This is a genomic window from Streptomyces sp. NPDC041108 (assembly GCF_055592645.1).
This window is the reverse complement of the sequence record NZ_JBVIYK010000014.1, coordinates 130,486-185,885: the sequence shown is the minus strand read 5'-3', so window position 1 is coordinate 185,885 and position 55,400 is coordinate 130,486. Positions and strand designations below refer to the sequence as shown.

The following is a 55,400-nucleotide window of genomic DNA, read 5'->3' as shown; positions in this document are numbered from 1 at the left end:
ACGACCCCGAGGTCACCGAACTCCAGCTGAGACTGCGCCAGTTGGGTCTCTACACCGGTGACATCGACGACAACTACGACAGCCAGGTCGAGCAGGCCGTCCTCGTCTACCAGAGCAGCCGCGGCATCACGAAGGACCAGGACGAGCCGGGCGTCTACGGCCTGGTCACCCGGGAACGGCTGGAGTCCGAGACCAAGGAGCCGTGACCGACCGGGGGCGAGCGCGGCCGGGGCGCCGAGCACGGCCGACGTGGGCGGCCGACGTGGGCGGCCGACGTGGGCGGCCGGGGTCGGTCGGCGCGCGGCCGCCCCGGGTGATGCAGGATGAGGCCATGAGTATCGTCAAGATCAACGTCCTCACGGTCCCGGCCGAGCAGCGCGAGGTGCTGGAGAAGCGGTTCGCCTCCCGCGCCGGGGTGGTCGAGAGCTCCGACGGCTTCGAGTGGTTCGAACTGCTGCGCCCCGTCGACGGCACCGACAACTACCTCGTCTACACCCGCTGGCGCGACGAGGACGCCTTCCAGGCATGGATGGACGGCCCCATGAAGCAGGCCCACCAGGGCGGAGGCGACCGCCCCCGGCCGGCCGCCTCCGACTCGACCGTCTGGTCGTTCGAGGTCGTCCAGCAGACGGGGCCGAAGACCGGGTCCTAGACCGCCCTGAGGGCCGGGTCCTGACGGCACACCGCCCGGCACCGCCGGCCCTCCCCTTTTCGCCCTCCGTCGCCCCCTCCGACGGCCGCGCGAGCGCCGTCGGGCGGGGGCGTTTCCGTCCCGCCAAGTACCCACCTTTTTGTGGGTACTTGGCGGGCGGCGGCCGTCAGGCGACCCTTGTGGGGAAGGAGCGGCCGAGGGGTCGCACGGCAGGAACCAGGGGACGGAAGGCGCACCCGATGACGGCGATCACGGCGACGGCGACAACTGCGGCGACGATGTCGCTGACGCGAGGCTTCACGATGCCGTGAGGATTCACGATGCCGGACGGCACACCGGCTCGTCCTCGACCCCGGTGAGGGTCTCCAGGCGCCGGTGTCCCCAGTCCGACAGGGGCCCCAGCGCCGCGGAGAGTTCACGGCCGAACGGGGTCAGGGAGTACACGGTCTTCAACGGCAGCACGTCGTGCACCTCCCGGTGCACGAGCCCGTCGGCCTCCATCTCCCGGAGTGCCTGAGTCAGCACCTTCTCGCTGAGGCCCGGCAGCATCCGGCGCAGCTCACCCGGGCGGTGCGGGCCGGACTCCATCCTCCAGAGCAGCGACGTCTTCCACTTGCCCTCGATCACGGCGATCGCGGCGGTCACCCCGCAGACATGCGGGTCCTGGGCACGCTTGCGCGACATTCTCATTCCCCCTCGCCCGTTCCCGGCGAATCGACAACCAGCCTATTTTCCACAGGAGTCACCGAGTCATGCCCGCACACACCGCAGAGCCCACCAGCAGCGCCACCGGTACACACACCCCCGCCCCCACCGTCACCGTACTCGGCCTCGGTCCGATGGGCCGTGCCCTCGCCGGCGCGTTCCTGGACGCCGGGGTGCGGACCACGGTCTGGAACCGTACGCCGGGCCGGGACGGGGAGTTGGCCGCGCGCGGCGCGCGCGGCGCGGGGTCGGCCGAGGAGGCGGTGGCCGCGAGCGCGCTGACCGTCGTCTGTGTCGTGAACTACGACGCCTCGGACGCGATCCTGCGCGACCCGGCGGTCACCCGGGCGCTCAAGGGCCGCACCGTCGTCAACCTGACGGCCGACACCCCGGAGCGTGCCCGCTCCACCGCCGACTGGGCGGCCGAGCACGGCGTCGCCTACCTGGACGGCGCGATCATGACGCCGACGCCGACCATCGGCACCCCGGACGGTGTGTTCCTCTACAGCGGACCGGAGGACCTCTACCGGGCGCACCGGCCCGTGCTGGACACGCTGAGCGGCGCCCACACCCACCTGGGCGAGGAGATCGGCCGGGCGGCGACGTACGACATCGCGCTGCTCGACCTCTTCTGGACCTCGATCGCGGGCTACACCCACGCCCTGGCGCTGGCCCGGGCGGAGGGGGTGGGCGCGCGGGAGCTGACCCCGTTCGCCCAGGGGATCGCCGCGATCCTGCCCGCGCTCTTCGAGGCGGGTGCGGAGGAGGTCGACAGCGGCCGGCACTCCGGCGAGGGCAATCCGCTCACCTCGGCGGTGTCGACCATGGCGCACGTCGTCCAGGTCTCCGAGTCCCACGGCATCGACGCGAGCGTCATGCGGTCGGCCGAGGGCTTCGCCCGCCGGGCGATAGCCCGAGGCCACGGCACGGACGGCTTCACCCGGCTGACGGACGTCCTCGACCGCCCCGGGGGCGACCGGTAGCGCCTGTCCGAGCCGTCGTCCCACCGGCCGGGGGGGCGTAGCTCCCCTCCGGTCCGGGGGACGGCACAGGCTCCTCCCCGGCCTGGGGGGCGAGGGCGGCCAGGGCTCCTCCCGGCCCCCCCGGGGGACAGCCGGGGGCTCCTCACCCGTCAGCCGCGCACGTGCAGCCGGACCGTCCCGTCCGTCGTCGCCTCGACCCGTACCGCGGTGAGGTCGGGGACCACCACGTCCGGGCCGTGGGACCGTGCGCGCTCCCCGATGCCGACGACCCGCATTCCCGCGGCGCGCCCCGCCGCGATGCCGGCCTCGGAGTCCTCGAAGACGACGCAGTCCTCGGGGGCGACGCCCAGTTCGGCGGCTCCCTTCAGGAAGCCCTCGGGGTCGGGCTTGCTCGCGCCCACCGACTCGGCGGTGACGCGCAGTTCGGGCAGCGCCAGGCCGGCCGCGGCCATCCGCGCGGTGGACAGCGGGACGTCCGCCGAGGTCACGAGGGCGTGCGGCACGCCGCCGTCGACGAGGGCAGCGAGGAACTCCTGCGCGCCGGGTATCGGGACGACGCCGTCGACGTCGGCGGTCTCCTCGGCCAGCATCCGCGCGTTGTCCGCGTGGTTCTCCGCCATGGGCCGGCCGGGCAGGAGGACGGCCATGGTGGCGTATCCCTGGCGGCCGTGCACCACCCGCATGATCTCGGAGCCGTCCAGTCCGTGCCGCTCGGCCCAGCGCCGCCAGACGCGTTCGACGGCGGCGTCGGAGTTGACGAGGGTGCCGTCCATGTCCAGCAGGAGGGCGCGGGCGGTCAGAACGGTGGTGGCCGTCATCAGCAAGCTCCAAAGCGCGGGGAGAGCGAAAGAACGGGGCCGCGGACGGTCGGGCCCGGCGAGGCGGCCCGCAGGGACAAGGCGGCCCCGCCCACCGGTCAGGGAATGCGGGCGGGAGCCACTTTGTTCATCCACGGTACAAAACAAAGGGGGGTTCCCGCCACTCCCTCGCTCATCCCGCCACGGCCTCCCACAGACTCCACACACCGAGCCCCACCATCAGCACGGCCGCGACCTGCGTGATCAACCGCAGCGGCACCCGCTTCATCAGCGCCTTGCCGCCCACGATGCCGAGTCCCGCGACGGCCCACAGGGCGAGGACCGCCCCGAGGCCGACGGACAGCGGGTCGTCGTACCGGGCCGCGAGGTTCGCCGTCATGATCTGTGTGAGGTCCCCGAACTCGGCGACCAGGATGAGCATGAAACCGGCCCCCGAGACCTTCCAGAAGCTCTGATCCTCGGGCCGCCGGACCTCCGCGTCGTCGGCCCCGTCCTTCGTCCTGAGCAGCACCACGGCGCCGCCCAGGAACAGCACACCGGTCAGCGCGTGCACGATCTGCTGCGGAAGCAGGGTCAGGACGCTGCCCGCCGCCACCGCGAGCACGACGTGCACGGCGAACGCGGCCGCGACACCGGCGAAGACGTACGAGGCGCGGTAGCGGGTGCCGAGGACGAGACCGGCGACGGCGGTCTTGTCGGGCAGTTCCGCCAGGAAGACGACGCCGAAGACGAGCGCCGTGACACTGAAACTGATCAAGGTTCCTCAGAAGGTCGGGCCACCCCACCGAGACATCACCGCTCTTGCGACACCTCGGCACGGCAGCACACGGCTCGTCCGTGCCGGACGGCACGGACGGTGCACTGCTTGCCGAAGGTCTCGCTGGCGGGTTCCGTTTCGGCGGAACCTGCCTCCGGGCGCCGGCTCAGACGAGCTGAGCAGTATGTCGACGGTCCGGCGAAGAGCTACTCCCCTTCTGCACGGCCCATGGTACGCGGGTCGCCCTCCGGGGCGGTCGCACGGGTGGCGGCCGCGGGCCCGGCGGGGCCGACCGCACAGCTCCCCGTGCCCCCCGAGAAGCAGGGGTCACATCCCAGGCCCACACGACCGTGGGCTACCCCCAGGCCCCACACGACCGCGGGCTACCCCCAGGCCCGCGGGGCCCGCCCTTCAGGGGCGCGGGGAACTGCGCGACCAGCCCGCACCGGACCCGCGGCCGAGCGGCACACCCGCCCGCCCGGAGGGCGGCGGCATCACCATCACCGTCACACCCCTTGTTCTGTCATGCCCACGTCACTAGCTTCTCACCAGACGCACATCCGCCGGTAACACGACGACGCGACCCTTCATTCGCGCGCCCCCCAACGCCCCGCCCAACACCCCCGGCCCCACAAGGAGTTCACATGCGCAGGTTCTACGCGCGTCGACGAGTCAGCATACTCGCGGCGCTCAGCGGATTGATAGCCTCCGCCGCGCTGTTCAACGCCCCCACCGCCTCCGCCGCGCTCCCGACCCCCGTCAGCGCCGCCACCGCCCGCTCCTACCTCGCCACCCTCACCGTGGCGAGCGAGGACCGCACCGGGTACGACCGGGACCTGTTCAACCACTGGATCACCATCAGCGGCACCTGCAACACCCGCGAGACCGTCCTCAAGCGCGACGGCACGAACGTCGTCACCAGCTCCGCCTGCGCCGCCACCAGCGGCAGCTGGTACTCCCCGTACGACGACGCCACCTGGACCGCCGCCTCCGACCTGGACATCGACCACCTGGTGCCGCTGGCCGAGGCATGGGACTCCGGCGCGGACGGCTGGACCAGCACCCAGCGCCAGAACTTCGCCAACGACCTGACCCGTCCGCAGCTCATCGCCGTCACGGACAACGTGAACCAGGCCAAGGGCGACCAGGACCCGGCCACCTGGATGCCGTCGCGCACCGCCTACCGCTGCACCTACGTCCGCGCCTGGGTCCAGGTGAAGTACTACTACGACCTCTCCGTCGACTCCGCCGAGAAGAGCGCCCTCACCAGCTATCTGGCGAGCTGCTGAACCGTCCGCCCGGCGAGTCGCCCGACCCGGCCGGACAATCTGGTCCGGAACCTCGCCGATCACCTCCGTCGTTCCGTACCGTACGGGGCGACGGAGGAAGGTGATCGCGATGACCGGGCTTCGCCTGGGACCCCTGCTTCGCTATGTGGACGGCTCGTCCGCGACCGTGTGGATCGAGGCGAGCCGTCCGTGCGTCGCCGAAGTGCGATGCGCCGGCGGCGGGCGCGGCGAGGCCCGCACGTTCCAGATCGCCGGGCACCACTACGCCCTGGTCCCGGTGACGGGCCTCACGCCGGGCACGGCCTCGGCGTACGAGGTCCTCCTGGACGGCGCGCCCGTGTGGCCGGAGCCCGGCTCCCCCTTCCCGCCCTCGGAGATCCGCACCCCGGCGGAGGGCGACACCGTCCGGGTCGCCTTCGGTTCCTGCCGCTGGGCCGCGCCGCCCGCCGGGGAGCCCGACCCGGTGGGTCCCGACGCGCTGGACACCCTGGCGGTCCGGCTGGCCGGCACGCCGGAGGCCGAGCGCCCCGACGTCCTCCTCCTGCTGGGCGACCAGGTCTACGCGGACGAGACCTCCAAGGCCACCCGCCGCTGGCTCGCCGCCCGCCGCGACCTGACGGAACCGCCGGGCGACCAGGTGGCGGACTACGAGGAGTACACCCACCTCTACTACGAGTCCTGGCTCGACCCCCAGATCCGCTGGCTGCTCTCCACCGTCCCCAGCTGCATGATCTTCGACGACCACGACGTCATCGACGACTGGAACACCAGCGAGTCCTGGCTCGCCGACATGCGGGCCACCCCCTGGTGGCGGGAGCGGATCCTGAGCGGCCTGATGTCGTACTGGGTCCACCAGCACCTCGGCAACCTCTCCCCCGCCGAACTGGCCGCCGACCCCCTCCACGCCGCCGTACGCGCCACCCCGGACGGTACGGACGCGCTGCGCGCCCATGCCGCCGCGGCCGACCGGGACCCCGCCTCGGTCCGCTGGAGCTACCGGCGGGACTTCGGGCGCGTCCGCGTCCTGATGCTCGACAGCCGGGCCGCCCGCGTCCTCGACGAGCGGAACCGCTCGATGCTGGACCCCGGTGAGGCGCAGTGGCTGCGCACCCAGGCGCTGGACGCGCGCGGCTCGTACGACCATCTGCTCATCGGCACCTCCCTGCCCTGGCTCCTGCCCCACCTCGTGCACGACGCCGAGTCGTGGAGCGCGGCGCTGTGCCGGGGCGAGCGCGGGGAGCGCTGGGCGCGGTTCGGGGAGAAGCTGCGCCGGGGCGCCGATCTGGAGCACTGGGCGGCCTTCCCCTCCTCCTTCGAGGATCTGACCCGGCTGATCGCCGAGGCCGGTTCGGGGGCCGACGCCCCGGCGACGGTGCTGGTGCTCTCCGGGGACGTGCACCACGCGTACGTCGCCGAACCGTCGTGGCCGAAGGACGCGCGCGACGGGGACCCGGGGCGCCCGCCGGTCCCCGACGCGCGCGTCCTCCAGCTCACTTGTTCCCCCGTGCACAACTCCATCCCGCTCTCGATAAGGCTCGGTTTCCGCTTCGGCTGGAGCGGGACGGGGCGGGCGCTCGGCCGGTGGTTCGGGCGGCACGGGCGGGGTGCGCGGCCGTCGATCGACTGGCGCCGGACGGACGGCCCCTGGTTCGGCAACCACCTCATGACCCTGACGCTGCGCGGCCGTTCGGCACGGCTGCGGCTCGACCGCGCGCGGGCCGGGCGGGACGGCGAGGCACGGCTGGAAACGGGATCGGATTCCGCTCTCACCCCTTAGGCCCTTCTGGTTCTCCCATCCACAAAATCCACCGATTGCGGGCGGTTGTCGCCCCTGTGGTCCGAGATGCTCGTGAGGCATCCCACACCTGGCGTGCCCGAGGGGTCAGGAGCCCTGTTCCCGCGCCGTCCGGCGGCATGATGAGGCGGACCGTCCGCTTCCCGGCGGGCGGTCCGCCGCGCCGCGCCGCACCAATGCGCCCCACACGCACGGGAGTTGCCCCTTGCCGGACATTCCAGGTTTCCCAGGGACCAGTGACATCGGCATCGCTCTCGTCGGCGCCGGCCCGCGCGGCACCAGCGTCCTGGAACGCCTCTGCGCCTCCGCCCCCGAACTGCTCGGCCCCGGTGCCCGGCTGACCGTGCACGTCGTCGACCCCGCGCCGCCGGGCCCCGGCCAGGTCTGGCGCACCGCCCAGTCCCCCCACCTGCTGATGAACACGGTGGCCTCCCAGGTCACCCTCTTCACCGACGACAGCGTGGACTGTTCGGGCCCGATACGGCCGGGCCCGAGCCTGTACGAGTGGGCCACCGGCCGGGAGGGGGAGCCGGGCGCGCCGGCCGCGCCGGGAGCGCCCCGCGACGGGAGCGCATTGGGCCCCGACGACTATCCGACCCGGGCCCGGTACGGGCGTTATCTGGAGTGGGTCTTCGCCGAGGTGGTGCGTGGCGCGCCGCCCGGGATCCGGGTCGAGGTGCACCGCACCCGCGCGGTGGGCCTCGACGACGACCCCGAGGACGCGAGCGGCGGACAGCGGCTCACGCTCGCCACCGGCCGTGTGCTCACCGGCCTCGCCGCGGTGGTCCTCACCCAGGGCCATCTGCCCACCGTCCCGGACCGGACGGAACGGGACATGACCGGGTACGCCGCCCGCCACGGCCTGCGCCACTTCGCGCCCGCCAATCCGGCCGACCTCGACCTCTCCCCCGTCGCCCCCGGCGAGCCTGTCCTCCTGCGCGGCCTCGGCCTCAACTTCTTCGACCACATGGCCCTGTTGACGACCGGTCGGGGCGGCCGCTTCGTCCACGACCCCGGAAGCGGGGGCCTGCGGTACGTCCCCTCCGGCCGGGAGCCCCGGCTGTACGCCGGTTCCCGGCGCGGTGTCCCGTACCAGGCACGCGGGGACAACGCCAAGGGCCCCTACGGCCGCCACACCCCGCTCGTCCTGACGCCGGAGGTCGTCGCGTCGTTCCGCAAGCGCGCGGACTCCGGCGAGGCGCCCGACTTCCTGACGGAGATATGGCCGTTGGTGGCGAAGGAAGTCGAGACGGTCTACTACGAGGGGCTGTTGAGGGCACCGGACCGGCGGCCGGCGGCCGGGCCCGCACCGGGCCCGGTGCCGACGGCGGGCCCGGTTCCGGCAGCCGGGCCGGTCCCGGCGGCGAGCGGCGGGCCCGGACTCGGCTCACCCTCGTACAGCCCGCCCCCTCTCCCCTTCCGTGACCGGTTCCTCGCCGCACCCCACCGGTCCGCCCAGGAGGCGGCCGTCCTGGACGAGTTCGGGGTCGCGGAGGCGGACCGATGGTCGTGGGAGCGGATCTCGCGGCCGTATACGGGACGGGAGTTCGCGGATACGGCGCAGTGGCGGCGGTGGCTGCTGGAGTATCTGCACGAGGACGCGGCGCGGGCCGCCGCCGGTAACGTCGACGGACCGGTGAAGGCGGCCCTGGACGTCCTGCGGGACCTGCGCAACGAACTGCGGCTGATCGTCGACCACGGCGGACTGACGGGAGTGTCGCGCCGCGACCATCTGGACCGCTGGTACACGCCGTTGAACGCCTTTCTGTCGATCGGCCCGCCCCGCAGCCGTGTCGAGGAGATGTCCGCGCTGATCGAGGCGGGCGTGCTGACCGTGCTCGGCCCCCGGCTCGACGTGCGGCCGCGGGACGGGGCCTGGCTGGCCCTCTCCCCCGACGTGCCGGGGTCGGCGGTCCGGGTGACGACGGTCGTCGAGGCCCGGCTCCCCGAGGCGGATCTGCGCAGGACCGCCGACGAACTGCTCACCGGACTGCTCGCGAGCGGAGCTTGCCGCCCGCACCGGACGGACGGGTACGAGACGGGCGGACTGGACGTGACACCTCGCCCCTATCACCTGATAGACCGTCAAGGTTGCGCGCACGCACGGAGGTTCGCGTTCGGTGTGCCCACGGAGGGCGTGCACTGGGTGACGGCCGCGGGCGCCCGGCCAGGCGTTGATTCGGTCACACTTTCGGACGCGGATGCCGTGGCGCGAGCGGCTCTACGTGCGGCGACACCTCGCAGAACGGCCGACGGACCGGTTCAGAGCTGGCCAGATGTTGAACTTGCAAGCATCGAGCGGCCCTGCCTACCGTGGGTGACTCACCGGTAAGAACCGTCCCCACTGGTCCCACAAGGACCGGGTCACTACCGAAGGAGTCCCCCACATGACCGGACGCCTCAACAGCGCCCAGCCATATGCCCTCGGACTGTTCCGCATCGTCATCGGCCTGCTCTTCGCCTGCCACGGGGCCAAGACCCTGTTCGGCGTCCTGGGCGGCATGGACGGGCAGGGCGCCACCGCCGCCGCGGGCACCTGGCCGGGCTGGTACGCAGCCGTCATCCAACTCGTCGGCGGCACACTGGTCCTGCTCGGCCTGGGCACCCGCGGTGCGGCGTTCATCGCCTCGGGCTCCATGGCCTACGCGTACTTCAAGGTCCACCAGCCGCAGGCCCTGTGGCCGGTGGAGAACGGCGGCGAGGCCGCGACGCTCTTCTGCTGGGCCATGCTGCTCCTGGTCTTCACCGGCTCCGGCGCGCTCGGCCTCGACCAGCTCCTCGCCCGGCGCCAGCGCACGTCCGCAGGCGAGACCAGCTCGGGCAAGGCCCCCGTGGCCGCCTGATCCACCCGGTCACCACGGGCACGACGGGCCGCCGGAGGGTGCCACTCGCCCCCGGCGGCCCCACCCGCCCTCTCCCGGCACACCACCCGAACCGACACGGCGTGACAGACACATGAGCCCCAGCGGTCCTTCTGTGGTACCCGGGGCGTACGCTGTTCGGCTGTCACGGGTTACGTGACGCCGGGGGAAAACAGGAGAGTGCGCGGTGCTGGAGAGTCTGGGCTGGCTGGCCGTCGGCCCATGGATCTATGCCGTCGTGGGCATGTCCATCGTGCTGGACGTGTTCCTCCCCGTCCTGCCGAGCGGTGTGCTGGTCGTCGCGGTGGCCACGGCCGCCGCGGCCGAGACGGCGGCGGGCGCGATGGCCCGCGAGGTCCCCGACATCCTGGTGCTGATGCTCTCGGCGGCGACCGCGTCCGTGCTCGGCGACCTGGTGGCCTACCGGCTCGCCTGGCGGGGCAGCGCCTGGCTCGACCGCGCCGTGGCCCGTTCCCGACGCCTGACCACGGCGCAGGAACGTCTCGGCGCCGCGCTCGCCCGGGGCGGCGGCCTGCTGGTCGTCGTCGCCCGGTTCGCCCCGGCCGGCCGTTCCGTCGTCTCTCTCGGCGCCGGCGCCGCCCGTCGTCGCGTCCGTGACTTCCTGCCCTGGTCCGCCGTCGCCGGTCTCGCCTGGGCCGCCTACAGCGTCGCACTGGGCTGGCTCGGCGCGCAGTGGCTCGGCGCGACCTGGATCGCGACGGCGGTGTCCCTGGCGGCCCTCTTCGGCGCGGGAGCCGCGGCGGCGTACTTCATGCGCCACCCACGCGCCACGGACTGACGCCCGACCGCCGGCGGGCGCGGAGTGAGGGACTACCCGGCCCGGCGCGGAGCGCCCCGTACCTCCAGGCCGTCCAGCAGCTCCGCCGTGGCCGCCGCGATCGCCTCCACCGCGTGGTCGAAGACCTCGCGGTTGTGGGCGGCGGGCGCACGGAAGCCGGAGACCTTGCGGACGTACTGCAGGGCGGCGGCACGGATGTCGTCCTCGGTGGCCTCTTCGGGCAGGACGGGCGGTCGAAGGGTCTTGATGCTGCGGCACATGCACCCAGTCTCGCGCCTACGACCGCACAACCCCAGGCCCGCCGCCCAGGTCACCGCCACTCCCCAGCATTCCCTTGGGCATCGGCAAGCTGCTCCGAGGATTGACTCCGCCCTCGACGCCTTGTGATCATCGCCGGGCCCGCTGCGACCACCCGGCAGAAACGAGGGGACCATGACGAACGAACGGCTCACGGTGGCGGTACTGGGCCCCGGCGGCGTCGGCGGCCTGCTCGCCGCCCTGCTGGCCCGCGCCGGGAACCGGGTGATCTGTCTGGCCGGGGAGGCCACCGCGCAGGTCCTGGAGCGGGACGGCATCGAGGTCAGGAGCGCCCGCTTCGGCGAGTTCACCGCCCGCGTGGAGACCGCGACGGAACTCGCCGAACCCGTCGACGCGGCCCTGATCGCGGTGAAACACACCACCCTGACGACCGCCCTGCGCCGGCTCCCGGCACCCGCCCTGGGCCCGGACGCCCTGGTCGTCCCGTTCCTGAACGGCGTCGAGCACCCGGCGCTCCTGCGTGCCCACTACGACGACGCCGTCCCCGTCGCCCCCGCCACCATCCGCGTCGAGTCCACCCGCGTCGCCCCGGGCGTCATCGAACACGGCAGCCCCTTCGCGGAGGTCGACCTGACCGGCGACACGGTCTCCCCCGGCCGCCTCAACTCCCTTGCCGGAGCCCTGGAATGGTCCGGCGTGAGCGCCCGTGTCCTGGCGGACGAGACGGCGGTGCTGTGGGCGAAGATGTCGTTCCTGGCCCCGTTCGCCCTGCTGACGACCCGCCACGGTCTGCCCCTGGGCGAGATCCGCGCGCACCACCGCGCGCGACTGACCGCACTGGTGGAGGAGACGGCGGCGGTGGCCACGGCGGCCGGTGCCCCCGTGGACCCGGCCGAGGTCCTCGGCCGCTACGACGCCTTCCCGCCCGCCACCAAGTCCTCCATGCAGCGCGACGCCGAGGCCGGCCGCCCCCTCGAACTGGACGCGATCGGCGGCGCGCTGCTCCGCGCGGCCGAGCGCCACGGCGTCCCCGTACCCGTGGCGGCCGAGGTGGTGGCGGACCTGCGGGCGGCGGGTCACTGAACCACGGCCGCCCCGGAACCACGCCCGTCCCGCCGGGGCCCGGGCTGCTGGACGCCCCGCACGCCGCCGCCCACCCGCACCGCGTGCCGGGCCACCGTGTCGGCGAAGGCGCGGGCCGGAGGAGACAGCGCCTCCCAGCGCCGGACGGCCCATCCGACGGTGAGCGGCGGCAGGTCTGGGACCGGGACGAAGCGCAGCCCGGGGTGACCGGGGCCCGTCCAGCCCGGGAGCGCGGGGACCACGGCGGGCCCGACCCCGAGTTCGGCGAGGAGGATCGCGGTGTCCCAGTCGGCGACACCGGCGCCGGAGGTGCTGACGGAGATGCCCAACTCCTGGTAGGCGGCGCCGAGATGGGCGTAGGAGGTGGAGTTCTCCGGCAGTCCGATGAGCCGCATCCCGTCCAGGTCCGCGCCCTCGACCCGCTCCCGTCCGGCGAGTTCGTCGCCGGCGCGCACCGCGAGCACCCAGGGCAGCTCCGCCACGGCCCGCTGCTCGATGCCGCGCACGGCGGGTCCGAGGGTCAGCCAGGACAGGTCGAGGTCCCGTGCCGGGTCGGCCAGCGCGTCGCGGCACCCTGCGCTGGACCGTACGGTCTGGAACTCCAGGCCCACGTCCGGGTAGGCGCGCCGAAAGTCGACGATGCCCTGGGCCATGAAGTGGCGCACGGTCGTGCCGCCGGTGGCGATCCGTACGACACCGCCGTCGCCCCGCACCATTTCGGCCAGCCGGCGCAGCGCGAGGTCGAGGCCGGTGATGCCCTCGGCCGCCGCCTCCTGGAGCACCCGTCCGGCCCGGGTGGGCACGACCCCGCGGGCCTGCCGTTCCACGAGCCCGACGCCGGTCTCGCGCTCCAGCCGCCGTACGTGCTGACTCACCGCCGACTGGGTGCAGCCCAGGTCACGGGCGACCGCGCTGAGGCTTCCGGCCCGGCAGACGGCCACGAAGACGCGCAGATCGTCGAGGGTCACACGGGCACCGTACCCAAGGTTGAGCTTGGGTACGAAGCCGGTCCCGGAGGTTCGGCTTCACCGCGCCACCCGTACACATGAAGCCGGGCCCGAAGTGCCAGAAGGAACTCGCATCCCAAAATCGAACAGGCGTAGCATTGCCGCGTGGCTAAGACCTATGACTTCCCCAGCGACCTCCTCGCCGGTCAGGAGGAGCTGCATCAGGTCCGGGCCGAGCTCCTGGCACTGCTGAAGCGGCTGCCCTGGTCGGTCGAACCCCTGGACGGTTTCAGTGACGACAACGGCTGGCGGAAGATCGAGCGTCCCGCCTCACCGGGCTGGACTCCCGACGAACAGGCCGAGGTGGAGAAGCTCCGCGAGCGCGAGCGCGAACTCGCGGTCTTCGTGAGCTGCCACCGCTTCTGGGCGGAGGTCGCCACGGAGGAGAAGGTCGACGCCCGGACCCGGCTGAAGCACACCCGCGAGTCCTGAACACGACGAAGACCCCGGCCGGTCGGCCGGGGTCTTCGTCATCCTCTGGTGGGCACGGACGGTTTCGAACCGCCGACATCCTGCTTGTAAGGCAGGCGCTCTACCCCTGAGCTACGCGCCCGAGTACGAGTCGACAGCCTACATCGCGCGAGGCAGTGCCCCGCAAACCGATTGCCGGGGGTTATCCCCACCCTTGTTCCGGGAGCGGCCCGGATCCCCCTGAAGACGCCCGCTCCGTACGGTCGGAGGACAACGGAGGTCCGGAACCCCAGGGGGAGATCGTCATGACACGCTCGGCGCGCACGGCTCGTACGGATCGCAGCTCACGCAGGGGCGCGGTGGCCGTCGCCGGCCTCGCCGTCGCGCTCATGGCGTCCGTCGCCGCGTGCGGGGCCGACGCCGGGGAGGACAGGGACCCCGAGCACCGCAGCTTCGCCCTGGAGGGCAGGACGCTCACGGTCGACTCGGACGACTCCGCGCTCGAACTGGTCCCGGCGGACGGGGACGAGGTCGAGGTGACCCGGTGGTTCGAGGGCCGGGTCATGGTCGGCGGAAAGCCGCGGGTGACCTGGGCGATGAAGGACGACCGGCTGAAGCTGCGGCTGGAGTGCTCGGGCATGGTCGCCGACTGCTCGGCCAAGCACCGCATCGAGGTGCCGCGCGGGGTCGCCGTCACCGTGACCAGCGACGACGGCAGCGTGACCGCCGAGGGCTTCGCGGAGCCGCTGGAGGTCCGGTCGGCCGACGGCGGTGTGCGGGTGAACGACTCCACCGGGCCGCTGGATCTGCACACCGACGACGGTTCGGTGCGCGCGCTCGGGATCGGGTCACGGAGCGTCAAAGTGAGCACGAACGACGGTTCCGTCGCGCTCGAACTCGGCGTCGTACCGGACCTGGTGGAGTCCCGCAGCGACGACGGCTCGATCAGCATCGGGCTGCCGCGCGAGGCGTCGTACCGGGTGGAGACCGGCAGCGAGGACGGATCCGTGGAGGTGTCGGTGCCCCGCGACCGGGACAGCTCCCACGTGGTGAGCGCCCACACCCAGGACGGCTCGGTGAAGGTGCGCCACACGGACTGAACAGGGCCCGGGAAGCCCGAACCGATCGCCCCGTGTTTTCGTCCTCGACGGGTGGGAGAATGGCACCGGTCAGGGTGGATGACAGCACGGGAGAGGGAAGTGACGGCGACACCTGCAGAGCCGTACACGCCGATGGTGCCGAGCGCACAACAACCCCACAGCCGTGCACCACGACCGGCCGGAGCGCTCTCGGCCGGCCGGGACGCGCTCGCCCTGCTCGCACTCCCCCTCCTCGCCGTGCTCGTGCTGCCCGGCGCCTTCGCCGGAGGGGGTACCCGGCGCTGGTTCGGGGGGCGCGCCGAGGGACAGCGGGCCGAGGCCCAGGCGGCGAAGGACGCGGCGGCGGCCGCGTTCTACGAGCTGGACACCGCCCAGCGCGACCTGCGGATCTCGATAGAGACGATCACGGCGGTGGACGAATCGCCCGCCGCCCGCCGGGCGGTGGACGGCTTCGAGGCGCTGGGGCGGCGTATCAACGAGGTCAGCCAGCAGTACATCAACGCCGTGGACGCCCACGACCTGGACCGGGACGACCTGGAGGCCGCCGTCGCCGCCCGTGCCCGGGCCGAGCTGACCGCCGCCAAGGACGAGCTGGGGCGGGTCAAGCAGGAGCTGGACCGGTTCGCCCAGGGGCTCGGGCCGCTGCTCGGCACGGCCGAGACCCAGCTGGCCCGGCTGGTCCCGGCGGTGGAGCGCGCCCGGCAGGGCCTGCTCGCCGCTTCCGACGCCCTGGACGCCGTACGGGCCTCGGAGCTGAAGGCGGACGACCTCGCCGCCCGGCTGGCGGCGCTCGCCCCGGAGCTGACCAAGCTCAACCAGGGCGCTGGGCAGCACGGCGTGCGGGAGACGCTGGAGCGGGCCGACCGGGTGGTGCGCGAGGCGGAGGCCGTGCGGGCGGAGGCCGAGCGGCTGCCGGAGAGGGCCGCCGAGATCGATCACCGGCTGGTGTCGCTGCGTACCCGCGCGGAGGCGCTGGGCACCCGGGCGGAGCAGGTGCCGCAGGTGCTGAGCGAGCTGCGGCGGCGGTTCGTGGCGGCCTGCTGGCAGGACCTTCAGCAGGTGCCGGACCAGGCCGCCCGGGACGTCGAGCAGGCCCAGCTGAAGCTGCGCGAGGCGCGGGCCGCGCGGGACGCCCAGCGCTGGCCGGACGCGACCTCGCTGCTGTCGACGGTACGGGCGCTGCTGAACCACACCGACGAGGCCGTCTCGGCGGCCGGTGACCGACTGCGGCGTCTGAACGCGGTGCAGAAGGACTCCCAGCAGGAGATCGACCGGACCCGGTTCGCGATCCGGGACGCCCAACGGCTCGCCATGACCGGCCGCTCCACCCCGGACCCGCGTCACGCCCGCCCCCTGGACGACTCCGTGGGCCGGCTGGACCGCGCGATCGCCTCCCTGGAGGGCCGCCACCCCGACTACTGGCACTTCCTGACCGAGACCGAGGCCGTACGGCAGAACGTGGCCCGGGTCGTCGACCAGATCCGCAAGGAGCGCGGCGCGGGCGCGGGCTGAGGCGTCCGGCCCCTCCCCGGGGCCGAGGTTGCCCGGCGCCCTCGCGCGACGGATGCTGAAGGGGTACGCAGGCCACCGCTCACACCGGATGGGAGGCGGACATGGCCACGCACGCCACGCACACGCTGCGTCCGAAGGGCCGGCACGCGGGTCCCCGTCGGCGGATCACCATCGACGAGCATCTGCCCGTCGACCACCGGCTCAGCAGGGTCTACCGGTTCGGGGCGGGCCTGATGGGTCTGTTCCTGCTCGTCTTCGGCATTCTCGGCCTCATCGACAAGGTGGGCTGGTTCGACACGCGCGGCGACCAGGTCGTGGGTCTGAGCACCAACGGCACGCTGAGTGTGCTGTCGATCGCCGTGGGGCTGCTGCTGCTCGTCGGCATGGTGATCGGCGGCAACTTCGCCTCCACGCTGAACATGATCCTGGGCGTGCTGTTCATCCTGAGCGGCTTCGCGAACCTGGCCCTGCTGGACACCGGTTCCAACTTCCTGGCGTTCCGCATCCAGAACGTCCTGTTCAGCTTTGTCGTCGGCGTCCTGCTGATGACGTTCGGGATGTACGGCAGGGTCGGTTCGGCGCTGCCGCACGACAGCCCGTACTGGCGGGCCCGCCATCCGGAGGAGTCGGAGCGCGAGATGCGGCGCAAGGCCGGCGTGGGGATGGCGAAGCTGGAACGCGCCGACGCCCTCCCCGGGTCCGGGCCGGGATCCGGGTCGGGATCCGCGTCGGACGGGAAGGGCGCCGGCTGACACCTGCGAAGGCCCGGGGGCCGTGGATCAGGTGCGGTACGCGTAGTAGTACGAGTTCGGGTACGAGGCGATGATGCTCTGCACCGAACGCCGGTAGGTGTCCGCGTCGTGGTACGTCAGGTACGGGACACCGCTGGCGCTGCGGTAGGTCGTCATCATGGAGTGGTCCTTGTCGCCATCCCGGTTGAAGTCGACCTGCAGCACGTCGCCGACGTCCATCTGGTAGACGTTCGCCAGCGGGGTGGTGCGCTTGGCGGTCTGGGTGAACCAGGACCACTCGTTGACGCCGATCCACGCGTCGGCCGTACCGTTCGAGGCGTAGTACCAGGTGTCGTACTCCTCCGGCGTGACCGTGGAGATCTGCTTCCAGCCGCCCGCCAGGAGGCCCTGGCTGAGGTAGTTGGTGCAGTCGCCGCCGAGCGAGTTGTACTTGCGGTACGCCGGGTTGTAGCTCTTCCAGTACTTCTCGGTGTACGCGGCCATCGCCGTGTAGTTGTACTTGCCGCCGTTGATCGTCTTCGGCGCGGCGGCGGCGGGCCAGCTGGTGGCCGCCTTCGGCGCCTGGTGGACGGCCATCGGAGTACGGCTCAGCTTGGCGTCGGCCGCCGGGACCACCGGGTCGTTGATGCGCGAGGCGCCGCCGTCGGTGGAGCGCATGGCGGTCAGTTGCCACGTGCCACCGGCCTGGGCGGTGAAGGTCAGCTCGTGGTGCGCGTCGAAGCCCGTGGAGGTGGGTTCGTCGCCGCGTATCTTCTTGTACTTGAGGCTGGTGGTCTCGGTGATCTTGACCGTGGCCTTCTTGCCCTTGAGCTTGGCGCTGTCGACGCTGACCTTGGTGTCGGCCGAGCTGTAGGCCTCACCGAGGGCGGCGAGACGGGCCTTGGTGCCCTTCAGGGCGGACAGCTTGCCGTCCTCGGCCTTCTTCTGACCGGACGACAGCGACACACCGCCGGTGGGCTTCAGCGACTTGCGGGCGGCCTTGCTGCCGAGCAGCACGGCCGTACGGTCCGTCAGCACGTTGTCCGCGACACGGCCGAAGGCGTCCTTGGTCGCCTTGGTGACCTTGGGCGTCGACGCGGCGGCGTTCGCGGCGGCGACGGGCAGCAGCGCGGAGGCCACCACGGCTGCCGCGAGGGTCGAGCCTGCGAGGCTCAACGTCCTTCTTCTCACTGGGAATCTCCTTGACCCCGAGTTGGTCGTACCCGGGAACGAATCTTTACATGACCTCCTCAAGCGAAGTGAGGCCAGGGGGTGTAACAAGTGCGCAACATGGGTATCTGTGGGGCTATTTCACGACCGAGGCCCAGTCGGCCGGTGCCTGTGCGGGGTCGAGTCCGCGCAGGTTCGCCAGGGTCTGCGGCGACTGGACGTCCATCCAGTCGGCCAGTTCGTCGAAGGACACGCACTTGACGTCCTTCTTCACGCACACGTTCTTGATGACCTCGTCGACGGCATTCATGTAGATGCCGCCGTTCCACTGCTCGAAGTGGTTGCCGATGAGCAGGGGTGCCCGGCTGCCGTAGTAGACGCGGTTGAAGCCGGCCATGTAGGTGTCGATGGTCTTCTGCTGCCACGTCGGGTACATGGCGGGGTCGCCCTCGGTGGAACCGCCCGACTGGTTGTGGAGGAAGTTGAAGTCCATCGACAGCGCCTGGTACTCGTCGCCGTACGGGAGCAGCTGCAGCGGGAAGTCCCAGATGCCGTTCTTCTTGCTGGGCCAGACCTGGTAGGCGCCCGGGGAGCTGGCGTCGTAGCGGTAGCCGAAGTCCTTGACGGCCTTCAGCAGGTTGTCCTGGCCCTCCAGACAGGGGGCCCGGCCGCCCTTGACGGCGTCGACGGAGAAGGGCAGCGGCGCGAGGTCACTGTCTCCGGTGTTCGTCTTCCAGTTGGCGAGGAAGTCGTTGAACTCCTTGATCTCCTGCTTCCACTCCGCGACGCTCCAGTCGCCGCCGCCCTTCGGACCACAGAAGTGTCCGTTGAAGTGGGTGCCTATCTCGTTGCCCTCCTTCCATGCCTTGCCCAGCTCGTCCAGCGTCGTGCGGATGTGCTCGTCGGTGGGGTAGCTGATCGCGGCGGCGCCCTTGTCGTGCCGGGGCGGGTCGTAGAGGTCCCGCTTCGCCTTGGGCAGCAGGTAGATGCCGGTCAGGAAGAACGTCATGTGGGCGTCGTACCGCTTCGCCATCTGCCGGTAGTGGTCGAAGAGGTTGTCGTCGCCCGCGAGCGCGCCGTCCCAGGAGAAGACGACGAACTGCGGGGGCTTCTCACCCTTCTTCAGCGGTACGGCCTTCAGCCGCCCCTTCTGCGGGCCGGTGTAGGAGGTCGAGCCGTCCCCGATGACCTTGGTCTTGCCGTCCCACACGGGCTGCTTCCTCGCGGACCCCTTGGTGCTCCCGCTGCCGGCCGAGGAGGCCGTCGGCGCGGTGCCGCCCGTGCGGTTGAGCACCATGTACCCGCCGACGAGCGAGGCGACCACGAGGAGCGCGGCCAGGGTCAGGAACTGCGGACGCGTGGTACGGCGGCGCTGCGGGCGCGCCTTGCGACGGTGGCCCTTGTGCGGCTTGCTGCCAGAGGTCATGTGCGGCTCATTCTGCGAGGGTGGCGGGTGCGGTTGCTCATCGGTGATCAGCCGATACTCATCGCACGGGACCAGATGTCGTAGGGGACGCCGGCATTGGGTGTTCCGGCGATCCCGCCGAGCCGCAGCGGCTCCAGGCTCTTGGTGAGGTCGATGCGGTAGACGACGACGGCGGTCGACACGTTCTCGGCCGTACCGACGTACCAGGCGGCCTTGTCGTCCTGGGTCGTCCCGCCCTTGGCGGCCACCTCGTAGGACGCGGCGCCGGGCGCGGTGGGGTGGGCCGTGCGGAAGGCGTCCGTGAGCGCCGAGGTGACCTGGGCGGCCACGTCGGCGCCCACCGCGCGCTCGGGCCTGGGGGTGTTCAGGGGGACCCGGTACCCGTTGTGGGTCATCTTGCGCACGGAGTACGGCTCGGTGTGCTTGCCCTGGGCGGCGAAGGTGCTGTAGCCGCTGGCCATGCGGATCGCGCTGGGCGTGGCGCTGCCCACGGACAGCGCGGGCACCTGGGCCCCGAAGCTGGAGGGCAGGAATCCGGCAGCCTCGGCGGTCCTGCGCACCTTGGCCAGCCCGGTGTCCATGCCGAGCTGCATGAAGGGTGTGTTCACCGATCCGGCGAGGGCGTTGTGCAGGCTGATCGGGCCCCAGGACTTCTTGCCGTCGTTGTGGGCGGAGACCCGGTCGCCGTCCCGGTCCCAGTACGGCCCCTCGGGGGTCGTCACCGGGACGCCGTCGTTGCCGTCGTAGACCGACTGCGGGGTGACAGGTGTAGCCGCGCCGCCGCGCTCCTTGACGACCCCGTGTTCCAGACCGGCGGCGTAGACGAACGGCAGGAAGGCCGAGCCGGACGGGACGGTGGTCGCGTTCGACTCGTTGTAGCCCTGTCTGCGGTGGTCGGGGCCGCCGTAGACGGCCAGGATCCGCCCCTCGGCGTCGACCGAGGAGGCGCCGAAGTGGGCGGCCTTCGCCTTCTTCGGGTACTTCTTGGTCACGCCCTTGCGCGCCTTCGTGACGGCGTCGGTCAGCTCGGTCTGCCGGTCCTTGTCGAAGGTCGTGTAGATCTGGTAGCCGCCCCGGTCGAACTCCTTGGCGGTGATGTTCGCGGCCTTCTTCGCGTACTGGGAGGCCAGCTCCACCAGGTAGTCGCTCTGCTTTCCGGTGTCGTACTGGTTGGACGGGTCGAGCGGCTGGGGGAACTTCGTGTACTTGGCGCGCTCGGCCTCGGACAGCTTCCCGATGGCCACCATCCGGTCCAGGGTCCAGTCCCAGCGATCGACCGTCCGCGCGCGGTTGGCCTTGCTGAGGGAGGGGTCGTAGAGGCCGGCGCCCTTGAGGAGGGAGGCGAGGACGGCGGCCTCGCTGACGTTCAGCTCGCTGACGTCCTTGCCGTAGTACGCCTGGGACGCGCGCTGGATGCCGTAGGTGCCGCGGCCGAACCAGCTGGTGTTGAGGTAGCCCTCCAGGATCTCGTCCTTGCTCATCTGGTTGTCGAGCTTGAGGGCGATCATCGCCTCGTCGAACTTGCGGCCGAGCGAGCGGTCCTGGGTCAGGTAGACGTTCTTGACGTACTGCTGGGTGATCGTCGAGCCGCCCTGGGTGTCGCCCTCGCCCACGGTGCGGACCAGGGCGCGGGTGATGCCGCTGAAGGATATGCCGGGGTCGGAGTAGAAGCTCGAGTTCTCCGCCGCGAGCACCGCCCAGCGCACGTCCTCCGGGACGTCCTTCAGCGGCATCGCCTGCCGCCGCACCCAGCCGGTACGGGCCATGGGGGTGCCGTCGGACCAGAAGTACACGTTGTCCTGCTGGGTGGCGAAGGTGTTGAGGTCGGCGGGTATGTCCGTGGCGGCGTAGGCGACGGTGAGGAACATGCCGCTGGCGCCCACGGCCAGACCGGCGGCGCCCAGCGACTGGCGCCAGGACGGCACCCAGCGGCGCCAGTCCGTCCGGCCCGGGCGGGGGTACTGCGGACGCATCCGGCTGACGAAAGGCGCGAAAGGGGCCAGCCGCGCCCCCGCGACGGCGGTGAACCTGGCCAGAACGGACGGCCTCGGCGCCTTGCGCCGGCCTCGTCCGCCCGGTTTCGGCTGTGCCTGCGGGAGGTCGAACGAACCCGGCTCGGGCAGCCGCAGCTGCATGGTCTCGTCCGGCGGGGCAGGGGGGAGCTTCAGCTGCATGGTGAGGTCGGACTCCCGGACCTCCTGCGTCCGCCCCTCTCCCTGGGCACGCCGACGGCGTGCGCGGTCCTCGCCCTCGGAGCCGGCCGGGTTGCCCTGGCTAGTCAAGGCGGACCCCCTCGTACGGGCGGCCCGGGCGATGCGCGACAACTATTCGGCGGTGCGCGGCAACCTTTCGCCCACGCACGGCAACTGTTCGACCAGGAGACGTGGCTCCCGATCGGCAAAGGACAGCAGTCATGACTGTCCCCCCTCCCCACTTGGCATCGCCCGTGTGGCAGGTCACAGCCGCAACTCGCGCGGCCATGAGCCCCCTCTTCCCCCGGCCTTCCGGCCTCCACACGGCGACCACAAATTATCAGTCACTTTCACAACTGCTTCTGTCAGTGGCGTGAAAATCTGGCCAGTGTGACCGACCAGCCATTTTGCAGGACCCTTGCCGCCGCGCGGACGGCGGTTAGCCTGGGCCCATGCCTCGCTACGAATACCGCTGCCGGACCTGCGGCGACACCTTCGAACTGAGCCGCCCGATGGCCGAGTCGTCCGCCCCCGCGGACTGCCCCGGCGGCCACTCCGACACGGTCAAACTCCTGTCGACGGTCGCCGTCGGAGGTTCGGCCGCCGCGTCCGCACCCGCGCCCCGGGCGGGCGGTGGTGGCGGTGGATGCTGCGGCGGCGGATGCTGCGCTTGATCAACACACTCCGATCAACGGTCACCGCCCCGGGAGCGTTCACCGGACCCCTGCGGCAGGGGTCCGTTTAAGCATACTTTCAGCCAGGCCGCCGGGCTCTCACCGCCCCCTCAGGCTCTCTTCAGCTTCGCTCACCTAGCGTGCCCCCATGACAGCCATGCAAGAGGAGTCGATGAGCGGCGCGCCCCTGTGGATCATCGGTCTGATGGATCTGCTGGGCGCGCCGGGCGCGGGCATCGCCGTCGCGCTGGAGAACCTCTTCCCGCCGATCCCCAGCGAGGTCATCCTCCCCCTCGCCGGGTTCGCCGCGAGCACCGGGCAGATCAGCCTCGTGGCCGCCCTGCTGTGGACCACCGCGGGTTCCGTCGTGGGCGCCCTCGCCCTCTACGGCGTCGGCGCCCTCCTCGGCCGCGACCGCACGGTCGCCCTCGCCGCCAGGCTGCCCCTCGTCAAGGTCTCGGACATCGACAGGACGGAGGCGTGGTTCCTCCGGCACGGCACCAAGGCGATCTTCTTCGGCCGTATGATCCCCGTCTTCCGCAGCCTGATCTCGGTACCGGCCGGCGTGGAACGCATGCCCCTGCCCGTCTTCACCCTGCTCACCACCCTGGGCAGCGCCCTGTGGAACACGGCCTTCGTCCTGGCCGGCTACTTCCTCGGAGCGAACTGGACCGAGGTGACGGCGATCGCCTCGACGTACTCGAAGATCGTGCTGGCAGGGGCGGCCGTGGCGGTGCTGACCTTCGCACTGGCCCGCTTCCTGAAGAGGGGCAGGCGCAGCCGCCCCTCAGGGGCGCGGGGAACTGCGCGACAAGCCACGAACGGCCCACAGCCCGCCGATCACAGCACCCCCGCCCCTTGATCGGAACCGGAGAAAACCTCACCGCTCCCGCGACGCCCGCAGGAACTCCCGAAGAATCCGCTCCCCGGCCAGCACCCCCCGCTCGGGCAACGCGGTCACCCCGGGTCCCATGAACCCCTCGTCCGCCAGCTCCCCGTGACCGGGCCGCCAGGCCCGGTCCGCCGCGAGCAGCAGATCCGCGTCGAGCAGCGAGTCACCCGCGGCCAGCGTCAGCTCCACCCCCGTGCGCCGCGCGACCTCCCGCATCGCCGCCGACTTGGTGAGCGGCTTCGGCACGGCGTAGATCTTGCGTCCCTGGAGGGACACGGTCCACCCCCGGTTCTCGGCCCAGACCGCGAGATCCTTCACCCATTCCTCGGGCAGCAGCTCACGCTCGACGACGAGGTAGACGAACAGGTCCTCCGCGACCCGGTGCTTGCGTACCCACGCCGGGTCCGCCGTGGCCTCCAGATGGGCCCGCACCTCGCCGAGCGGCGCGCACTCGTCCGCGAGCCGGGCGGTGACCCGCTCGTGCCAGGCGACGTCCGTGACACCGTCCACGAGGAGGTGCCCGCCGTTGGCGCAGATCGCATAGGCCGGTTCCGGCCCCGGCAGGTTGATCCGCTGGTACTGCTTGCGGGTCCGGGTCGTGGTCGGCACGAACACCGCCGCGTCCCCCAGCTCGGCGAGCAGCCCCGCGGCCGTCTCCGTCATGTACGACAGCGGCCTGCTCTCGTGCACCTCGACGGTGAGCAGCCGGGGCGCCCGCGGGTCCGGCATGGTCAGCGCGAGCGCGGCGGCCGAGTAGATGAGCGTACGGTCGAGATCGCTCGCGACGAGAACGCGGGGACCGGGCATCAGACCGTCACCGCCCTGCCGTCGGCGCCGGTCGCGCCCCGCGTGTACTGCGGGTGGATCAACCCCACGCACGTGTACGGCAGTTCGGCCACCTCTTCCACCGGTACCCCTCTCTGTTCGGCGAGCAGACGTACGTGGTCGAGGTCCGCGCCCGCCCCGGCCCGCGCGAGGATCTTCCACGGTACCCGGCGCAGCAGCACCCGAGTGGTCTCGCCGACGCCGGGCTTGACCAGGTTCACGTCGTGGATGCCGTACTCCTCGCTGATGCGCTCGACGGCCGCCCAGCCCTCCCAGGTGGGCGTGCGGTCGCCGGCGAGCAGCTCCTCGACCCGGGCGTCCACGGTGGCCGTGACGTCCTCGAAGCGGTCGGAGACGGCGTCCAGGAAGGCCACCGACACATCGGCGCCGGCCAGCTCCCGGTAGAACTTGGCCCCGTGGAAGTCGTCGGGCCCGACGAGGTCCGCGCGCAGCACGGTCCGCGATATCAGCCCGGAGACGGTGGAGTTGAGGCAGGCGGACGGGATGAGGAAGTCCTCCCGCGTGCCGTACGTCCGCACGCACGAGCCCGGGTCGGCGAGCACGGCGATCTCCGGGTCGAAGCCGGTGATGCCGTCGGTCTTCTCGAACTCCAGCAGTGCGGCGGCGAGTTCACGGGTGATCGCGCCCTTGCCGGTCCAGCCGTCGACGAACACGACGTCGGCGGGGTCGTGGCGGGCCGCCAGCCAGCGCAGCGCGTTGGCGTCGATGCCGCGTCCGCGCACGATGGACACGGCGTAGTGCGGCACGTCGATGCCGTGCCGGTACCGCGCCCACCGCCGCATCAGCACGCCGACCGGCGTCCCGGCCCGGGCCAGCGACACCAGCACGGGCCGCGCGGACCGCTCGGCCAGCACGGACTCGGTCACCACGCCCACGGCCGCCGCGATGCGTTCGGCGGAGGTTTCGAGGGCGCTGTGGAAGAGGGCCTGGTACTGGTCGCTCGGCTGGTACTCGACCGGCAGGGACTCCGCGTAGTGGGCGCCCCCGCTCTGGATCGCCTCCTCCCGCTCCTCGGTGGGCGCCTCCAGCGTCACGTCCGAGAGGTCTCTCAGCAGCCAGCCCACCTCGTCGGCCGCGTAGGAGGAGAAGTCGGGACCACGCAGGGGGTCGGGGAGCATGGAGGGCCTTTCGGTGAGGTGCGGGTCGGGGGGCGTCGGCGCCGGACGTTCGGCGGTGCGGACGGCCGGGGTGGGTGCCCCGCCGGACGGTGTGGACTCGAAGGCCCCGGACGCACGTTCCCCGGCGCCCGGACGGAGCCGTGCGTCGCGGCTGCGCGAGGCCGGCGGGACGTACGACGGCACCACGGCGAGCAGCACGGCGGGGGTATGGGCGGCGAGGGTGGCCGGCAGGCCGTCGGCGGCGTGCAGGGCGGGCGTGTCGGCCACCGAGTCGACGACGGCGACCACGGCGTCGAAGCCGCCGCCGGCCACGTTGTAGGCGTACCGCTCCCCCGGCCCGTCCGCGGGGTCGTCGTGGGCGGGGAAGACGATGCGGCTGCGTATCGCGTAGCCCGGGTCGTCGACGGCGAGGACGGGTGACCGCGTGGTGGTGGAGAACCGGACCTCCACCCCGTTCCCCCGCACCAGGCGTTCCAGTTCGCGGGCCAGCGCCAGCGGCGCGTACATCAGCTCCTCGAAGCCGAGCACGAGCACCCGCCGGGCCGCCGGCGGCAGGGCCTCGGCGAGGCGTGCGGCCATGTCGGGCAGCGCGCGCTCCAGGCGGGCGCGGTGCGCCGGGGTGAAGCCGTGCCGGCCACCGTCGGGGACACCTTCGGGCCACCCCAGCGCGATCCGGGTGACCCGAGAGGCGCCGCCCGTCCCGGCCGGCGCGGGGGACGCGGGGGACGCGGTCTCGTACCGCGCGACCAGCGCCTGCCCCTTCTCCAGGACGCCGTCCGGCAGCCGCACCGTCCCCTTCGCCGCGGTCACCAGGTCCACCCGCGCCCCGATCTCCCGGGCGAACTCGGTCAGCCGCCCCTGGTCGGCGGCCGAGCGCATGTCGACCAAGGCCACGACGACGTACCGCTCGCGGGGATAGCGGTCGTGCAGCGCGCGGATGGTGTTGAGGACCGTGTTGCCGGTGGAGAACTCGTCGTCGACGAGCACCAGCGGCCCCCGCCCCGCGAGCAGGGTGGGGTCCTCCGGCAGCAGCAGGTGCGAGGTCGCGTGGGAGTGGGACTCCTCGAAGCCGCCCGCCCGGTGGACGCCCTCGACGGGGCGGCGGGTGGAGTGGAGGTAGGGCGCCTCGCCCAGCCCGTCCGCGACCGAGTGCCCGAGCCCGGTGGCGGTCTCGGCGTACCCGAGGACGACCGCGGTCCGCGTCCCGGCCTCCCCCAGCAGTTCCCGCACCCGGCGGCCCAGCGCGAACCCGTGCCCGTGGACGACGGCCGGCGACTGCGGCACATGCTTGCCGAGCACGTTCGACACCAGCAGATGCGCCCGCTTGGGGTTGCGTCGCAGCGCCAGGCCCAGCAGGTCGCTCAGCTCCTCGTCCCCGACCAGTTCGACCCCGAGCCGCGCACGGACCCAGGCCCCGGACCAGATCTCGCCGGACGGGCCGGGCGTACCTGTCGTGTCGTTCGCTGCGTTGATCATCTGTTCCTCAGTCGTGGCGGTCAGTCGGGCAGACCCGCGGCCAGCAGGTCCACGAACCCGATGTCCTCGTTGGCGACACCGAACACCTCGGCACGCTGCAGAACCCTTTCTGCCCAGGCGCGGTGCGGTTTGACCTCGTTCATCTTGTTGCGGGACGCGGAACGCAGGACACCGCCCCCGTGACGTTCGGGCCGCACGATGTCCTGGGCGTCGTGGAACTCCTCGTGGCTGACCACGGACAGCGCGTGCACGGGCAGGACGTGCGAGGGGTGGATGCAGGTCTTGCCGAGCAGCCCGTTGGCCTGGTCCAGGGAGATCTCGCGCAGCAGACCGTCCAGCGCGTGCTCGATGAGCGACTCCCGCAGCTCTCCGGCCCGGTTCGCCAGGAAGGGGCTGGTGCGCAGCTGAGGCTTGAACATGCGCTCCTGGACCCGGAAGTACTCCCACACCGGCCCGGTCACCGTGAACCCGGTGCCGTCGGCCCGCCCGAGCACGTTGACCACGTCCGCGATCACTGAGGCGACGATCTGGACGTCGTAGGCGGTCATGTCGGGGGCCCGGCGCAGGGCGTAGGAGGAGCAGAAGTCGGTGACGCCGAGGCGCAGCGCGAGGACCCGGTCGCGGTACTTGTCGACGGTGTGGGCGATGCCCTGGAGCGCTTCTACGCGCGTCTCCCTGTACATCAGCTCCGGCGACTCCAGCACCGGCATACCGAACAGCCGTCGGCCGCTCGCGGCCTCGGCGGCGGTCAGCGCCTCCAGGAACGCGACGCCCCGCTCCTCGGTGAACTTCGGGAAGACGAACCCCGACAGCAGGCGCACGGCCGGGCCGAAACGGTGCACCAGGTCGGGTATCTGCTCGGGGAGGCGGACCCTGATGAACAGCAGCGGAAGGTCGGCATCCGGCCGCTCTGCGAGGTCGGCGAACTGGCGGACGAGATTCTCCTCGGCGCCCGGGACCTCCGCGTCGCCGATGGAGTCCTCCAGACACAGCACCATGGAGACCACACCGCGTCCGGCCTGCTTGACGACGTCGTCGGCCAGCCGTTCCCGGGTGGCCGGACTGTAGAGCGTGGCACCGAGCGCGGCGGCGAGCACACGGGCCGGGGAGTCGGCGCCGAAGACTCCCGGCTCCCGGTAGAAGAGACGCTGGCGCTGCTCAGGGGCGATGTGCCCGAAATGACGCATGTGGTTCCCCCGTTGCTGCTGGGCGTCCGGTCACGATCGTGGCCGGTAATAGTACGTACAAATGTGTGACATCAGTTTCCACCGGGCGTGAAGTTCTGGTAACCCGGCCATGTCGGGCTCTGAACGATTGCACCGGCGGTTCGCCGCCCCCGCGTTGTCGTGATCAGGACCGAGAGGGCAGGATGACCGCATGACGCACGCGATGCTGAAGGGGTCGAACATCCCGATCGAAGCCACGGCGGTCCGCGCCGTGCTGCGCTGGTCGCCCGGGCAGGGCGTCCCGGTGGTCGACGCCTCGGCGCTGCTCCTCGGCCCCGACGGCCGCGTACGGTCCGACGAGGACTTCGTCTTCTACAACCAGCCACGCCACCCCTCCGGCAAGGTGTGGCGGCTCGGCCAGAAGCGGGTGGCCGAGGGCCCCACCGACACGATCCAGACCGACCTGGCCGGTGTCGAGTCCGCCGTCGGCCAGATTCTCCTGGTGGCCTCCGCGGGGGACGTCACCTTCGACCGCGTACCGTCCCTGCGCATCCTGCTGTACGACGCCACGGTCGCGGACGCCGAACCGCTGGCGTACTTCGACGTCAAGCCCGAGACCGGCGAGGAGACCGCCCTGATCTGCGGCGAGCTGTACCGCCGCGGCGGCGGCTGGAAGTTCCGCGCACTCGGCGAGGGGTACGTCAACGGCCTGGAGGGTCTCGCCACGAACTTCGGCATCATGGTCGACGAGTCGACCGCCGCCGGGGCCGACCAGACGGCCACCACGCGGCCCCCGTCCCCCGAGACCTCCGCGCCGCTGCCTCCCGAGCAGCCCCCGGCCGGCGTCCCGGCCCAGCCCGGGTACGGCTACCCCCCGGCGGCCGCCACGCAGCAGTCCGGCTACGGCTATCCGCAGCCCCAGCCGGCCCCGGCCACCACCAACGGCCCGGCGTACGGCTACCCCCAGCCCACGGCGGCGGCCCTGGACCCCGACTTCCGCCTGCCGCCGCAGGGACCGCAGTTCATCGGCCGCTGAGAACCGGGGGCGTCAGGAGCGCTCGGCCTTGCTCTTGTAGCCCCGCCCCCACTGCAGCCCCCACCCGTACAACCGGTCGAGTTCGGCCTGGAAGCCGTAGACGAACTTCACCTCCCGGCGGACGGTGAGCTCCCCCTTGACGTTCTCGATCATCACCACGGCGCACGACCGGGCCTGCGGGTGCCTCTCGTCCAGGCCTATCTCGATGCGCGGACCGTTGCTCGGGTACAGGGTCACGATCGCGTGCGTACGGTCGAACGCGGGCGTCTGGTCGTAGATGTAGACGAACACCAGCATCCGCCGGAACGCCTCGCGGTGGTCCAGGTTGATGTACATCGTCTCGCCGGACCCCGACCCGAACCGGTCGTCCCCGCTGAGCCGCATGTACGGCGGCTCGTTGATGTCCCCGAGGAAGCCGCCCAGCGGCTGCACGACACCCTTGGTCCCGTCGGCCAGCTCGTACAGACAGCCGAGGTCGAGGTCGACGTTCACCATGCTCTGGCTGTGGGCCTGGACCTCCTCCGGCCGGAGCGCCCTGAAGGGGTGCCGCAGCACGCTCTGCCGCTTGGGCCCGCCGATGTCGGAGGTCCGCATCCGCCAGGACAGGTTGACGCGCAGATGGCCCGCCGCGGCGTTCTGCTTGGAGAGTGACACCTTCTGGTGCCGCTTGGTCAGCTCGATCGCGTTGGTCGCCGCGCTGCCCGCGTCGAACTCCGAGGCCCGCCCCCGCCAGAGGTTGTCCAGGAAACCCATGCCCGCCCCACACCCGCCGTCTCGTCGCGTCAACCACCAGCGGGGCGGCCGACGAGGACGAGTCCTCGTCGGCCGCCCCGCTCAGAGCCTGCCCTCACCCCATGGGTGGTCACACCCCGGAGGAGACCGCCGCCTTGTCGGCGGCGTCAGCTTTTCCCTCTTCGGCCGCCAGTGCCTTGTTGCGGCGCACGGAGGACCAGAAGGACCAGCCGATCAGGACCACACCGATGAGACCGGTGATGATCTCGTTGATCTCGTACTGGATGGTGACGAGGAGGATCACCGCCAGGGCGCCGATCGCGTAGTGCGCGCCGTGCTCCAGGTAGACGTAGTCGTCGAGGGTGCCCTGGCGGACCAGGTACACGGTCAGCGACCGGACGTACATCGCGCCGATGCCGAGGCCCAGCGCCATCAGGACGATGTCGTTGGTGATGGCGAAGGCGCCGATGACTCCGTCGAAGGAGAAGGACGCGTCCAGGACCTCCAGGTAGAGGAACATGAAGAACGCGGCCTTGCCGGCGAGGGCGACGGCCGAGCGCGGCTTGCCGGCGCGCGCCGCCGCTTCCTCCTCCTCGTGCTCGCGCTCCTCGTCCTCCTCCAGCTTGTTCTCGAAGTAGCCGGAGAGACCGCCCACGATGAGGTAGGTGATGAGGCCCGCGAGTCCGGAGATCAGGACGGTCTGCGCCTTGTCGGCATGGGTGCCGCCGTGCTGGTGGGCCTGGGTCGCGAAGGTCATCGAGGTGATCAGCAGGACGATCATCGCGATGCAGGCCGACAGCATGTCGATCTTGCCGAGCTTGGACAGCGGGCGCTCCAGCCAGCCCAGCCACTTGATGTCCCGGTCCTCGAAGATGAAGTCCAGGAAGATCATCAGCAGGAACATACCGCCGAAGGCCGCGATCGACGGGTGGGCGTCGGTCACGTACTGCTGGTACTGGTCCTTGTCCGTGAGCGCCAGGTCGACGGCCTCGATCGGACCCAGCTTGGCGCTGATGGCGACGATGACGACGGGGAAGACCAGCCGCATACCGAACACGGCGATCAGGATGCCGATGGTGAGGAAGATCTTCTGCCAGAAGGCATTCATCTTCTTCAGGATCCCGGCGTTGACCACCGCGTTGTCGAACGACAGCGAGATCTCCAGGACGGACAGGATCGCGACGAGCCCGAGCGCCGTCCATCCGTCGTAGAGAACGGCTGCTACCAAGCCGAGCGCGGTGACCGCGAACGACCAGCCGAAGGTTTTCAGAACCACTGGCTACCCAATCGTGTGTGTACGGGGTTCCCCCGCGCCGCGCGCGGCTTTGCGAAACTTTGAACCCGAAGTCTAGTCGGGCACCCCACGCACCCCACACGGCCCCGGCTTTTGCGCATAAAGCGCTACGAGACGTTCACACCGAAGTCGAGTGCGATGCCCCGCAGACCGGACGCGTACCCCTGCCCCACCGCTCGGAACTTCCACTCGCCGCCGTAGCGGTAGACCTCGCCGAAGATCATCGCGGTCTCGGTGGAGGCGTCCTCGGACAGGTCGTAGCGGGCGAGTTCCTGACCGTCGGCCTGGTTGACGACGCGGATGAAGGCATTGCTGACCTGGCCGAACGCCTGGCCGCGGTTCTCGGCGTCATGGATGGAGACCGGAAAGACGATCTTGTCGACGGCGACCGGCACCCGGGAGAGGTCGATGATCAGCGACTCGTCGTCGCCGTCGCCCTCACCGGTGAGGTTGTCTCCGGTGTGCTCGACCGAGCCGTCGGGGCTCTTGAGGTTGTTGTAGAAGACGAACCACTCGTCGCCCAGCACCCGGCCGCCCTGGCACAGCAGGGCGCTGGCGTCGAGGTCGAAAGGTGCTCCGGTGGTGGTTCTGACGTCCCAGCCGAGACCGACCAACACGTGCGTGAGGTTCGGCGCGGCCTTGGAGAGGGAGACATTGCCTCCCTTGGCGAGTGTGACGCCCATGGTGCTGTTCCTCCCCGATTTTCGAGCTTCAGTGGCTCAACTGTTCAGTTGTGTGCGTACGCGCGGACCGCCCGCCCCCCGTCGTACGAGCGCGTCCGGCGCCGCCGTCGGTGACGACGGCGGCGCCGGACGTGGTGAGTCGGCGAGCCCAGGGGGCTACTTCCCCCGTGACTCAGACGTTCACACCGAAGTCCTGGGCGATGCCGCGCAGACCCGAGGCGTAGCCCTGGCCGATGGCGCGGAACTTCCACTCGGCGCCGTGCCGGTACAGCTCGCCGAAGACCATGGCGGTCTCGGTGGAGGCGTCCTCGGAGAGGTCGTAACGGGCGATCTCCGCCTCGCCGGCCTGGTTCACCACGCGGATGAACGCGTTGCGGACCTGGCCGAAGGACTGCTGGCGGTTCTCGGCGTCGTAGATCGAGACCGGGAAGACGATCTTCTCGATCTCGGCCGGGACGGTCGCGAGGTTGACCTTGATCTGCTCGTCGTCGCCCTCGCCCTCACCGGTGAGGTTGTCACCGGTGTGCTCGACCGAGCCGTCCGGGCTCTTCAGGTTGTTGAAGAAGATGAAGTTGGCGTCGCTGCTGACCTTGCCCGACGCGTCCAGCAGCAGGGCACTGGCGTCCAGGTCGAAGTCGGTGCCGGTCGTGGTGCGGATGTCCCACCCCAGTCCGACGATGACCGCGGTCAGGCCCGGCGCCTCCTTGGTCAGCGATACGTTGCCGCCCTTGCTGAGGCTGACTCCCACGAAGTCCTCCGTTTGGTCTCAGGGGCGAGAAACCCCTGCGTTGCGTTGGTGTCGGATCAACGTGTCGATCCTAGTGACGGGTTCCCGATCCCCGTAGGGCTTGGAACCGAAGAATCACAGGGTGTCGAGGGCGGCGAGGTACTCGTTCAGGTCGCGGGCGTCCGGCAGGGCGTTCACGACCGACCAGCGGACGACACCCTCCTTGTCCACGATGAACGTGCCGCGCACCGCGCAGCCCTTGTCCGCGTCGAACACGCCGTACGCCCGGGACACCTCGCCGTGCGGCCAGAAGTCCGACAGCAGCGGGTACTCCAGGCCCTCCTGATCGGCGAAGACCCGCAGCGTGTGGATCGAGTCGTTCGACACCGCCAGCAGCTGCACGTCGTCGTTCACGAACTTGGGCAGGTTGTCCCGCAGCTCGCACAGCTCGCCGGTGCAGACGCCGGTGAACGCGAACGGGTAGAAGAGCACCACCACGTTCTTCTCGCCGCGGAAGTCCGCGAGCCGCACGGTGGCCCCGTGGTTGTCCTTCAGCTCGAAGTCGGGAGCCTTGTCGCCGACCTGGATCGCCATGATGTTCCTGAGTCCCTTCATGGGCCGTTCGGGTGGCCCAGCCTACGCAGGGGAAACACCGCGCCCCCGGAAGGGTGGCCCCGAGGGGCCTCGCTCCGGGGGCGCGGGTTCACGTCACTACTTCTTCGACTTCGCCGCCTTGGGCGTCACCAGCCGGCTCCCACTCCAGTCCTTGCCGACACTGACGCTCTTCGAGGCGGACAGCCCCGCGGTCGTCGCGGCTTCGGAGATGTCGCTGGGCTCCACATAGCCGTCCCGCCCGGTCTTGGGCGTCAGCAGCAGGATCGAGCCACCTTCCTCGATGTACGTGGTGGCGTCCACCAGTACGTCGGTCAGGTCGCCGTCGTCGTCTCGGAACCACAGCACGACGGCATCGGCCACGTCGTCATAGTCCTCGTCGACCAGCTCACTGCCTACGACTTCTTCGATGGACTCGCGGAGCTCCTGGTCGACATCGTCGTCGTAGCCGATCTCCTGGACCACCTGCTCGGGCTGGAACCCCAGCCTTGCGGCAGGGTTCGTCCGCTCCTCCGCGTGGTCCGCGGTCGCGCTCACGGGTTGCCTCCTGATCATGTTCGGGTGGGGTCGCCCCCTGGGGAATGAGCCACGCGCGTGCGCGAAGCAATGGCCGTAGTCCACACGGGCGGGACCGATCGCGCAAGTACCCAGCCTTCCAGACCGCCGAAACGGTGACGATCCGGGCCGTGTCACCGCAACTCTCTGCGGCGATTCACCGCCTCACGTGACGCACACCACACCGTTCTGCCCGTTTTGTGCATTCGGCAACCATCCGGGGGTACGAGCATCGAATACCTTTACTACCTTTGTCGAGCGGGCGACCGCCCTGGTTACCTCTCGGTAGAGGTGACGTTTACGTCCTTGAGGTACACGATGGGGGCGGTGCAGGCACCTAGAGAACACCCTTGCAGAACCCCTGAAGAGCGGCCCTCTGACAGCTAAGGAACAGCGTGGCTTCCGGATCCGATCGCAATCCGATCATCATTGGCGGCCTTCCGAGTCAGGTCCCTGACTTCGATCCCGAGGAGACCCAGGAGTGGCTCGACTCGCTCGACGCCGCCGTGGACGAGCGCGGCCGTGAGCGCGCGCGCTACCTGATGCTCCGGCTCATCGAGCGGGCCCGTGAGAAGCGCGTGGCCGTGCCCGAGATGCGCAGCACGGACTACGTCAACACCATCCCCACCAAGGCCGAGCCGTTCTTCCCGGGCAACGAGGAGATCGAGCGGAAGATCCTCAACGCGACCCGGTGGAACGCCGCCGTGATGGTGTCGCGCGCCCAGCGGCCCGGTATCGGCGTCGGCGGCCACATCGCGACCTTCGCGTCCTCCGCCTCCCTCTACGACGTGGGCTTCAACCACTTCTTCCGCGGCAAGGAGGAGGGCGACGGCGGCGACCAGATCTTCTTCCAGGGCCACGCCTCCCCCGGCATCTACGCCCGCGCGTACATGCTGGACCGGCTCGACGAGCGGCAGCTGGACGCGTTCCGCCAGGAGAAGTCGAAGGCGCCGTACGGCCTGTCCAGCTACCCGCACCCGCGGCTGATGCCGGACTTCTGGGAGTTCCCGACCGTGTCCATGGGCCTCGGTCCGCTGGGCGCGATCTACCAGGCGCGGATGAACCGGTACATGGAGGCACGCGGCATCGCGGACACCTCCAAGTCCCATGTCTGGGCGTTCCTCGGCGACGGCGAGATGGACGAGCCGGAGTCGCTCGGCCAGCTGACGATCGCCGCCCGTGAGCACCTCGACAACCTGACCTTCGTGGTGAACTGCAACCTCCAGCGCCTCGACGGTCCGGTGCGTGGCAACGGCAAGGTCATCCAGGAGCTGGAGTCGGTCTTCCGGGGCGCCGGCTGGAACGTGATCAAGCTGGTCTGGGACCGTTCCTGGGACCCGCTGCTCGCGCAGGACCGCGACGGTGTGCTGGTCAACCGGATGAACACCACGCCGGACGGCCAGTACCAGACGTACGCCACCGAGACCGGCTCGTACATCCGGGACCACTTCTTCGGCGACGACCACCGGCTGCGCGCGATGGTCGAGAACATGACCGACGACCAGATCCTGCACCTGGGCCGCGGCGGTCACGACCACCGCAAGATCTACGCGGCGTACAAGGCGGCCTACGAGCACAAGGGCCAGCCGACGGTCATCCTGGCGAAGACGGTCAAGGGGTGGACGCTGGGCCCGAACTTCGAGGGCCGCAACGCCACGCACCAGATGAAGAAGCTGACGGTCGCCGACCTCAAGGGCTTCCGCGACCGCCTCCACCTGCCCATCTCCGACAAGGAGCTGGAGTCCGGCGCGCCGCCGTACTACCACCCCGGGCGGGACTCGGAGGAGATCCAGTACATGCACGACCGCCGCAAGGGACTCGGCGGGTACGTCCCGACGCGTGTCGTGCGCGCGAAGCCGCTGCCGCTGCCCGCGGACAAGACGTACGCGAGTGTGAAGAAGGGGTCCGGTCAGCAGTCGATCGCCACGACCATGGCGTTCGTACGCCTACTGAAGGACCTCATGCGGGACAAGGAGATCGGCAAGCGGTTCGTGCTGATCGCCCCCGACGAGTACCGCACCTTCGGCATGGACTCGTTCTTCCCGAGCGCGAAGATCTACAACCCGCTCGGCCAGCAGTACGAGGCGGTCGACCGCGATCTGCTGCTCGCGTACAAGGAGTCGCCGACGGGCCAGATGCTGCACGACGGCATCTCGGAAGCGGGCTGCACCGCCTCCCTCATCGCGGCCGGTTCGGCGTACGCCACGCACGGCGAGCCGCTCATCCCGGTCTACGTCTTCTACTCGATGTTCGGCTTCCAGCGCACCGGCGACCAGTTCTGGCAGATGGCCGACCAGCTGGCGCGCGGCTTCGTCCTGGGCGCGACCGCCGGCCGTACGACGCTGACCGGTGAGGGCCTCCAGCACGCGGACGGCCACTCGCAGCTGCTGGCGTCCACCAACCCCGGCTGTGTCGCCTACGACCCGGCGTTCGGGTACGAGATCGCGCACATCGTGAAGGACGGTCTGCGCCGGATGTACGGCGAGACCGCCGACGGCAAGCCGGGCGAGGACGTCTTCTACTACCTCACCGTCTACAACGAGCCGATCCAGCACCCGGCCGAGCCGGCGGACGTGGACGTGGAGGGCATCCTCCAGGGCATCCACCGCTACCGGGCCGGCGAGGAGGGCTCGATCCCCGCGCAGATCATCGCCTCCGGTGTGGCGGTCCCCTGGGCCGTCGAGGCGCAGCGGATCCTCGCCGCCGACTGGAACGTGAAGGCGGACGTCTGGTCGGCGACCTCCTGGAACGAGCTGCGCCGCGAGGCCGTCGAGGTGGAGCGGCACAACCTGCTGCACCCCGAGGAGGAGCAGCGCGTCCCCTACGTGACGAAGAAGCTGAGCGGCGCCGAGGGGCCGTTCGTGGCCGTCTCGGACTGGATGCGGTCGGTGCCGGACCAGATCTCGCGGTGGGTGCCGGGCACGTACCAGTCGCTGGGCGCGGACGGCTTCGGCTTCGCGGACACGCGGGGCGCGGCCCGGCGCTTCTTCCACATCGACGCGCAGTCGATCGTGGTCGCGGTGCTGACCGAGCTGGCGCGTGAGGGCAAGGTCGACCGCTCGCTGCTGAAGCAGGCCATCGACCGGTACCAGCTGCTCGACGTGGCCGCGGCGGACCCGGGCGCCGCGGGAGGCGACGCATAGCACCCGCTTCAGGGGCAAGGGGTGGTGAACCGGTGGGTTCACCACCCCTTCACGTTTTCTACTATGCGCCCATGAAGCAGCAAGCGGTCTCGGCACAGGTCCGGTGGGAGCAGCACACTCAGCGGCCGCTGTTCGTCCTGGCGGCCCTGTTCGCGGTGGCGTACGCCGTGCCGATCGTCCGGCCCGACGCCAGCGAGGACGTCCAGTGGTGGTGCGAGGTCACCGAGTGGGGGGTGTGGGGCGCGTTCGCGCTCGACTACGTCGTCCGGCTCGCGCTCACCGACCGGCGCCGGGAGTTCGTGCGGACACGGTGGCTGGACCTGGCGGCCGTGGTGCTGCCGATGATCCAGCCGCTGCGGCTGCTGCGGGTGGTGGCGACGCTGCTGCTGGTCGGACAGCGGGCGCGGATGGCCTCGCAGATAAAGCTCACGACGTACGTCGGCGGGGCGGTGATCGGGCTGCTGATGTTCGGATCGCTGGCCGTGCTGTCCGTGGAACGGAACGCGCCGGACGGGAACATCCACACGCTGGACGACGCGGTGTGGTGGTCGTTCACGACGATGACGACGGTGGGGTACGGGGACCACGCGCCGACGACCGGGCTGGGGCGGGTGCTCGCCGTCGGGCTGATGCTGTCCGGGATCGCGCTGCTGGGTGTGGTGACGGCGAACATCGCGGCCTGGTTCATAGCGCGGTTCGAGAAGGACGACGAGGAGGAGCGGCGGCAGACCGCGGCGATAGCCGAGCTGGCGGAGGAGGTGCGGCTGTTGCGGGCGGAGGTGTCGGCGTTGCGGTCGTCCGGCGCGGTGCCTGAGCAGCGCCGCTGAGGGCGCGTTCGGGGTGCGGTGTCAGGTGCGGGTGCGTCGCGGCTTCTCGCGCAGTTCCCCGCGCCCCTGGAAGACACGGCCCCTGCGGGCCGTGAAGAAGCAGCGGTGCAGCCCTGCATCTTCAGGGGTGCGGCCCTGCTTCTTCAGGGGCGCGGGGAACTGCGCGACCAGCCGCGACGCACCCGGCAACGACGTCCGCGCGCCTCGGGTCAGAGAAGACCGGTGCCCGGCCCTGCCGTGCCCGCGAGCCAGATGATGGCCAGGATCGTGTCGATCGCGCCCAGGACGACCGCGACGACCGCGGGGACGGGGCGGGTGCCGGACCAGGTGCGGTTCATCGCCAGCCAGCCGCAGAGAATCGCCACCGGGCCGAGAACGATGCCCAGGACGAAGAATCCCGCGACCGCGCAGATGACTCCGACGATCCCCAGGGTCGCGCGATCCGGCCCGGTCTGTGACCACGTCCGGCCACGTGCTCGGGGGTGCCTGCGCGTACCGTGTCCGAAGCCCGCCATCGTCATCAACTCCCTGAACCTTGCGGTCAGTTCGCGTACGGAACGACGGGTACCCCTGCTCGGTGGTTGAAACCAGGGGATGTTGGCGGAGCCGGCCGAGCGCGCTGCCCCCCTCCGGCAGCGCGCCGCAGGCCCCGGGTCCCCCCGCCGGCAACGACCATGCCGTGCGGAGTACTTGACCCACTGTGACCTGCGGCGCGTACGGGGTGGAAGCGATCTTCGGCGCTGTCACCCTGATGAGCGAACACGGGCGGAAACCCGCGCGTGAAGCAGCGGTGGAGCGGTCAGATGTGCGCCGCTCCGGCGCCCGCCTCCGCGTTCTCGCCGCGCTTGGTGAGGAACGCCACGAGGACGGCGACCGCCGCCACACCGGCGGCCACGAGCGACGCCAGGCCCATGCCGGACATGAACGTGGCGTGCGCGACCGTGGCGATCTTCGCCGCGACCTCCGGCGGGGTGCCCTCGGCGACCGGCGGGACACCGACCTGGACGGCCTCGGACGCCTGGCCGAGCTGTGCCTCGGTGAGCGGCGGCAGACCGGCGTCCGCCCAGTTGGCCGGGAGGTCGCCGTCGACCTTGGAGGCCATCACGGCACCGAGGACGGCCGTGCCGAGGCTGCCGCCGATCTGCATCGCGGCCTGCTGGAGGCCACCGGCGACACCGGACAGCTCCAGGGGAGCGTTGCCGACGATGACCTCGGTGGCGCCGACCATGACGGGGGCGAGACCGAGACCGAGGAGCGCGAACCACAGGGACATCACGGCGCTGCCGGTGTCGGTCTCCAGCGTCGACATGCCGTACATGGCGATCGCGGTGAGGGCCATGCCGCCGGCCAGCGGGACGCGCGGCCCGGCCTTGGTGATCAGCGCGCCGGCGAGCGGCGAACCGACGATCATCATGCCGGTGAGCGGGAGGAGGTGCAGACCCGCGTCGATCGGGCTCATCCCGTGCACGTTCTGGAGGTAGAACGTCACGAAGAACAGGCCGCCCATGAAGGCGATGGCCATCAGGACCATCAGGACGACACCCGCGGACAGGGGGACGGAACGGAAGAGGCCCAGCGGGATCAGCGGCTCCTTCACCCTCGTCTCCCAGAAGGCGAAGAGGCCGAACCCGGCGGCGGACGCGGCGACGAAGGTCCAGGTCAGGCCGTCTCCCCAGCCCCATTCGGGAGCCTTGATGAGCGCCCAGACCAGACAGAACATGGCTCCGGACAGCAGGGCTATGCCGAGGATGTCGAAGGAGCGCGGGGCGTTCTCGGCGCGGTGGTCCAGCAGGATCCAGGCGCCGAGGGCCAGGGCGAGGACGCCGACGGGGACGTTGATCCAGAACACCGACTGCCAGCTGACGTTCTCCACCAGGAAGCCGCCGAGGATCGGGCCGCCCGCGGTGGAGGCGCCGATGACCATGCCCCAGATCCCGATCGCCATGTTCAGCTTCTCGGCGGGGAAGGTGGCCCGGAGCAGGCCGAGCGCGGCCGGCATCAGCAGCGCGCCGAACAGGCCCTGGAAGACACGGAAGGTCACCACGAAGGCGACCGAGTCCGACAGGCCGATGGCCCCGGAGGCGGCGGCGAAGCCGACCACCCCGATGAGGAAGGTCTGGCGGTGGCCGAAGCGGTCGCCCAGCTTGCCCGCGGTGATGAGGGTGACCGCCAGCGCGAGGAAGTACGCGTTGGTGATCCACTGGACCTCGGCGAAACTCGCCTTGAGGTCGTCCGCGATGACCGGGTTGGCGATCGCCACGATGGTGCCGTCGAGGGCGACCATCATGACGCCGACGGCCACGGTGAGGAGGGTGAACCAGGGATGGCCGCGCAGGCCCCGGCCCCGGTCCGTCGTCGGGTCCGACGGGACGACTGGCGTGTTGTCCCCCGGTCCCGTCTTGTCGACAGTGGTCTGACTAGTCATACGCGCGAGACTAATGACAGCGACTGACAGTTGACAAACCAATTCACAAGTCGGTAACTGTCACGTCACTCGCCGCAGGGGCGGGTGGAGACGAGGGTTCATGGAGACGGCTGCCACGGCGGCGACGACGGACGAGCGGCCCGGGCTGCGCGAGCGGAAGAAGCAGCGCACCCACGACGCGCTGCTGCGGGCCGCCCTGGAACTGTTCACCACCCAGGGCTACGAGACGACGACGGTCGACGAGATCGCCGAGGCCGTCGACGTCTCGCAGCGCACCTTCTTCCGCTACTTCGCGGGCAAGGAGGAGGCGGCCCTCGCGGCCATGGATCTCACCCAGGCGCACTTCCTGGCCGCCGTGCGCGCACGCCCGGCGCACGAGGCTCCGCTGGAGGCGATGCGCAACGCCGTGCTGGAGGGCTGGGACGCCATCGGCGAGGCCGTGGACCGGGTCGTCCCCGTCGACCTCTATCTGCGCGCCTACGGCATGATCGAGTCGACGCCCGCCCTGCTGGCCGCCCATCTGCGCCGCTCGGACGAGGTCGCGCGGGAGCTGGAACGGATCATCGCCGAGCGCGAGGGGCTCGACGTGCGCACCGATCCCCGGCCGCGGGTGGCGGTGGCCCTGTTCGGCGGGGTGATGCGGGTCACCGAGCGCATGTGGGCCCAGGGCGGCGACCTCAGCAAGGACGCGATGCGCGAAATGACCGCCGCGCATCTGGACGCCGTACGACCGACGTTGGCCGAAAAGTGGCGCACTGGCCGAAAAGCGTGAGGAAGGGCACCATCGGGACGTTCCGTGCGCAGTGCGCGGAAGGTGTGTGATCGAAACGTGATCCCTCTCACTTGGTTAACGCGAGACCCTTCCGTTCTCTTAGTGTGTCCTTTCAGTGACTTCCTTCGACTCCACCCCGCAACTGAACGTCTGGCGCGCACTGCTGGCGCTGGCCGTGGTTTTCGTGATGCTGGCGACCACCGGCTGGACCGCGATCCGCAGCCACCGTGAGGCGTCGCCGCTGCAGGCGTCGCTCTCCGCGTGGCAGCGCGGGCATCTCGACGGCCGTGACCTGCCGGACGCCGACGCGTCCCCGCACCGTCTGGCCGCCTTCTTCGCCTCGCTCACCGCGCACCAGCGCGGCCGGCTCGCCCACCGGTATCCGCTCGCCGTCGGCAACATGGCCGGCGCTCCCGTCGAGCTGCGCTACCGGGCCAACCGCCTCGCGCTGCACCGGCAGAGCGAGCGCGAACGCACGCGCATGCACGACCAGCGGCTCTCCGAGACCGGCCGGCACGAGGCCGGCCGCAGGATGCACCGCTTCGCCATGCTCGCCGCGAAGAAGCGGAACATCCTCGCCTTCGACCCCGAGGGCAACGGCCGGGTCGCCGAGGTCTTCGGCAGTCTCGACACGGCGGAGCGCGTCTCGGTCGTCGTCCCGGGTGTCGACACCAGCATCATCAACTTCCAGCGCACCGACCGCCGGTTCTCCGCACCCGTCGGCATGGCCGAATCGCTCTACGACGCCGAGCGCTCGGCCGACCCCGAGACGCCCACGGCCGTGATCGCCTGGGCCGACTACACCGCGCCCACCGGCCTCGGCCTCGACTCGGCCACCGCGCTGCGCGCGGAGCAGGGCTCGGTCCGCCTGAACGCGCTGGTGCGCAGTCTGCCCGGGGGCTCCACCGTGGCGCTGGTGTGCCACAGCTACGGCTCGGTGGTCTGCGGGGTCGCCGCGTCGTCACTGCCGTCCCGGGTCACCGACATCGCGGTCGCCGGCAGCCCCGGCATGCGCGCCGACTCGGTGCGCCAACTGCGGACGGGGGCGCGGGTGTGGGCCATGCGGGACGCCGACGACTGGATCCAGGACGTGCCCTATCTGGAGGTCGGCGGGCTCGGCCACGGCGCCGACCCGGTCTCCTCGGAGTTCGGGGCGCGCATCCTGTCGGCCGCCGACGCCCAGGGGCACAGTGGCTATTTCGAGCCGGGCACGGAGAGTTTGCACAACTTCGCCGAAATCGGCATCGGCGCCTACGCGTCGGTGCGCTGTGCGCGGGAGGACGACACGTGTCTGGCGGGTCTGTCCGACAGCGCTGCGGCCTGACGCGCGTAGAAAGGGGCAGAAGTGCGGTTCGCCACGGTCGGGACTTCCCCGCGTCGCCCGCATACGATGAGCCGCATGGGTGACGTACTGGCCGGATTTCATGCCGCCTGGGAGTTCGAGTCCGACTCCGTGCTCATCCGCTTCGAACGGGGGATTCGCACGCCGAAGCTCTTCCAGGCGCTCGGTGAGCGGCGCATCCCCCTGGAGGCGATCGCGGAGGTGACTCTGACACCCGGGAAGCGGGGCACCGTCGTACTGCGTGCCGTGCCGCGACCGGGCGCCGATCCGCTGATGGAGGCGGCGGCGGACCAGCTCAAGGAGGGCTCCGACCCGTACCGGCTGGTGCTGCCGGCCGAGCGGGAGACGCTCGCGGAGTACTACGCCGACGAGCTGCGGGCCCGGCTGACCGGGTCGGGGCCCGCCGATCGGTTCCTGGTGGCGGCGCCCGAAGTGCCGCTGCAGTTCAAGGCTTACGACGGCAAGGCCTCGTTCGACGGGCGGTCGGTGTCGTTCCGGTGGTTCTGGACGGGCGCGTCCTCGGCGAAGTGGAAGGCCGGGGACCAGAGTTTTCCGGTGAGCGCGCTCAGCGGGGTGGATTGGCGGTCGCCGGAGCTGTTCGAGGGGTATCTGCGCTTGCTGCGGCGCGATGTCAACGGTGAGCAGCCGGCTCAGCCGGATCATGATCCGGCCGCTGTCGTGTTCGGGCTGGGGTACGGGCCGGTGCACGAGTCGCTGCCGTTCGCCGCGGCGGTGCTGGCGGCGGTGCGGACCGGCTCCGCCGGGCCGGTGGAGCCGGCGGCGGCCGCCGGGCCCCGGCGGGATCCGGCCGACATCGCCGACCGGATCCGGCACCTGGGGGAGCTGCACGAGGCGGGGCTGGTCACCGACGAGGAGTTCAGCGTGAAGAAGGCGGAGCTGCTGGCGGAGCTCTAGGGCCCTTCCGACGGATCTCCGCGGCGTCGTGGCCTGTCGCGCAGTTCCTCGCGCCCCTGGGCACACTGCGGCACCCACGCCCGAAGAGTGAGCCCTACTCCCTGCCCGCCGATGTGAAGCGCATGTCCGCGTAGCGGTCTCCCGTGACCCTGGCCGCTATCGGTTCCAGCAGGGCCATGTCCTCCTCGCCCAGGACGATGCCCGTCGCCGCCACGTTCTCCTCCACCCGTCCCGGCCTGCGGGTGCCCGGTATCGGGACGACCGGGAGGCCGTGCGTCGCCGACTGCCGGTGGACCCAGGCCAGGGCCGTCTGGCCGAGGGTGGCGCCGTGCGCCTCGGCGACCTTGCGGACGGGCTCCAGCAGGGCCGCGTTGGCGGCCGCGTTGTCTCCGGTGAAGCGGGGCTGGTGGCGGCGGAAGTCGTCCGCGGTGAGGTCCTCGGCCCTGGCGAACGATCCGGTCAGGAAGCCTCGGCCCAGCGGCGAGTAGGCGACGAGGGTGACACCGAGGTCGCGGGCGGCGGGGACGACGTGCGCCTCGATGTCGCGGCTGAAGAGGGACCACTCGGACTGCAGGGCGGCGACGGGGTGCACGGCGTGGGCCGCGCGGAGTTCGGCGGCCGTGACCTCGCTGAGGCCCAGCTGCCGGACCTTGCCCTCGCGGACCAGCTCCGCCATGACCCCGACGCTCTCCTCGATCGGGACGCGCACGTCACGGCGGTGCATGTAGTAGAGGTCGATCACGTCGACGTCGAGGCGGCGCAGGCTGCCCTCGACGGACTCACGGATGTGGGCCGCGTCGTTGCGGATGATCCGACCGGTCGGGTCGTCGGGGTCGATCGCCAGACCGAACTTGGTGGCGATGACGACCTCGTCCCGGTGCGCCTTGAAGAAGGGGGAGAGGAACCGCTCGTTCTCCCCGGCGCCGTACGCGTGGGCCGTGTCGTAGAGCGTGACGCCCAGTTCCAGCGCGCGCTCCAGGGTGGCCCTGGACTCCGCCGCGTCCGAGGGGCCGTACGCGAAGCTCATGCCCATGCAGCCGAGGCCCTGTACGCCGACCTCGGGGCCGTCGGTGCCGAGCCGTGCTGTCGCGATCCTGCCGTCCGTCATGAGGCCCTCTCCGACGCCAGGGCCCGCCCGGCGTCAGCGTAGAAGTTGATCTTTCGGTCGAGCACGCTCAGGGTGTCCTGCAGTTCGGCGATCCGGGACAGGACGTCGTCCCGGGTCGACTTGAGCAGATCGAAGCGCTCGGTGTAGGTGTGGTCGCCCTCGCGCACCAGCTCCGCGTAGCGGACCATGTCGGCGACCGGCATGCCGGTCAGCCGGAGCTTGCCGACGAGGTCGAGCCAGTCGAGGTCGCGGTTGCGGTAGCGGCGCTGGCCGGTGTGGGAACGGTCGATGTGCGGCATGAGCCCGATCCGCTCGTACCAGCGCAGCGTGTGCGCCGTCAGACCGGTGAGGTCGACGACCTCGCTGATCGTGTACCTGTCCCGTCCGTCCGGCCGCCGCGGCTTCGGCGGCGGACCGGCGCAACTGTCGGCACCGGCGGTACTCGTGACACCCGTCGCGCTCGTCGCACCGGTCGTACTCGTCGCACCGGTCGCGCTCGTCGTACTCGTGGTCTCCATCACCGTCATGGCTCCCACGCTAAAACCTTCGAGTGCGCTCCAAGCAAGCGAATACGGTGAGAAAACACCGGGACATGACGTGAACCCGCTGGCTAGCGTGCGGACATGAGTCTCGTACGACGTGCCACGGCCGAGGACGCCCGGGAACTGCTCCGGCTGCGGCAGGTGATGATCGACTCCATGCCGGGAGCGGACCGCTCCACCGACTGGCACGCCGAGTCCCTGCCCACCGTACGCCGCCGGCTCGCCGATCCCGACGGGGACTTCGCGGCCTTCGTGATCGACCGTCCGGAACGGCCCGGCGCCCTCGCCGCGCTGGTGGCGGGGACCATCGACTACCGGATCGGGCGGGCCGGGAACCCCCACGGCGCGGTCGGCCACGTCTTCAGCGTCGCCACCGACCCCGACGCCCGCCGCCGCGGGTACGCCCGCGCCTGCATGGACGAGCTCCTCGGCTGGTTCCGGGAGCGGGGCGCCGGCTACGTCCGTCTGACCGCGTCCGCCGAGGCGGAGCCGCTGTACGCGTCGATGGGCTTCCGGCGCAGGCCCGACCCCTTGATGCAGCTGGATCTGTGAGCGGCTTAGGCTCATGGGCATGTCCTTGCAGAGCCTCGCGCTGATCGAGAACTGGCCCGTTCCCACCGCCGCCGCGGCCGTCGTACGGGCGGACGGCACCGTCCTCGGGAGCCATGGGCCGCTCGGGCACCGGTTCCCGCTGGCCTCGGTCACCAAGCCGCTCGCCGCGTACTCCGTACTGGTCGCGTACGAGGAGGGGGCGATCGAACTGGACGAGCCGGCGGGCCCGGCGGGGTCGACCGTGCGGCATCTGCTGGCGCACACCTCGGGGCTGGCCTTCGACGAGCACCGGGTGACGGCGGCGCCCGGGGAGCGGCGGCTGTACTCCAACGCCGGGTTCGAGGTGCTCGGCGACCATGTGGCCGAGGCCGCGGACATGCCGTTCGCGGAGTACGCGCGGCAGGCGGTCCTGGAACCGCTGGGCATGACCTCCACCTCGCTCGACGGTTCCCCGGCGAAGGACGGCGTCTCGACCGTCGATGACCTGGTGCGGTTCGCCGCCGAGGTGCAGGCGCCCCGGCTGCTGGACCCGCGGACGGTCGCGGCGGCGATGACCGTGCAGTACCCGGGCACGAAGGGCGTCCTGCCGGGCTACGGGCACCAGAACCCCAACGACTGGGGGCTCGGCTTCGAGATCCGGGACTCCAAGTCGCCGCACTGGACGGGGACCTCGTCGTCGCCGGGGACGTTCGGGCACTTCGGGCAGTCGGGAACGTTCCTGTGGATCGATCCCGTGGCGGGACTGGCGTGCGTGGCGCTGACGGACCGTGCGTTCGGTCCGTGGGCGGTCGAGGCGTGGACGCCGTTCACCGACGCCGTGCTCGCCGAGGTCGGGAACGGTGTCTGATCGGTGAAGGAAGCGACAACTCTTCGACGGAAGGCCCCGATGCCCGGCGCGACGGGCCATGGGCGGCGATTCGTCCGCTAGCCTCCCCCGTGCACATCGGCCGCACAGCTTTCGGGGGAGAACAATGGGCGAGGTTCGCGCGGGCGGGCAGTTCCGGCCGTTGGAGGCCGGTGACCCGACGACCGTGTCGGCCTACCGGCTCGCGGCGCGGCTCGGGTCGGGCGGCATGGGCACGGTGTACCTGTCGTACACGCCGGGCGGGCACCCGATCGCGCTGAAGACGATCCGGCCCGAGCTGAGCGAGGACCCCGAGTTCCGGCGCCGGTTCGAGCAGGAGGTGCGGGCCGCCCAGCGGGTGCAGGGCCTCTACACCGCCCCCGTCCTCGATCACGACACCGAGGGCGCGCAGCCCTGGCTGGCCACCGCCTACGTCCCCGGCCCGTCGCTGCACGCGGCCGTCGCCGAGCACGGCGCGCTGCCGCTGAACTCGGTCCTGCTGCTGCTCGCCGGGGTCGCGGAGGCGCTCTCGGTCATCCACGGCGCGGGCATCGTGCACCGCGACCTGAAGCCCTCCAACGTGCTGCTCGCCGCCGACGGGCCCCGGGTCATCGACTTCGGCATCGCGCGCGCCGCCGACGCCACCGCCCTCACCGGCACCGGGGTCTCCATCGGGACCCCGGCGTTCATGTCGCCCGAGCAGGCGGCCGGGAAGCCGGTCACGCCCGCGTCGGACATCTTCGCGCTCGGCCAGGTCGCCGCGTTCGCGGCACGCGGGTCCGGTGCGTACGGCGACGGCCCCTCGCACGCCGTGCTGTACCGGATCGTCCACGAGGAGCCCGACCTGAGCGGTCTCGCCGGCGAACTCCGGTTCATCGAGCGCTGTCTGGCCAAGGACCCGGCGGACCGCCCCTCCCCCGCCGAGGTCGTCGCCCTCTGCCAGGAGGCGTCGCCCACCCCGCTGGTCCAGTCGGGCTCCTGGCTGCCGGAGGCGATCGGCGCGGACATCACCCGGCGGGTCTCGGCGTCGGCGGAGCTGCTGGCCGCGCGGGACAGGGCCGCGGAGGCCGCCACCTCGGCGACCCTCGCCCCGCCGGCCACCGCGCCGGTGACCCAGCTGAGTCCGCCGTCCGTGGACCACGGCGCGCAGACCATGCACGCGGCCCCGACCATGCACTCCGGGCCGGCGACCCCGCCCCCGCCGGGTCCGCCCTCGGCGCCGTACCACCCGCAGTCGGGTCCGCACACCGTGCCGACCGGGCACCATGCGCCCTACCCGCAGCCGGGCGGCCGGCAGCCGTACCCCCCGGGCCACCCACAGGGCCGTCCCCGTCCGCTGCCCCTCCCGCCGCGGCGCAGCAACGTCGGCAAGTGGATCGGCATCGGGGTGGCGGCGGTGTTCGGCCTCGGGCTGCTCGGGAGCTGCGCCACGCTCGTGAAGGGCCTGACGGATTCGTCGAGCGGCTCCTCCGGCGGTACGTCGGCCGGTGCGGGCGGCAGTTCCTCCGGGTCCCCGGGATCCTCGGAGTCCAAGCCGAAGTCCGACCCCAAGCCGGTCACCTTCAAGGGCGTCAACATCCCCGGCAACTACTACGTGCGCTTCGCGGACTCCCCGCCCAAGCCCCTGGACAGCGAGATGGGCGTGTCGTACGAGGACGACGGGGACTTCTACTACTACTCGGACAGCCTGTTCGGCGAGAAGAAGCTGGGCAGCAGCAGCGAGAAGCTCGTGCTGCTGAACAACTCCCAGAAGGGCTCCCTCGAAACCTGCCGCAACGAGACCCGGTACACGGCCTCCGTCAAGCTCGGCCAGGTGGCCAAGGGCTCCCAGATGTGCGTGCGGACCAACTCCGGACACATGGGGCTGGTCACCTTCCAGGGTGCGGCGGCGAGCGGCGACCCCAGTGACTACGTCTCCGTGGACATCACGGTGTGGCGCAACGCGGAGGAACCGACCACCGAGAACTGAGGGGACGTCACTCCCCCAGTTCCCAGACCAGCACCTCGGCCGGGGCGGAGACGGCGACCAGCTCCAGCCCCTTCTCCCCCTCGGCCCGTACGGAGTCCCCGGGCGCCAGCTCGTGCGGCCCGAGGCGCACGGTGCCCCGGACGACGTGCGCGTACGCCCTCGCCGCGTCCGGCACCTCGGCCCGCTCCCCCGCCGTGCCCAGCCGCCGGACGTGCAGCATCGCGCCCGCCTCGGGAACGGCGTACGGGGTGGCGTCGGCGATGCCGCGGACGGTCTCGTAGGCGGGGTCGCCGCCGGGGTCCAGGGGGGCCAGCCACATCTGCACGAAGGTGAGGGGCACCGGGCCGTCGTTGCGCTCCACGTGCCGCACCCCGCCCGCCGCACTGAGACGCTGGACGTCACCGGGGCGGACGACCGTCTCGTGACCGGCGGTGTCACGGTGGGTCAACTCGCCCTCGACGACCCAGGTGACGATCTCGGTATGGCTGTGCGGATGCTCGTCGAACCCGGCGCCGGGGGCGAGGCGCTCCTCGTTGCAGGCGATCACCGCGCCGAAGCGGAGATTGTCGGGGTCGTAGTGCGCACCGAAGGAGAAGGCGTGCAACGACGCGATCCCGGCCTCCGGATCTCCCCCGGGGTAGCGCGCACCGGCGCGCCGCAGCTCCATCACCCGACCACGGTATCCCTCCGGTTCGCTTCGCTCGGTGTCGGGCGACGCGGGTGGGACCGACGGCGCGTATCCGGGCCGGAGGCACCCTGAGGCGACGGCGGACATCCTGGCCGGCAGCACATCCCGCCCCGGCGACGCATCCGGGCGCCCGGCACACCCGGGCCGCCGACTTACCCGGGCCGCCGCCCCACCCCGGCCGACGGCACACCCGGCCGGCGACTTACCTGGGCCGACGGCACACCCGGGCCCACGGCGAGCGGGACCGACGGCGCTCCCGCCCGGGCCTGTCGGCATGCCCGGGCCGACATCACCTCCGGACCCACGGCATACCCGGCCCGGCGACACACCCCGGCCGACCACCACCCCCCGGCCCGTCCGGCGCTCGAGGACGAGGCCGCAGGCCGAACAGCGGGGGCCCGGGGGCCGCAGCTCCCCGCACACGCCCCGGGGCCGCGGCCCCGTACACGCGCCCCCGGGCAGACTCGCACCCCCGGCCCGCACCCTCCGGCACAAGCAAGCGCAGCGATAAGGCAGTCTTGTCCCGTGCCCGAACCCGAAACCAGCAGGCCCGCATCCGCACCGCCCGTCCACGCGCACGTCGCGACCCTGAGGCGGCTGGAGAAGTCGTCCGGCAGCCTCGCCGCGCAGGCCATCGCGAGGATGGACGAATCGCTGCCCTGGTACCGGGCGATGCCGCCCGAGAACCGGTCGTGGATCGGACTGGTCGCCCAGGCAGGTATCGCCGCGTTCACGGAGTGGTTCCGGCATCCCGACGCCCCGCAGGCCATCTCGACGGACGTGTTCGGGACCGCGCCGCGTGAGCTGACCCGGGCGATCACGCTGCGGCAGACCGTGGAGATGGTGCGCACGACCATCGAGGTCATGGAGTCCGCGATCGACGAGGTGGCCGCGCCCGGCGACGAGGGCGTGCTCCGCGAGGCGCTCCTCGTCTACGCGCGGGAGATCGCGTTCGCGACGGCGCAGGTGTACGCGCAGGCCGCCGAGGCCCGGGGCGCCTGGGACGCCCGGCTGGAGTCCCTGGTCGTCAACGCGGTGCTCAGCGGGGAGGCCGACGAGGGGGCGGTGAGCAGGGCCGCCGCGCTCGGCTGGAACTCCCCCGACCATGTCTGCGTCGTCCTCGGCACCGCCCCGGACGGCGACAGCGAGCTGACCGTGGAGGCCATCCGGCGCGCGGCCCGGCACGCGAAACTGCAGGTCCTGACCGGTGTGCTGGGCGACCGGCTGGTGGTGATCGCCGGTGGCGACAACAACCCGTTGCAGGTGGCGAAGTCGCTGATCGGGCCGTACGCGGCCGGCCCGGTGGTGGCCGGGCCGATCGTCCCCGACCTGCTGGCCGCGACCCGGTCCGCCCAGGCGGCCGCGGCCGGACTCAAGGCGTGCACGGCGTGGCAGGACGCGCCCCGCCCCGTTCTGGCGGACGATCTGCTTCCGGAGCGCGCGATCGCGGGAGACCCCAGTGCGCGCGAGCAACTGGTGGAGGAGATCTACAGACCGCTGGAGGAGGCAGGCTCCGCTCTCCTGGAGACGCTCAGTGTCTATCTCGAACAAGCCTCAAGTCTTGAGGGCGCGGCCCGCATGCTGTTCGTCCATCCCAACACCGTGCGCTACCGGCTCCGACGTGTGACTGACGTCACCGGCTGGTCGCCCTCAGATGTACGCTCGGCCTTCACCCTGCGGATCGCGCTGATCCTCGGGCGTCTGGTCGATGGGGATCCCCAGCTCTAGGGTTTTGTCGGGGTGCTACAAAACCCCTACGTGTTCTTCGTCCCTGTCCCCACGGGCGGCCCGAGCCGTCCTCAAGAGAGAGTGTGAGAGTGCTCGTACTCGTCGCTCCCGGCCAGGGCGCCCAGACGCCCGGCTTCCTGACTCCCTGGCTCGACCTCCCCGGCGCCGCCGACCGCCTCGGCGCGTGGTCGGACGCCATCGGGCTGGACCTCGCCCGCTACGGCACCGAGGCCGACGCCGACGCGATCCGCGACACCGCCGTGGCCCAGCCGCTGCTCGTGGCGGCCGGACTGCTGTCCGCCGCCGCCCTGGGCGAGGTGACCCCCGGCGCGGTCGCCGGCCACAGCGTCGGCGAGATCACCGCCGCCGCGTTCGCCGGTGTCCTCGACGCCACGGCCGCGCTGACCCTCGTACGCAAGCGGGGCCTGGCCATGGCCGACGCCGCCGCGATCACCGAGACCGGTATGTCCGCGCTGCTCGGCGGCGACCCCGAGGTGACGATCCCGCACCTGGAGAAGCTGGGGCTGACCCCGGCCAACGTGAACGGCGCGGGCCAGATCGTCGCCGCCGGCACCCTGGAGCAACTGGCCGCCCTGGAGGCGGACAAGCCCGAGGGCGTACGGCGCGTGGTCGCCCTCAAGGTCGCCGGCGCCTTCCACACGCACCACATGGCTCCCGCCGTGGACACCCTCGCCAAGGCCGCCGAGGAACTGTCGCCCGGGGACCCCACGGTCACCTACGTCTCGAACAAGGACGGGCAGGCCGTCGCCACCGGTGCCGAGGTGCTCGCCCGTCTCGTCGGTCAGGTCGCCAACCCGGTCCGCTGGGACCTGTGCATGGAGACGTTCAAGGAGCTGGGCGTGACCGCGCTGATCGAGGTGTGCCCCGGCGGCACGCTCACCGGTCTGGCCAAGCGCGCCCTGCCGGGCGTGGCGACGGTCGCGCTCAAGACACCCGACGACCTCGACGCCGCTCGCGCGCTCATCGCCGAGCACCAGAATTAGGAGCCCTGGACCTATGTCGAAGATCAGGCCGAGCACGGGCGCCCCGTACGCACGCATCCTCGGCGTGGGCGGCTACCGCCCGGTCCGGGTGGTGCCCAACGACGTGATCCTGGAGAAGATCGACTCGTCCGACGAGTGGATCCGCTCCCGCTCCGGCATCGAGACCCGGCACTGGGCGAACGACGAGGAGACCGTCGCCGCCATGTCGGTCGAGGCGTCCGGCAAGGCCATCGCCGACGCCGGCATCTCCGCCGAGCAGATCGGCGCGGTCGTCGTCTCCACCGTGTCCCACTTCAGTCAGACCCCGGCCGTCGCCACCGAGATCGCCGACAAGCTCGGCACGGCCAAGGCCGCCGCCTTCGACATCTCGGCCGGCTGCGCGGGGTTCGGCTACGGCCTCACCCTCGCCAAGGGCATGGTCGTCGAGGGTTCCGCGGAGTACGTCCTCGTCATCGGGGTCGAGCGGTTGTCCGACCTGACCGACCTGGAGGACCGGGCCACGGCCTTCCTCTTCGGTGACGGTGCCGGTGCGGTCGTCGTCGGCCCCTCCCAGGAGCCGCACATCGGCCCGACGGTGTGGGGCTCCGAGGGCGACAAGTCCCAGACCATCAAGCAGACGGTCCCGTGGAACGAGTACCGGGTCGGCGACCTGGAGAAGCTCCCGCTGGACAGCGAGGGCAACGTCAAGTTCCCCGCGATCACGCAGGAGGGCCAGGCGGTCTTCCGCTGGGCCGTGTTCGAGATGGCGAAGGTCGCCCAGCAGGCGCTGGACGCGGCCGGGATCACCTCGGACGACCTGGACGTCTTCATTCCCCACCAGGCCAACGAGCGGATCATCGACTCGATGGTGAAGACACTCAAGCTGCCGGAGCACGTCACGGTCGCGCGTGACGTGCGCACCACCGGCAACACCTCGGCCGCCTCGATCCCGCTCGCGATGGAGCGGCTCCTGGCGACCGGTGAGGCGAAGAGCGGCGACACCGCGCTCGTCATCGGCTTCGGGGCGGGTCTCGTGTACGCAGCGACGGTCGTTACCCTCCCCTAGGCACCGCTGCCGGATCTTCGGTTCCGGCGCGGGAAACACGCACAACCTGCCGCTGCCGCGGTGGGCCGCCCACTCTCTGGAAACTACGAAGGAGCGCCTGACATGGCCGCCACCCAGGAAGAGATCGTCGCCGGTCTCGCCGACATCGTGAACGAGATCGCCGGCATCCCGGTCGAGGACGTCCAGCTGGACAAGTCCTTCACCGACGACCTGGACGTCGACTCCCTGTCCATGGTCGAGGTCGTCGTCGCCGCCGAAGAGCGCTTCGACGTCAAGATCCCGGACGACGACGTCAAGAACCTCAAGACGGTCGGCGACGCGACCGACTACATCCTCAAGCACCAGGCCTGATCCGGTGGGATCGGGTCCGTCCCGATCCCACCGCGGAGCAGTCCGTTTGCCCCGCCACCCGGCGGTGGCGCCGCTGAATCCTCGTAACCGTTGGAGAAAACTCCCGTGAACTCGACCAATCGCACCGTGGTCGTCACCGGTATCGGCGCAACCACACCGCTGGGTGGCGACGCGACTTCCACCTGGGAGGGTCTGATCGCCGGCAGGTCCGGCGTCCGTCCCCTGGAGCAGGAGTGGGCCGCCGACCAGGCGGTCCGCATCGCCGCGCAGATCGCCGTGGAGCCGATCGAGGTCATCCCCCGGCCGCAGGCCCGCCGTCTGGACCGCTCGGCGCAGTTCGCGCTGATCGCGGCCAAGGAGGCGTGGGCCGACGCCGGTTACACGGAGACCTCCGCCGACGACGGCACCGTCGACGCGGACCGTGTCGGCGCGGTCATCGCCTCCGGCATCGGCGGCGTGACGACCCTGCTCGACCAGTACGACGTGCTGAAGGAGAAGGGCGTACGCCGCGTCTCCCCGCACACCGTGCCCATGCTGATGCCCAACGGCCCGTCCGCCAACGTCGGTCTGTACGTCGGCGCGCGCGCCGGTGTGCACACCCCGGTCTCCGCCTGCGCGTCGGGCGCCGAGGCCATCGGCTACGCCATCGAGATGATCCGCACCGGCCGCGCCGACGTCGTGATCGCCGGTGGCACCGAGGCCGCCATCCACCCGCTGCCGATCGCCGCGTTCGGCAACATGATGGCGATGTCCAAGAACAACGAGGACCCGCAGGGCGCCTCCCGTCCGTACGACACCGGCCGTGACGGCTTCGTCCTCGGCGAGGGTGCCGGTGTCGTCGTCCTGGAGTCGGCCGAGCACGCGGCGGCGCGGGGTGCCCGGGTCTACGCCGAGGCCGTGGGCCAGGGCATCTCCGCCGACGGCCACGACATCGTGCAGCCGGAGCCGGAGGGGCGGGGCATCGCGCACGCCCTGCAGAACCTGCTGGACCGCACCGACCTGGACCCGGCGGAGATCGTGCACGTCAACGCGCACGGCACGTCGACGCCGGCCGGTGACATCGCCGAACTGAAGGCGCTGCGCAAGGTGTTCGGTGACGACACCGACCACTTCGCGGTGTCCGCGACCAAGTCCATGACCGGGCACCTGCTCGGCGGTGCCGGTGGGGTGGAGACGGTGGCGACGGTGCTCGCGCTGTACCACCGGGTGGCTCCGCCGACGATCAACGTGAACGACCTCGACCCCGAGGCCGAGGCCAACGCGGACATCGTGCGCGGCGAGGCGCGGAAGCTGCCGGTCGAGGGCCGTATCGCCGCCCTCAACGACTCGTTCGGGTTCGGTGGGCACAACGTGGTGCTGGCGTTCCGGACGGTGTGATTCGTGCGCTGACGCGCGTGTGGCCCGGGTCCCTTCCAGGGATCCGGGCCACAGCTGTCGGTACGTCAGGTGCCTCTCGCGGCGCGGTTCCCCGCGCCTTGACGGGTCGTCAGACCACCTGGTGGAGCCAGCGGACCGGGGCGCCCTCTCCCGCGTGTCTGAAGGGCTCCAGTTCGTCGTCCCAGGGCTTGCCGAGGAGCTTGGCGATCTCGGCCTCCAGGTCCGTCTCGCCGCGCTGGGAGCGGGTCAGGGCGGCCCGGAGGCGGTCCTCGGGGATGAGGATGTCGCCGTGGATGCCGGTGACGGCGTGGAAGATGCCGAGGTCGGGGGTGCAGCTGTAGCGCTCGCCCTCGGCGGTGGCGCAGGGCTCGGCGGTGACCTCGAAGCGCAGGAGGTGCCAGCCGCGCAGTGCGGAGGCGAGCGTGGAGGCGGTGCCGGCCCGGCCCTGCCAGGAGAACTCGGAGCGCCAGGTGCCCGGGGCGGCCGGCTGCCGGATCCAGTCGAGGTTCACCCGGGCCCCGAGAACGCCCGCGACGGCCCACTCCACGTGCGGGCACAGCGCACGCGGCGCGGAGTGCACGTACAGGACTCCACGTGTGGTCACCGGGGCCTCCACAGAGCAGGACGGTTTGCGATTCGACGGATCGGCGGTGGCCGGGCGGCCACGGGGCGAGGCTACCGTGCGGCGGGGCAAGGAGTGTGACGTACCGTCGGAGCAAGGGCCAGGATGCGGTGCTGTTTCACCCGGCGGGACGCGTGCCGGACTCCCCGCCGCGGGTCCGGTGGTCTGTCTCCCGGGACGACGCGGCCACCTGTGGGGACGCCTGTGCGGATGGAACGGTTCCGCCTTCTGTCGCATCGGACCCACGGCTTTCGCTTCCCGGGAACTCCCGCGCGTTGTCATGGGTGGGAGCCAGTACGTGCGGGACCGACCGAGGGGACCAGGGGATGCGGAAGCGACGCCACCGTTCGAGGGCGGTGTTCGGCGCGGCCTTGGCGGCGGTCCTGCTCGGCGTGTCGGGGTGTGACGCCACCGGCGGCGACTCCCCCGGCCCCGAGGGGACGGGACCGAGAGCGAAGCCCTCCGCCTCGCCCACCCCCGCCTGGGACAGCACCCCCGAGTCACTGGCCGCCGTCGGGGACTCCATCACCCGGGGCTTCGACGCGTGCCAGGTGCTCTCCGACTGCCCCGAGGTGTCCTGGGCGACCGGGACGAAGGCCTCCGTCGACAGTCTCGCCGTGCGGCTGCTGGGTGAGGCGGGGGCGACGCGGCGGAGCTGGAACTACGCGGTGACCGGGGCCCGGATGGCCGATCTGCCGAGCCAGATGGCCCGCGCGGTCTCCCGTGAGCCGGAGCTGGTCACGGTGATGATCGGCGCGAACGACGCGTGCCGGGCGACCGCCGCCG

Annotated in this window: 53 protein-coding genes, 1 tRNA gene and 1 pseudogene (2 of these 55 only partly in view); 30 read left to right on the top strand and 25 right to left on the bottom strand. The window is 71.3% G+C overall.

Going from position 1 to position 55,400, the window contains the following annotated elements; genetic code table 11:
• Together ACZ6BB_RS32450 and ACZ6BB_RS32445 are read left to right on the top strand one after the other, a co-directional pair.
• Positions 1–206: the final stretch of a peptidoglycan-binding domain-containing protein gene (locus ACZ6BB_RS32450; protein ID WP_471618679.1), read on the top strand. It extends 919 nt beyond the left edge of the window; the window shows 206 of its 1,125 coding nt (coding positions 920–1,125); its start codon lies beyond the left edge, outside the window; the stop codon is at positions 204–206.
• Positions 207–331: 125 nt separating this feature from the next.
• Entirely contained in the window at positions 332–652 is a 321-nt protein-coding gene (locus ACZ6BB_RS32445; RefSeq protein ID WP_471618678.1) for an antibiotic biosynthesis monooxygenase family protein, read from the top strand.
• A 315-nt stretch (positions 653–967) separates the two neighbouring features.
• Here the strand turns inward: ACZ6BB_RS32445 and ACZ6BB_RS32440 are convergent, their stop codons facing one another.
• Positions 968–1,336, bottom strand: coding sequence for a winged helix-turn-helix transcriptional regulator (locus tag ACZ6BB_RS32440; RefSeq protein WP_471618677.1), 369 nt, complete (start codon positions 1,334–1,336; stop codon positions 968–970).
• A gap of 68 nt (positions 1,337–1,404) precedes the next feature.
• On the opposite strand from ACZ6BB_RS32440, the gene ACZ6BB_RS32435 reads away from it, so the two are divergent.
• Positions 1,405–2,340 (top strand): NAD(P)-dependent oxidoreductase, encoded by a 936-nt coding sequence (locus ACZ6BB_RS32435; protein ID WP_471618676.1) that lies wholly within the window; start codon positions 1,405–1,407, stop codon positions 2,338–2,340.
• A gap of 149 nt (positions 2,341–2,489) precedes the next feature.
• Here the strand turns inward: ACZ6BB_RS32435 and ACZ6BB_RS32430 are convergent, their stop codons facing one another.
• Both ACZ6BB_RS32430 and ACZ6BB_RS32425 read right to left on the bottom strand, forming a co-directional pair.
• On the bottom strand, positions 2,490–3,158 hold the full coding sequence (locus tag ACZ6BB_RS32430) for an HAD-IA family hydrolase (RefSeq protein WP_471618675.1): 669 nt from the start codon (positions 3,156–3,158) through the stop codon (positions 2,490–2,492).
• Between the two features lie 172 nt (positions 3,159–3,330).
• Entirely contained in the window at positions 3,331–3,915 is a 585-nt protein-coding gene (locus ACZ6BB_RS32425; RefSeq protein ID WP_471618674.1) for a TMEM165/GDT1 family protein, read from the bottom strand.
• Positions 3,916–4,559: 644 nt separating this feature from the next.
• Between ACZ6BB_RS32425 and ACZ6BB_RS32420 the strand changes: the two genes are divergently transcribed.
• The 5 genes from ACZ6BB_RS32420 to ACZ6BB_RS32400 all read left to right on the top strand — a co-directional run bounded on the left by ACZ6BB_RS32420 (position 4,560) and on the right by ACZ6BB_RS32400 (position 10,659).
• Positions 4,560–5,204: an HNH endonuclease family protein gene (locus ACZ6BB_RS32420; protein WP_471618673.1), complete on the top strand. Its 645-nt coding sequence runs from the start codon at positions 4,560–4,562 to the stop codon at positions 5,202–5,204.
• 109 nt (positions 5,205–5,313) lie between these two features.
• Positions 5,314–6,981: an alkaline phosphatase D family protein gene (locus ACZ6BB_RS32415; RefSeq protein ID WP_471618672.1), complete on the top strand. Its 1,668-nt coding sequence runs from the start codon at positions 5,314–5,316 to the stop codon at positions 6,979–6,981.
• Between the two features lie 223 nt (positions 6,982–7,204).
• Positions 7,205–9,331, top strand: a complete 2,127-nt coding sequence (locus ACZ6BB_RS32410) for an FAD/NAD(P)-binding protein (RefSeq protein WP_471618671.1) — start codon at positions 7,205–7,207, stop codon at positions 9,329–9,331.
• Positions 9,332–9,386: 55 nt separating this feature from the next.
• Positions 9,387–9,842 (top strand): DoxX family protein, encoded by a 456-nt coding sequence (locus ACZ6BB_RS32405; RefSeq protein ID WP_471618670.1) that lies wholly within the window; start codon positions 9,387–9,389, stop codon positions 9,840–9,842.
• A gap of 205 nt (positions 9,843–10,047) precedes the next feature.
• Positions 10,048–10,659: a DedA family protein gene (locus tag ACZ6BB_RS32400; protein ID WP_471618669.1), complete on the top strand. Its 612-nt coding sequence runs from the start codon at positions 10,048–10,050 to the stop codon at positions 10,657–10,659.
• Between the two features lie 32 nt (positions 10,660–10,691).
• Here the strand turns inward: ACZ6BB_RS32400 and ACZ6BB_RS32395 are convergent, their stop codons facing one another.
• A complete protein-coding gene (locus ACZ6BB_RS32395) occupies positions 10,692–10,919 on the bottom strand; it encodes a DUF2277 domain-containing protein (protein ID WP_275458773.1) in 228 nt (75 codons plus the stop codon).
• A gap of 172 nt (positions 10,920–11,091) precedes the next feature.
• Between ACZ6BB_RS32395 and ACZ6BB_RS32390 the strand changes: the two genes are divergently transcribed.
• The gene (locus tag ACZ6BB_RS32390) at positions 11,092–12,000 is read left to right on the top strand and encodes a ketopantoate reductase family protein (RefSeq protein ID WP_471618668.1); all 909 of its coding nucleotides are present in this window, start codon (positions 11,092–11,094) and stop codon (positions 11,998–12,000) included.
• Here the strand turns inward: ACZ6BB_RS32390 and ACZ6BB_RS32385 are convergent.
• A complete protein-coding gene (locus ACZ6BB_RS32385) occupies positions 11,994–12,968 on the bottom strand; it encodes a LysR family transcriptional regulator (RefSeq protein WP_471618667.1) in 975 nt (324 codons plus the stop codon). The two genes, ACZ6BB_RS32390 and ACZ6BB_RS32385, sit on opposite strands and share 7 nt — an antisense overlap.
• 144 nt (positions 12,969–13,112) lie before the next feature.
• Here ACZ6BB_RS32385 and ACZ6BB_RS32380 point away from each other — a divergent pair, with 144 nt between their 5' ends.
• Positions 13,113–13,439: a hypothetical protein gene (locus ACZ6BB_RS32380; protein WP_013004011.1), complete on the top strand. Its 327-nt coding sequence runs from the start codon at positions 13,113–13,115 to the stop codon at positions 13,437–13,439.
• 46 nt (positions 13,440–13,485) lie between these two features.
• Here ACZ6BB_RS32380 and ACZ6BB_RS32375 read toward each other — a convergent pair.
• Positions 13,486–13,560 (bottom strand) — tRNA-Val (locus ACZ6BB_RS32375).
• A gap of 163 nt (positions 13,561–13,723) precedes the next feature.
• On the opposite strand from ACZ6BB_RS32375, the gene ACZ6BB_RS32370 reads away from it, so the two are divergent.
• The 3 genes from ACZ6BB_RS32370 to ACZ6BB_RS32360 all read left to right on the top strand — a co-directional run bounded on the left by ACZ6BB_RS32370 (position 13,724) and on the right by ACZ6BB_RS32360 (position 16,782).
• Positions 13,724–14,518 carry a DUF4097 family beta strand repeat-containing protein gene (locus ACZ6BB_RS32370; protein WP_471618666.1) on the top strand — a complete coding sequence of 265 codons (795 nt, stop codon included), beginning with the start codon at positions 13,724–13,726 and terminating at the stop codon, positions 14,516–14,518.
• A 99-nt stretch (positions 14,519–14,617) separates the two neighbouring features.
• Positions 14,618–16,030, top strand: coding sequence for a hypothetical protein (locus ACZ6BB_RS32365; RefSeq protein WP_471618665.1), 1,413 nt, complete (start codon positions 14,618–14,620; stop codon positions 16,028–16,030).
• A 101-nt stretch (positions 16,031–16,131) separates the two neighbouring features.
• Positions 16,132–16,782, top strand: coding sequence for a DUF4383 domain-containing protein (locus tag ACZ6BB_RS32360; protein WP_471618664.1), 651 nt, complete (start codon positions 16,132–16,134; stop codon positions 16,780–16,782).
• A gap of 27 nt (positions 16,783–16,809) precedes the next feature.
• On the opposite strand, the gene ACZ6BB_RS32355 is transcribed toward ACZ6BB_RS32360, so the two are convergent.
• The 3 genes from ACZ6BB_RS32355 to ACZ6BB_RS32345 form a co-directional block, all read right to left on the bottom strand.
• Complete coding sequence (locus ACZ6BB_RS32355; protein WP_471618663.1) at positions 16,810–17,952, bottom strand: amidase domain-containing protein; 1,143 nt, start codon at positions 17,950–17,952, stop codon at positions 16,810–16,812.
• Positions 17,953–18,067: 115 nt separating this feature from the next.
• Positions 18,068–19,357 carry a polysaccharide deacetylase family protein gene (locus ACZ6BB_RS32350; RefSeq protein ID WP_471618662.1) on the bottom strand — a complete coding sequence of 430 codons (1,290 nt, stop codon included), beginning with the start codon at positions 19,355–19,357 and terminating at the stop codon, positions 18,068–18,070.
• 47 nt (positions 19,358–19,404) lie between these two features.
• Positions 19,405–21,531: a transglycosylase domain-containing protein gene (locus ACZ6BB_RS32345; RefSeq protein ID WP_471618698.1), complete on the bottom strand. Its 2,127-nt coding sequence runs from the start codon at positions 21,529–21,531 to the stop codon at positions 19,405–19,407.
• A 470-nt stretch (positions 21,532–22,001) separates the two neighbouring features.
• On the opposite strand from ACZ6BB_RS32345, the gene ACZ6BB_RS32340 reads away from it, so the two are divergent.
• Together ACZ6BB_RS32340 and ACZ6BB_RS32335 are read left to right on the top strand one after the other, a co-directional pair.
• Positions 22,002–22,223, top strand: coding sequence for an FmdB family zinc ribbon protein (locus ACZ6BB_RS32340; RefSeq protein WP_471618661.1), 222 nt, complete (start codon positions 22,002–22,004; stop codon positions 22,221–22,223).
• Positions 22,224–22,380: 157 nt separating this feature from the next.
• Positions 22,381–23,085 (top strand): DedA family protein, encoded by a 705-nt coding sequence (locus tag ACZ6BB_RS32335; protein ID WP_471618697.1) that lies wholly within the window; start codon positions 22,381–22,383, stop codon positions 23,083–23,085.
• Positions 23,086–23,103: 18 nt separating this feature from the next.
• Here ACZ6BB_RS32335 and ACZ6BB_RS32330 read toward each other — a convergent pair whose 3' ends face one another.
• Genes ACZ6BB_RS32330 through ACZ6BB_RS32320 form a run of 3 tightly spaced genes read right to left on the bottom strand, consistent with a single transcriptional unit; the run spans position 23,104 to position 27,742 of the window.
• A complete protein-coding gene (locus ACZ6BB_RS32330) occupies positions 23,104–23,922 on the bottom strand; it encodes an HAD family hydrolase (protein ID WP_471618660.1) in 819 nt (272 codons plus the stop codon).
• Positions 23,922–26,555, bottom strand: a complete 2,634-nt coding sequence (locus tag ACZ6BB_RS32325; RefSeq protein WP_471618659.1) for a phosphoribosyltransferase — start codon at positions 26,553–26,555, stop codon at positions 23,922–23,924. The genes ACZ6BB_RS32330 and ACZ6BB_RS32325 overlap by 1 nt, the downstream gene beginning before the upstream one ends.
• Before the next feature lie 20 nt (positions 26,556–26,575).
• Entirely contained in the window at positions 26,576–27,742 is a 1,167-nt protein-coding gene (locus tag ACZ6BB_RS32320) for an HpcH/HpaI aldolase/citrate lyase family protein (RefSeq protein ID WP_471618658.1), read from the bottom strand.
• Between the two features lie 190 nt (positions 27,743–27,932).
• Between ACZ6BB_RS32320 and ACZ6BB_RS32315 the strand changes: the two genes are divergently transcribed.
• Positions 27,933–28,757, top strand: a complete 825-nt coding sequence (locus ACZ6BB_RS32315; RefSeq protein ID WP_471618657.1) for a TerD family protein — start codon at positions 27,933–27,935, stop codon at positions 28,755–28,757.
• A 12-nt stretch (positions 28,758–28,769) separates the two neighbouring features.
• On the opposite strand, the gene ACZ6BB_RS32310 is transcribed toward ACZ6BB_RS32315, so the two are convergent.
• The 6 genes from ACZ6BB_RS32310 to ACZ6BB_RS32285 all read right to left on the bottom strand — a co-directional run bounded on the left by ACZ6BB_RS32310 (position 28,770) and on the right by ACZ6BB_RS32285 (position 33,342).
• Positions 28,770–29,510, bottom strand: a complete 741-nt coding sequence (locus ACZ6BB_RS32310; protein ID WP_471618656.1) for a TerD family protein — start codon at positions 29,508–29,510, stop codon at positions 28,770–28,772.
• 109 nt (positions 29,511–29,619) lie between these two features.
• On the bottom strand, positions 29,620–30,765 hold the full coding sequence (locus ACZ6BB_RS32305; protein ID WP_471618655.1) for a DUF475 domain-containing protein: 1,146 nt from the start codon (positions 30,763–30,765) through the stop codon (positions 29,620–29,622).
• A gap of 125 nt (positions 30,766–30,890) precedes the next feature.
• Positions 30,891–31,466: a TerD family protein gene (locus tag ACZ6BB_RS32300; RefSeq protein WP_409091346.1), complete on the bottom strand. Its 576-nt coding sequence runs from the start codon at positions 31,464–31,466 to the stop codon at positions 30,891–30,893.
• 172 nt (positions 31,467–31,638) lie between these two features.
• The gene (locus tag ACZ6BB_RS32295) at positions 31,639–32,214 is read right to left on the bottom strand and encodes a calcium homeostasis/redox stress adaptation protein (RefSeq protein ID WP_319363197.1); all 576 of its coding nucleotides are present in this window, start codon (positions 32,212–32,214) and stop codon (positions 31,639–31,641) included.
• A gap of 114 nt (positions 32,215–32,328) precedes the next feature.
• Complete coding sequence (locus tag ACZ6BB_RS32290) at positions 32,329–32,787, bottom strand: peroxiredoxin (RefSeq protein ID WP_471618696.1); 459 nt, start codon at positions 32,785–32,787, stop codon at positions 32,329–32,331.
• Between the two features lie 117 nt (positions 32,788–32,904).
• Positions 32,905–33,342 carry a DUF3052 domain-containing protein gene (locus tag ACZ6BB_RS32285; RefSeq protein ID WP_020115348.1) on the bottom strand — a complete coding sequence of 146 codons (438 nt, stop codon included), beginning with the start codon at positions 33,340–33,342 and terminating at the stop codon, positions 32,905–32,907.
• 413 nt (positions 33,343–33,755) lie between these two features.
• Here ACZ6BB_RS32285 and aceE point away from each other — a divergent pair, with 413 nt between their 5' ends.
• Both aceE and ACZ6BB_RS32275 read left to right on the top strand, forming a co-directional pair.
• Positions 33,756–36,503: a pyruvate dehydrogenase (acetyl-transferring), homodimeric type gene (gene aceE, locus ACZ6BB_RS32280; protein ID WP_471618654.1), complete on the top strand. Its 2,748-nt coding sequence runs from the start codon at positions 33,756–33,758 to the stop codon at positions 36,501–36,503.
• 71 nt (positions 36,504–36,574) lie between these two features.
• Entirely contained in the window at positions 36,575–37,330 is a 756-nt protein-coding gene (locus ACZ6BB_RS32275; protein WP_471618653.1) for a potassium channel family protein, read from the top strand.
• Between the two features lie 21 nt (positions 37,331–37,351).
• Here ACZ6BB_RS32275 and ACZ6BB_RS32270 read toward each other — a convergent pair whose 3' ends face one another.
• The 3 genes and pseudogenes from ACZ6BB_RS32270 to ACZ6BB_RS32260 all read right to left on the bottom strand — a co-directional run.
• Complete coding sequence (locus ACZ6BB_RS32270) at positions 37,352–37,519, bottom strand: hypothetical protein (RefSeq protein WP_471618700.1); 168 nt, start codon at positions 37,517–37,519, stop codon at positions 37,352–37,354.
• A gap of 20 nt (positions 37,520–37,539) precedes the next feature.
• Positions 37,540–37,851: a small hydrophobic protein gene (locus ACZ6BB_RS32265; RefSeq protein ID WP_471618695.1), complete on the bottom strand. Its 312-nt coding sequence runs from the start codon at positions 37,849–37,851 to the stop codon at positions 37,540–37,542.
• 265 nt (positions 37,852–38,116) lie between these two features.
• Positions 38,117–39,755 (bottom strand): annotated as a pseudogene (locus tag ACZ6BB_RS32260) (MFS transporter); the annotation flags it as partial.
• Between the two features lie 100 nt (positions 39,756–39,855).
• On the opposite strand from ACZ6BB_RS32260, the gene ACZ6BB_RS32255 reads away from it, so the two are divergent.
• From ACZ6BB_RS32255 to ACZ6BB_RS32245, 3 genes are all read left to right on the top strand, one after another.
• On the top strand, positions 39,856–40,527 hold the full coding sequence (locus ACZ6BB_RS32255; protein ID WP_471618652.1) for a TetR family transcriptional regulator: 672 nt from the start codon (positions 39,856–39,858) through the stop codon (positions 40,525–40,527).
• 115 nt (positions 40,528–40,642) lie between these two features.
• Positions 40,643–41,851, top strand: coding sequence for an alpha/beta hydrolase (locus ACZ6BB_RS32250; RefSeq protein ID WP_471618651.1), 1,209 nt, complete (start codon positions 40,643–40,645; stop codon positions 41,849–41,851).
• Between the two features lie 75 nt (positions 41,852–41,926).
• Positions 41,927–42,784, top strand: a complete 858-nt coding sequence (locus ACZ6BB_RS32245; RefSeq protein WP_471618650.1) for a DUF4429 domain-containing protein — start codon at positions 41,927–41,929, stop codon at positions 42,782–42,784.
• A 94-nt stretch (positions 42,785–42,878) separates the two neighbouring features.
• Here ACZ6BB_RS32245 and ACZ6BB_RS32240 read toward each other — a convergent pair whose 3' ends face one another.
• Complete coding sequence (locus ACZ6BB_RS32240; protein WP_471618649.1) at positions 42,879–43,892, bottom strand: aldo/keto reductase; 1,014 nt, start codon at positions 43,890–43,892, stop codon at positions 42,879–42,881.
• Positions 43,889–44,419 (bottom strand): MerR family transcriptional regulator, encoded by a 531-nt coding sequence (locus tag ACZ6BB_RS32235; protein ID WP_471618648.1) that lies wholly within the window; start codon positions 44,417–44,419, stop codon positions 43,889–43,891. Before ACZ6BB_RS32235 ends, ACZ6BB_RS32240 begins: the two co-directional genes overlap by 4 nt.
• A gap of 96 nt (positions 44,420–44,515) precedes the next feature.
• Between ACZ6BB_RS32235 and ACZ6BB_RS32230 the strand changes: the two genes are divergently transcribed.
• The 3 genes from ACZ6BB_RS32230 (at position 44,516) to ACZ6BB_RS32220 (ending at position 47,799) form a co-directional block, all read left to right on the top strand.
• Positions 44,516–44,986, top strand: coding sequence for a GNAT family N-acetyltransferase (locus tag ACZ6BB_RS32230; protein WP_471618647.1), 471 nt, complete (start codon positions 44,516–44,518; stop codon positions 44,984–44,986).
• A gap of 19 nt (positions 44,987–45,005) precedes the next feature.
• Positions 45,006–45,833: a serine hydrolase domain-containing protein gene (locus ACZ6BB_RS32225; protein ID WP_471618646.1), complete on the top strand. Its 828-nt coding sequence runs from the start codon at positions 45,006–45,008 to the stop codon at positions 45,831–45,833.
• 124 nt (positions 45,834–45,957) lie between these two features.
• On the top strand, positions 45,958–47,799 hold the full coding sequence (locus ACZ6BB_RS32220; protein WP_471618645.1) for a serine/threonine-protein kinase: 1,842 nt from the start codon (positions 45,958–45,960) through the stop codon (positions 47,797–47,799).
• Between the two features lie 7 nt (positions 47,800–47,806).
• Here ACZ6BB_RS32220 and ACZ6BB_RS32215 read toward each other — a convergent pair whose 3' ends face one another.
• Entirely contained in the window at positions 47,807–48,466 is a 660-nt protein-coding gene (locus ACZ6BB_RS32215; protein ID WP_471618694.1) for a pirin family protein, read from the bottom strand.
• A 546-nt stretch (positions 48,467–49,012) separates the two neighbouring features.
• On the opposite strand from ACZ6BB_RS32215, the gene fasR reads away from it, so the two are divergent.
• The 5 genes from fasR (at position 49,013) to ACZ6BB_RS32190 (ending at position 53,992) form a co-directional block, all read left to right on the top strand.
• Positions 49,013–50,215, top strand: a complete 1,203-nt coding sequence (gene fasR / locus ACZ6BB_RS32210; RefSeq protein ID WP_319363210.1) for a fatty acid biosynthesis transcriptional regulator FasR — start codon at positions 49,013–49,015, stop codon at positions 50,213–50,215.
• Positions 50,216–50,304: 89 nt separating this feature from the next.
• Positions 50,305–51,219 (top strand): ACP S-malonyltransferase, encoded by a 915-nt coding sequence (locus ACZ6BB_RS32205; RefSeq protein WP_471618644.1) that lies wholly within the window; start codon positions 50,305–50,307, stop codon positions 51,217–51,219.
• A gap of 13 nt (positions 51,220–51,232) precedes the next feature.
• Positions 51,233–52,264 (top strand): beta-ketoacyl-ACP synthase 3, encoded by a 1,032-nt coding sequence (locus ACZ6BB_RS32200; protein ID WP_471618643.1) that lies wholly within the window; start codon positions 51,233–51,235, stop codon positions 52,262–52,264.
• A gap of 102 nt (positions 52,265–52,366) precedes the next feature.
• A complete protein-coding gene (locus ACZ6BB_RS32195; protein ID WP_007381745.1) occupies positions 52,367–52,615 on the top strand; it encodes an acyl carrier protein in 249 nt (82 codons plus the stop codon).
• A gap of 105 nt (positions 52,616–52,720) precedes the next feature.
• The gene (locus ACZ6BB_RS32190; RefSeq protein WP_471618642.1) at positions 52,721–53,992 is read left to right on the top strand and encodes a beta-ketoacyl-[acyl-carrier-protein] synthase family protein; all 1,272 of its coding nucleotides are present in this window, start codon (positions 52,721–52,723) and stop codon (positions 53,990–53,992) included.
• A 109-nt stretch (positions 53,993–54,101) separates the two neighbouring features.
• Here the strand turns inward: ACZ6BB_RS32190 and ACZ6BB_RS32185 are convergent, their stop codons facing one another.
• Positions 54,102–54,596, bottom strand: a complete 495-nt coding sequence (locus tag ACZ6BB_RS32185) for a DUF3145 domain-containing protein (protein ID WP_471618641.1) — start codon at positions 54,594–54,596, stop codon at positions 54,102–54,104.
• A gap of 344 nt (positions 54,597–54,940) precedes the next feature.
• Between ACZ6BB_RS32185 and ACZ6BB_RS32180 the strand changes: the two genes are divergently transcribed.
• A protein-coding gene (locus ACZ6BB_RS32180) for an SGNH/GDSL hydrolase family protein (protein WP_471618640.1) crosses the window boundary here: on the top strand, positions 54,941–55,400 show its 5' portion. Its footprint extends 440 nt past the window's final position; the window shows 460 of its 900 coding nt (coding positions 1–460); the start codon lies at positions 54,941–54,943; the stop codon falls past the right edge of the window.

Bases quoted from the DNA above. Each gene is read 5' to 3' on its own strand.
- ACZ6BB_RS32220 (WP_471618645.1), top strand. From the start codon at position 45,958: ATGGGCGAGGTTCGCGCGGGCGGGCAGTTCCGGCCGTTGGAGGCCGGT.
- ACZ6BB_RS32255 (WP_471618652.1), top strand. From the start codon at position 39,856: ATGGAGACGGCTGCCACGGCGGCGACGACGGACGAGCGGCCCGGGCTG.
- ACZ6BB_RS32390 (WP_471618668.1), top strand. From the start codon at position 11,092: ATGACGAACGAACGGCTCACGGTGGCGGTACTGGGCCCCGGCGGCGTC.
- ACZ6BB_RS32350 (WP_471618662.1), bottom strand. From the start codon at position 19,357: ATGACCTCTGGCAGCAAGCCGCACAAGGGCCACCGTCGCAAGGCGCGC.
- ACZ6BB_RS32310 (WP_471618656.1), bottom strand. From the start codon at position 29,510: ATGGGTTTCCTGGACAACCTCTGGCGGGGGCGGGCCTCGGAGTTCGAC.
- ACZ6BB_RS32290 (WP_471618696.1), bottom strand. From the start codon at position 32,787: ATGGCGATCCAGGTCGGCGACAAGGCTCCCGACTTCGAGCTGAAGGAC.
- ACZ6BB_RS32235 (WP_471618648.1), bottom strand. From the start codon at position 44,419: ATGACGGTGATGGAGACCACGAGTACGACGAGCGCGACCGGTGCGACG.
- ACZ6BB_RS32325 (WP_471618659.1), bottom strand. From the start codon at position 26,555: ATGATCAACGCAGCGAACGACACGACAGGTACGCCCGGCCCGTCCGGC.
- ACZ6BB_RS32440 (WP_471618677.1), bottom strand. From the start codon at position 1,336: ATGTCGCGCAAGCGTGCCCAGGACCCGCATGTCTGCGGGGTGACCGCC.
- ACZ6BB_RS32430 (WP_471618675.1), bottom strand. From the start codon at position 3,158: ATGACGGCCACCACCGTTCTGACCGCCCGCGCCCTCCTGCTGGACATG.
- ACZ6BB_RS32300 (WP_409091346.1), bottom strand. From the start codon at position 31,466: ATGGGCGTCACACTCGCCAAGGGAGGCAATGTCTCCCTCTCCAAGGCC.
- ACZ6BB_RS32345 (WP_471618698.1), bottom strand. From the start codon at position 21,531: ATGCAGCTGAAGCTCCCCCCTGCCCCGCCGGACGAGACCATGCAGCTG.
- ACZ6BB_RS32230 (WP_471618647.1), top strand. From the start codon at position 44,516: ATGAGTCTCGTACGACGTGCCACGGCCGAGGACGCCCGGGAACTGCTC.
- ACZ6BB_RS32330 (WP_471618660.1), bottom strand. From the start codon at position 23,922: ATGCCCGGTCCCCGCGTTCTCGTCGCGAGCGATCTCGACCGTACGCTC.
- ACZ6BB_RS32265 (WP_471618695.1), bottom strand. From the start codon at position 37,851: ATGACGATGGCGGGCTTCGGACACGGTACGCGCAGGCACCCCCGAGCA.
- ACZ6BB_RS32415 (WP_471618672.1), top strand. From the start codon at position 5,314: ATGACCGGGCTTCGCCTGGGACCCCTGCTTCGCTATGTGGACGGCTCG.
- ACZ6BB_RS32340 (WP_471618661.1), top strand. From the start codon at position 22,002: ATGCCTCGCTACGAATACCGCTGCCGGACCTGCGGCGACACCTTCGAA.
- ACZ6BB_RS32320 (WP_471618658.1), bottom strand. From the start codon at position 27,742: ATGCGTCATTTCGGGCACATCGCCCCTGAGCAGCGCCAGCGTCTCTTC.
- ACZ6BB_RS32275 (WP_471618653.1), top strand. From the start codon at position 36,575: ATGAAGCAGCAAGCGGTCTCGGCACAGGTCCGGTGGGAGCAGCACACT.
- ACZ6BB_RS32200 (WP_471618643.1), top strand. From the start codon at position 51,233: ATGTCGAAGATCAGGCCGAGCACGGGCGCCCCGTACGCACGCATCCTC.
- ACZ6BB_RS32315 (WP_471618657.1), top strand. From the start codon at position 27,933: ATGACGCACGCGATGCTGAAGGGGTCGAACATCCCGATCGAAGCCACG.
- ACZ6BB_RS32240 (WP_471618649.1), bottom strand. From the start codon at position 43,892: ATGACGGACGGCAGGATCGCGACAGCACGGCTCGGCACCGACGGCCCC.
- ACZ6BB_RS32215 (WP_471618694.1), bottom strand. From the start codon at position 48,466: ATGGAGCTGCGGCGCGCCGGTGCGCGCTACCCCGGGGGAGATCCGGAG.
- ACZ6BB_RS32405 (WP_471618670.1), top strand. From the start codon at position 9,387: ATGACCGGACGCCTCAACAGCGCCCAGCCATATGCCCTCGGACTGTTC.
- ACZ6BB_RS32395 (WP_275458773.1), bottom strand. From the start codon at position 10,919: ATGTGCCGCAGCATCAAGACCCTTCGACCGCCCGTCCTGCCCGAAGAG.
- ACZ6BB_RS32360 (WP_471618664.1), top strand. From the start codon at position 16,132: ATGGCCACGCACGCCACGCACACGCTGCGTCCGAAGGGCCGGCACGCG.
- ACZ6BB_RS32435 (WP_471618676.1), top strand. From the start codon at position 1,405: ATGCCCGCACACACCGCAGAGCCCACCAGCAGCGCCACCGGTACACAC.
- ACZ6BB_RS32245 (WP_471618650.1), top strand. From the start codon at position 41,927: ATGGGTGACGTACTGGCCGGATTTCATGCCGCCTGGGAGTTCGAGTCC.
- ACZ6BB_RS32420 (WP_471618673.1), top strand. From the start codon at position 4,560: ATGCGCAGGTTCTACGCGCGTCGACGAGTCAGCATACTCGCGGCGCTC.
- ACZ6BB_RS32225 (WP_471618646.1), top strand. From the start codon at position 45,006: ATGTCCTTGCAGAGCCTCGCGCTGATCGAGAACTGGCCCGTTCCCACC.
- ACZ6BB_RS32335 (WP_471618697.1), top strand. From the start codon at position 22,381: ATGCAAGAGGAGTCGATGAGCGGCGCGCCCCTGTGGATCATCGGTCTG.
- ACZ6BB_RS32445 (WP_471618678.1), top strand. From the start codon at position 332: ATGAGTATCGTCAAGATCAACGTCCTCACGGTCCCGGCCGAGCAGCGC.
- ACZ6BB_RS32370 (WP_471618666.1), top strand. From the start codon at position 13,724: ATGACACGCTCGGCGCGCACGGCTCGTACGGATCGCAGCTCACGCAGG.
- ACZ6BB_RS32195 (WP_007381745.1), top strand. From the start codon at position 52,367: ATGGCCGCCACCCAGGAAGAGATCGTCGCCGGTCTCGCCGACATCGTG.